Annotated in this window: 34 protein-coding genes and 1 tRNA gene; 17 read left to right on the top strand and 18 right to left on the bottom strand. The window is 62.9% G+C overall.

What is annotated here, in order from left to right:
* The 3 genes from FNJ47_RS09780 to FNJ47_RS09770 all read right to left on the bottom strand — a co-directional run.
* Positions 1 to 508, bottom strand: a 508-nt coding sequence (locus tag FNJ47_RS09780; protein WP_488226091.1) for a type 2 periplasmic-binding domain-containing protein, incomplete at its 3' end; no start/stop codon positions are given.
* Positions 509 to 1,845: 1,337 nt separating this feature from the next.
* Positions 1,846 to 2,742 carry an RNA polymerase sigma factor RpoH gene (rpoH, locus tag FNJ47_RS09775; protein WP_163152870.1) on the bottom strand — a complete coding sequence of 299 codons (897 nt, stop codon included), beginning with the start codon at positions 2,740 to 2,742 and terminating at the stop codon, positions 1,846 to 1,848.
* Between the two features lie 216 nt (positions 2,743 to 2,958).
* Positions 2,959 to 3,939: an RluA family pseudouridine synthase gene (locus FNJ47_RS09770; protein WP_163152873.1), complete on the bottom strand. Its 981-nt coding sequence runs from the start codon at positions 3,937 to 3,939 to the stop codon at positions 2,959 to 2,961.
* A gap of 65 nt (positions 3,940 to 4,004) precedes the next feature.
* Between FNJ47_RS09770 and FNJ47_RS09765 the strand changes: the two genes are divergently transcribed.
* From FNJ47_RS09765 to FNJ47_RS09755, 3 genes are all read left to right on the top strand, one after another.
* Positions 4,005 to 4,340: a hypothetical protein gene (locus FNJ47_RS09765; protein WP_163152874.1), complete on the top strand. Its 336-nt coding sequence runs from the start codon at positions 4,005 to 4,007 to the stop codon at positions 4,338 to 4,340.
* 126 nt (positions 4,341 to 4,466) lie between these two features.
* The gene (locus FNJ47_RS09760; protein WP_163152869.1) at positions 4,467 to 5,114 is read left to right on the top strand and encodes a QcrA and Rieske domain-containing protein; all 648 of its coding nucleotides are present in this window, start codon (positions 4,467 to 4,469) and stop codon (positions 5,112 to 5,114) included.
* A 70-nt stretch (positions 5,115 to 5,184) separates the two neighbouring features.
* Positions 5,185 to 6,915, top strand: coding sequence for a methanol/ethanol family PQQ-dependent dehydrogenase (locus FNJ47_RS09755; protein ID WP_163152868.1), 1,731 nt, complete (start codon positions 5,185 to 5,187; stop codon positions 6,913 to 6,915).
* Positions 6,916 to 7,172: 257 nt separating this feature from the next.
* On the opposite strand, the gene FNJ47_RS09750 is transcribed toward FNJ47_RS09755, so the two are convergent.
* Genes FNJ47_RS09750 through FNJ47_RS09740 form a run of 3 tightly spaced genes read right to left on the bottom strand, consistent with a single transcriptional unit; the run spans position 7,173 to position 10,266 of the window.
* The gene (locus tag FNJ47_RS09750) at positions 7,173 to 7,442 is read right to left on the bottom strand and encodes a hypothetical protein (protein WP_163152867.1); all 270 of its coding nucleotides are present in this window, start codon (positions 7,440 to 7,442) and stop codon (positions 7,173 to 7,175) included.
* A gap of 54 nt (positions 7,443 to 7,496) precedes the next feature.
* Positions 7,497 to 9,812, bottom strand: a complete 2,316-nt coding sequence (locus FNJ47_RS09745) for a xanthine dehydrogenase family protein molybdopterin-binding subunit (RefSeq protein ID WP_163152866.1) — start codon at positions 9,810 to 9,812, stop codon at positions 7,497 to 7,499.
* Position 9,813: 1 nt separating this feature from the next.
* The gene (locus FNJ47_RS09740; RefSeq protein WP_163152865.1) at positions 9,814 to 10,266 is read right to left on the bottom strand and encodes a (2Fe-2S)-binding protein; all 453 of its coding nucleotides are present in this window, start codon (positions 10,264 to 10,266) and stop codon (positions 9,814 to 9,816) included.
* 509 nt (positions 10,267 to 10,775) lie between these two features.
* Here FNJ47_RS09740 and FNJ47_RS09735 point away from each other — a divergent pair.
* Positions 10,776 to 10,850 (top strand) — tRNA-Glu (locus FNJ47_RS09735).
* Between the two features lie 188 nt (positions 10,851 to 11,038).
* Here the strand turns inward: FNJ47_RS09735 and FNJ47_RS09730 are convergent.
* Complete coding sequence (locus FNJ47_RS09730; RefSeq protein ID WP_163152864.1) at positions 11,039 to 15,007, bottom strand: AAA family ATPase; 3,969 nt, start codon at positions 15,005 to 15,007, stop codon at positions 11,039 to 11,041.
* Positions 15,008 to 15,268: 261 nt separating this feature from the next.
* On the opposite strand from FNJ47_RS09730, the gene FNJ47_RS53875 reads away from it, so the two are divergent.
* Positions 15,269 to 18,751, top strand: a complete 3,483-nt coding sequence (locus FNJ47_RS53875; protein WP_163152863.1) for an autotransporter domain-containing protein — start codon at positions 15,269 to 15,271, stop codon at positions 18,749 to 18,751.
* A gap of 30 nt (positions 18,752 to 18,781) precedes the next feature.
* Complete coding sequence (locus FNJ47_RS09720) at positions 18,782 to 22,585, top strand: tetratricopeptide repeat protein (protein WP_163152862.1); 3,804 nt, start codon at positions 18,782 to 18,784, stop codon at positions 22,583 to 22,585.
* Positions 22,586 to 23,194: 609 nt separating this feature from the next.
* Here the strand turns inward: FNJ47_RS09720 and FNJ47_RS09715 are convergent.
* A complete protein-coding gene (locus FNJ47_RS09715; protein WP_163152861.1) occupies positions 23,195 to 23,524 on the bottom strand; it encodes a hypothetical protein in 330 nt (109 codons plus the stop codon).
* Positions 23,525 to 23,723: 199 nt separating this feature from the next.
* Between FNJ47_RS09715 and FNJ47_RS53180 the strand changes: the two genes are divergently transcribed.
* The 6 genes from FNJ47_RS53180 to FNJ47_RS09690 all read left to right on the top strand — a co-directional run bounded on the left by FNJ47_RS53180 (position 23,724) and on the right by FNJ47_RS09690 (position 33,508).
* Positions 23,724 to 23,858, top strand: a complete 135-nt coding sequence (locus FNJ47_RS53180) for a hypothetical protein (protein WP_283811227.1) — start codon at positions 23,724 to 23,726, stop codon at positions 23,856 to 23,858.
* Between the two features lie 2,125 nt (positions 23,859 to 25,983).
* Positions 25,984 to 26,985 (top strand): amino acid ABC transporter substrate-binding protein, encoded by a 1,002-nt coding sequence (locus tag FNJ47_RS09710; protein ID WP_163152860.1) that lies wholly within the window; start codon positions 25,984 to 25,986, stop codon positions 26,983 to 26,985.
* A gap of 14 nt (positions 26,986 to 26,999) precedes the next feature.
* Complete coding sequence (locus FNJ47_RS09705) at positions 27,000 to 27,887, top strand: L,D-transpeptidase (RefSeq protein ID WP_163152859.1); 888 nt, start codon at positions 27,000 to 27,002, stop codon at positions 27,885 to 27,887.
* 694 nt (positions 27,888 to 28,581) lie between these two features.
* Positions 28,582 to 28,926 carry a hypothetical protein gene (locus tag FNJ47_RS09700; protein WP_163152858.1) on the top strand — a complete coding sequence of 115 codons (345 nt, stop codon included), beginning with the start codon at positions 28,582 to 28,584 and terminating at the stop codon, positions 28,924 to 28,926.
* A gap of 330 nt (positions 28,927 to 29,256) precedes the next feature.
* Entirely contained in the window at positions 29,257 to 31,731 is a 2,475-nt protein-coding gene (locus FNJ47_RS09695) for a TOTE conflict system archaeo-eukaryotic primase domain-containing protein (protein WP_206685303.1), read from the top strand.
* Between the two features lie 178 nt (positions 31,732 to 31,909).
* Entirely contained in the window at positions 31,910 to 33,508 is a 1,599-nt protein-coding gene (locus tag FNJ47_RS09690) for a hypothetical protein (protein WP_163152856.1), read from the top strand.
* A 1,159-nt stretch (positions 33,509 to 34,667) separates the two neighbouring features.
* On the opposite strand, the gene FNJ47_RS09685 is transcribed toward FNJ47_RS09690, so the two are convergent.
* The 8 genes from FNJ47_RS09685 to FNJ47_RS09650 form a co-directional block, all read right to left on the bottom strand.
* Positions 34,668 to 35,939, bottom strand: a complete 1,272-nt coding sequence (locus FNJ47_RS09685) for an aspartate aminotransferase family protein (protein WP_163152855.1) — start codon at positions 35,937 to 35,939, stop codon at positions 34,668 to 34,670.
* 4 nt (positions 35,940 to 35,943) lie between these two features.
* The gene (locus FNJ47_RS09680; RefSeq protein ID WP_163152854.1) at positions 35,944 to 37,008 is read right to left on the bottom strand and encodes a phosphotransferase; all 1,065 of its coding nucleotides are present in this window, start codon (positions 37,006 to 37,008) and stop codon (positions 35,944 to 35,946) included.
* 22 nt (positions 37,009 to 37,030) lie between these two features.
* Positions 37,031 to 37,960 (bottom strand): 2-hydroxyacid dehydrogenase, encoded by a 930-nt coding sequence (locus FNJ47_RS09675; protein WP_163152853.1) that lies wholly within the window; start codon positions 37,958 to 37,960, stop codon positions 37,031 to 37,033.
* Positions 37,961 to 37,962: 2 nt separating this feature from the next.
* Entirely contained in the window at positions 37,963 to 39,582 is a 1,620-nt protein-coding gene (locus tag FNJ47_RS09670; protein WP_163152852.1) for an ABC transporter ATP-binding protein, read from the bottom strand.
* Positions 39,583 to 39,585: 3 nt separating this feature from the next.
* Positions 39,586 to 40,425: an ABC transporter permease gene (locus FNJ47_RS09665; RefSeq protein WP_163152851.1), complete on the bottom strand. Its 840-nt coding sequence runs from the start codon at positions 40,423 to 40,425 to the stop codon at positions 39,586 to 39,588.
* A complete protein-coding gene (locus tag FNJ47_RS09660; protein WP_163152850.1) occupies positions 40,422 to 41,393 on the bottom strand; it encodes an ABC transporter permease in 972 nt (323 codons plus the stop codon). The genes FNJ47_RS09665 and FNJ47_RS09660 overlap by 4 nt, the downstream gene beginning before the upstream one ends.
* Positions 41,394 to 41,465: 72 nt before the next feature.
* Entirely contained in the window at positions 41,466 to 43,016 is a 1,551-nt protein-coding gene (locus FNJ47_RS09655) for an ABC transporter substrate-binding protein (RefSeq protein ID WP_163152849.1), read from the bottom strand.
* 69 nt (positions 43,017 to 43,085) lie between these two features.
* Positions 43,086 to 43,859, bottom strand: a complete 774-nt coding sequence (locus FNJ47_RS09650; protein WP_163152848.1) for a class II aldolase/adducin family protein — start codon at positions 43,857 to 43,859, stop codon at positions 43,086 to 43,088.
* A gap of 148 nt (positions 43,860 to 44,007) precedes the next feature.
* Here FNJ47_RS09650 and FNJ47_RS09645 point away from each other — a divergent pair, with 148 nt between their 5' ends.
* From FNJ47_RS09645 to FNJ47_RS53175, 5 genes are all read left to right on the top strand, one after another.
* Positions 44,008 to 44,712, top strand: a complete 705-nt coding sequence (locus tag FNJ47_RS09645) for a GntR family transcriptional regulator (RefSeq protein ID WP_163152847.1) — start codon at positions 44,008 to 44,010, stop codon at positions 44,710 to 44,712.
* Between the two features lie 70 nt (positions 44,713 to 44,782).
* Positions 44,783 to 45,808, top strand: coding sequence for an arginase family protein (locus FNJ47_RS09640; protein ID WP_163152846.1), 1,026 nt, complete (start codon positions 44,783 to 44,785; stop codon positions 45,806 to 45,808).
* Positions 45,809 to 46,280: 472 nt separating this feature from the next.
* Positions 46,281 to 48,302, top strand: a complete 2,022-nt coding sequence (locus tag FNJ47_RS09635) for an autotransporter assembly complex protein TamA (RefSeq protein ID WP_347341646.1) — start codon at positions 46,281 to 46,283, stop codon at positions 48,300 to 48,302.
* A complete protein-coding gene (locus FNJ47_RS09630) occupies positions 48,302 to 52,651 on the top strand; it encodes a translocation/assembly module TamB domain-containing protein (RefSeq protein ID WP_163152845.1) in 4,350 nt (1,449 codons plus the stop codon). The genes FNJ47_RS09635 and FNJ47_RS09630 overlap by 1 nt, the downstream gene beginning before the upstream one ends.
* Positions 52,596 to 53,138 carry an enoyl-CoA hydratase/isomerase family protein gene (locus tag FNJ47_RS53175; protein ID WP_347341645.1) on the top strand — a complete coding sequence of 181 codons (543 nt, stop codon included), beginning with the start codon at positions 52,596 to 52,598 and terminating at the stop codon, positions 53,136 to 53,138. Before FNJ47_RS09630 ends, FNJ47_RS53175 begins: the two co-directional genes overlap by 56 nt.
* Positions 53,139 to 53,180: 42 nt before the next feature.
* Here the strand turns inward: FNJ47_RS53175 and FNJ47_RS09620 are convergent, their stop codons facing one another.
* Positions 53,181 to 53,600: a DUF2000 domain-containing protein gene (locus tag FNJ47_RS09620; RefSeq protein WP_163152843.1), complete on the bottom strand. Its 420-nt coding sequence runs from the start codon at positions 53,598 to 53,600 to the stop codon at positions 53,181 to 53,183.
* A 76-nt stretch (positions 53,601 to 53,676) separates the two neighbouring features.
* Positions 53,677 to 54,349 (bottom strand): SDR family oxidoreductase (locus tag FNJ47_RS09615; RefSeq protein ID WP_165445625.1); only part of this gene is annotated, 673 nt, incomplete at its 5' end.

Raw genomic sequence — 54,349 nt, 5'->3', positions numbered from 1 at the left:
AGGTCCTGACCACCAATGCGTTAAGGTCATTCGCGCTGTTTAGCGCTCGATCCGACCAGAGGCCCGTCGCCGGCCAGATCGTCATGTACAAAAGCTTCAAATTCTGCGCCTCGAGGGCTTTCTCATAAAGTGGCCGTGCCCGTGCATTGAACGCGCGCGCAACTTCGAACGATTGCACCAGGAATGGCAATGTCGGCAAACCAAAAACGGGATCAGCTTTTTCCATCGAGGCTGTAAATGCATCACCGCCTGTGACCCGACCATCGCGAGCTGCGCCGATCATCTCAGCTGAAGAGATTTTCAGCTCGTTGTCGAAAGACGTCCTTACCGTGACGAAGCCATTTGTGTGTGCTGATATGAGCCTCGAAAAGGTTGTTAGCCCCACACCCGAAATGTTGGTTTGCGGATATTCCGTCGCCATTTGCCAGGTGACTTGGGCGAGAGCCGGCTGCTCAAACAAGCACAGCAGAGCTGCGCCGATGAAACCGACAAAGCTGCGCCGCATCATGGGTCGCTCCTGATCCTGTCGCAAGACATTCCTCGGCATGATGGCTGTGGGTGAGGGACAGGCGAACGTCGCTTTCATCGACGATGATGCACAGGTATTGATGGGTTGTCGATTGATTGGATCGCAGAAACCATGCGCCGGCGTCGACCGACGCCTAGATCGCAGCATGTCGCGGCAGTGGGGCGAGCAGGGTAGGTGCTAATCCGGGACGCCTGCTTTCGGGGGGCGAATAGAAAACCCGATCCGACCTCGAGGATGTCGCCTTCTGACCCCAAAGCGGACGTTGGCGACGTCGCTGATGATGTCTGTCGACGAGAAGCTTGACGCAGCCGCGATGGTAGTTAACCGAATGGGACATCGAGACCGCAAGTATCTAGTCTATGCTGTTCTTGGAGATCCAGTGACAGCTCCACCGTGGGTTGAGCGAACTTGGACCCACATATTCGACGCTTTAGACTATCTTATCCATGTACAGCGCAGCGACGTGGCGGTGCGTTCAACTCAACTGAACTCGTTGAGGGGAACGCCCAATCAAAGGGGAATTTCGTTTGGGCGCATTGGCTGGAACGAACTGGGTTGCAAACGGTGGACTCACGCTGAGAATGGTGTGCTTCTTTCAGGCCGTCAGGCTACGTTTCTGAATTGCGAAGTCTGGGCGCCCTCTTGGTCCATCTGCAAGCGCGATGGACTGGCGCCTGATGTGTACTTTTCCATGAAGAGCGAGCCCAATGAGAAGCTAGATTTTAGCTCGACTTGCCTCTTGGCGGTCGCGTCCGACTTGGGTCAACCTGATGAAGCGTGGCAAGCTGCAGACACTATCGCATCAACAGTCCAGGCAGTTTTCCGAGCGCATTGCATTCGACAATGGGGCGGCCATCTTCACGACGGAGCGCTCCGTCTGAACGCGATCAATGACCTAATGGTCTCAGGGTTGTTTAAGCCCGGCCTGAAACATCTGGGGCCACCTTCGTTTACGGTTCTGGAAGGAAGCTGGGCCGCGTTTTAGGCCGCCTTGGATCAAGTCGAGGCTAAGTCGCAATGTCGGCCTCTGGGGCCCTTGGCCGACATGACTTGGCGCACCTCGTTTGTACACTCCCGAGGCCGATGCGGACATTCGTAGGCAGGTGGATCTATGACCATACGTCCCGGATCCAGGTGCGCGCCGAAACTTCATCCCAAATACCGCCTCTGTAGGATGGGTGGAGCGAAGCGATACCCATCAACGCTGTGCTGCGCCGTGGGATGATGGGTATCGCTGCGCTCCGCCCATCCTGGAGGCAACAAAAAAGCCGGCGTTGCCGCCGGCTTTCATCTCTCGTTGGCTTGTCGCCGCGTGGTTAGTGCGCGGCTTCGAGCGCTGCTTCCTGCCGGGCAATCGTGCCCTTGACGGCCGACTGCACCTTTTCGAAGGCGCGGACCTCGATCTGCCGCACGCGCTCGCGCGACACGCCGAACTCGGCCGCAAGGTCTTCCAGCGTCATCGGCTCATCCGCCAGACGCCGCGCCTCGAAGATGCGGCGTTCGCGCGGGTTGAGCACGCCGATCGCACCGTTCAGGGCCTGGCGGCGATGATCGAACTCCTCGCTCTCGGCCATCATGGCTTCGGCGTTGGGCGAGTTGTCGACCAGCCAATCCTGCCATTCACCGGCTTCGCCGTCGTCGCGGATCGGGGCGTTGAGCGACGCGTCACCACCGAGGCGGCGGTTCATGTCGACCACGTCCTGATCGGTCACGCCGAGGCGCTTGGCGATCAGCTTCACCTGGTCGGGGTGCATATCACCCTCTTCCAGCGCGGAGATCTTGCTCTTCGCCTTGCGCAGGTTGAAGAACAGCTTCTTCTGGTTCGCGGTGGTGCCCATCTTCACGAGCGACCAGGAACGCAGAATGTACTCTTGTATTGACGCCTTGATCCACCACATGGCGTAAGTGGCGAGACGGAAGCCCTTCTCGGGCTCGAATCGCTTCACCGCCTGCATCAGGCCGACATTGCCTTCCGAGACGACCTCGGAGATCGGCAAGCCGTAGCCGCGATAGCCCATGGCGATCTTGGCCACGAGCCTGAGATGGCTGGTGACGAGCTTATGCGCCGCGTCGCGATCATCATGCTCGCGCCAACGCTTGGCGAGCATGTACTCCTGCTGGGGCTCCAGCATGGGGAACTTGCGGATCTCGGCGAGGTAACGGGAAAGACCGGATTCTCCATTGAGGACCGGTAACGTAGCTGTACGGGCCATTCGAGCGCCCTCCAGTGGTTCAGACCCCCGATAGCGGCGGGCCCGGCAGGTGGCCGCTGGGTTAAAGCCGGCCAGGCTGCGATGTTCCGCGCTGGATATTCAGCGCAGGTGCAACATACACTAAACCGTCCGTGATAGGGAAGGATTGCTGACGTCACGTCCCCGTGTGGCAGGTATAACCTGTTGTCATGACGTGCCTTTTCCGGGAGGGGTGCGTCATACCGCCGCTGCCAGCGCCCGCTCCAGGAGAAGCAAATCCTCCGGCAAGGCCGACTCCCAGCGTAAAAGTTCCCCGGTGCGGGGGTGTTCCAAAGCCAGCAGATAGGCGTGAAGGGCCTGCCGGTCGAGGGCGGTAAGTGCGTCCTTACCTTCCGGCCCGAGATGGCCGGCCTTGGTCTTGAAGTGCGGGCCGTAGACGCTGTCGCCCATCAGGGGGTGGCCGAGATGAGCAAGGTGGACCCGGATCTGATGGGTCCGTCCGGTCTCGAGCCGGCAGGCCAAGAGCGAGGCGACCGGCTTGCCGTCGCGGCCGGCAAAGCTCTGGAGCACCTCGAAATGGGTGATCGCCTCGCGGCCGCCCTGGCGGACCGCCATCTTCTCGCGGGCGTGCGGGTGGCGGTCGATCGGCGCATCGATCGTGCCATGGGGCCGGTTCGGCACGCCCCAGGCGAACGCCATGTAGCCGCGCTCCATCGGGCCGGTGCGGCCATGGTCGGCGAACTGCGCGGTCAGCGACTGGTGGGCATGGTCGTTCTTGGCCACCACCATCAGCCCGGTGGTGTCCTTGTCGAGCCGGTGCACGATGCCCGGCCGCTTGACCCCGCCGATGCCGGACAGGCTGGTGCCGCAATGGGCGATCAGCGCGTTGACCAGCGTTCCGGTGGCGTGGCCGGCCGCCGGATGCACAACCAAGCCCCTCGGCTTGTTAATGACGATGATGTCGTCGTCCTCGAACGCGATATCGAGCGCGATGTTTTCGCCCTTCGGTTCGGCGGGCGCGGCCTCCGGCACGTCGATTATGATCGTATCGCCCTGGACGACATGATAAGCGGGGTCGCGGACGACGGCGTCCTTGACGGTCACGGAACCGGCGAGGATCAGCGCCTTCAGCCGGGACCGCGACAGCTCCGGAGTGCGCTGCGCGAGCACGCGGTCAAGCCGGGCCGAGCCCTCGTCGCCAGCGACGATGACCTCCAGCTTCCGACCGCCATTCGAAGAGACCTGATTCAAATCGACCTGTTGCAAAGATATAGAGCCTTGTGATGACCGACACCGCTGTGACCGAACCGACCCCCGACCAAGCCGCGCTGATCGCGCGGGTGCGGCGCATGATGCTGATCGCGGGCCTGACCTCGGCATTGGCCGTGGCTGTCGTGTTGATCGCCATCGGCTACCGCCTTTATCGCAGCGAGGGAAGCCCCGTTTCGGTATCCGACGTCACTGCTGCGCTGCCGAAAGGCGCTCGCATCGTCGCAACCGGCGTCACCGGCGATCGGCTGGTGCTCACGCTCGATATAGGCGGTGCAACAGAGATCCGCACATTTGATGCAAAGACGCTGAAACCTGCAGGCAGGCTGAGCTTCGTCAACGAACCCTGATCGAAGCATTCGCGAAGCCGCGCGGCCGATCAACCAAAAGCTGTAGCGCATTTTTTGCGCATGCGTTCGTGCATCGAGAAGGTGTGTCGCCATCTTTTCGGCCGAGTTGCACGCTCAGCTTGCGCCATGCAGCAATCCAACCCCGGCGCTTCCATCGAGCAATCCCGTGAAACCGATGCGGCAGGGGCGTGCACCGACCCGACGCGTCGCGCGGTGCTGACTGCGCTCGCGGGCTGTGCCTGTCTTGCCGCGATCGAGCCCGCAGCCGCCGATGACGACGAGCAGCCGGGCGCGAGTGAGCGACCGCAAAAAGCCGATCTGCTTGTGCGCGCCGAAGGCGACAAGGCCGGCCAAGTCATCAAGTCGGATGATCTGAAGCTCGGTGGTCCGCCGGTTCGCGCCTGGCCGCAAGATCCGAAGACCTCCGTCGTCCGCAAAGGTTCGCGGCTGAACGAGGTTGTGCTGGTCAAGCTCGATCCGAACGAACTCGACGATGCCACGCGCGCCCGCGCAGCCGACGGCATCGTCTGCTACTCCGTGATCTGCTCGCATGCCGGATGCCCGATCACCGCCTGGGTGAAGGAAGAGCAGGGCGACAAGACCGTTCTGAAATGCATGTGTCATAACTCCGAATACGATCCGCGGCAGAATGCGCAGGTCGTGTTCGGGCCGGCGCCACGTCGCCTCGCGGCATTGCCGCTGACGGTTGCCGACGGCGCGATCACGGTCGCAGCGCCATTCGTCGGGAAGGTGGGTGTTCAGCAGGGAGGATGAGGCCACACCGGAAGTTCTGCACGACCTAAACGAAACTGAAAAACAAAACAGAGCAGGGAGGTAGCATCTCATGACAAGCAAGCAGTGGTTACTGTCGAGTTGTGTCGCATTCGCGTGCCTGATGTCGACCTACGCCGTCGCGGGGCCGATCGAAAACTACAGTTCGGTGACGTCAGCGCGCCTCGAAAATCCCGAACCCGGCAACTGGATGCTCTATCGCCGGACCTATGACGGACAGGGCTTTAGTCCGCTCAACCAGATCAACACATCCAACGTCAAGGACCTCAAGCCGGCCTGGACCTTCTCGACCGGCGTGCTCGAAGGCCATGAAGCGCCGCCGATCGTCAACAACGGCGTGATGTTCGTCGCAACCCCGATGGGGCAGGTGATCGCGCTCAACGCCAAGACCGGCGAAGAGTACTGGCGCTACAAGCGGCAGCTTCCCGACGATCTGTTCCAGCTGCATCCGACCAGCCGCGGCGTCGGCTTGTGGGAGGACAAGCTCTATCTCGCCACCACCGACGATCACGTCGTCGCGCTCGATGCCAAGACCGGCAAGGTGGTCTGGGACACCAAGGTCCAGGACTACAAGAAGGGTCAGTACATGACGCTGATGCCGCTCGTCGTCGACGGCAAGGTGATCGTCGGCGGCTCGGGCGGTGAGTTCGGCGTGCGCGGTTATGTCGTCGGCTTCGACGCCAACAGCGGCAAGGAGCTCTGGCGCACCTTCACCATTCCCGGCGAAGGCGAGCCCGGTCACGAGACCTGGAGCGGCGACGACTGGAAGTCCGGCGGCGGTTCGGCCTGGATGACCGGCACCTACGACAGGGACACCAAGACGGTCTATTGGGGCGTCGGCAACGCCGCGCCGTGGCCCGGCTCGATGCATCCCGGCGACAATCTCTACACCAGCTCGGTGATCGCGCTCGATCCCGACAACGGCAAGATCAAGACCCACTTCCAGTATCACCAGAACGATTCCTGGGACTGGGACGAGGTCGACGCGCCGATGCTGATCGACATGCAGCGCGATGGAAAGTCGTTCAAGAGCCTGGTCCATCCCGGGCGTGATGCGATCTTCTGGGTGCTGGAGCGCAAGGCGGACAAGATCAACTATGTCGCCGGCTGGCCGTTCGTGAAGACCAATGTCTGGAAGGGCGTCGAGGCCGAGACCGGCCGGCCGATCCTCGATCCCGAGCACAAGCCCGTGCTCGGCAAGCGGGTCGAGTTCTGCCCGTCGCTGTGGGGCGGCAAGGACTGGCCGTCGGCGGCCTATAGCCCGAACACCAAGCTGGTCTACGTTCCCGCCAATGAAAACTTCTGCGGCGGCTTCACCGGCGAGAAGCAGCCGTTGGTTCCCGGCCAGCTCTGGCTCGGCACCAAGCCTGAAGACATCGGACTGACCCCCGCGCCGAATGCCGATCATTTCGGCGAGTTGCAGGCGTGGGATCCGGTCACCGGCAAGAAGGTCTGGCAGCACGACTACAAGACGTCGCAGCTGTTCGGCGCCGTGACGGCAACCGCCGGCGATCTCGTTCTCGCCGGCGGCACCAACGACCGCGCCTTCCGCATCTTCAACGCCAAGACCGGCGAGCTGCTGTGGGAGCAGAAGACCAACTCCGGCATCATGGCGATGCCGATGTCCTATGAGGTCGATGGAACGCAGTACATCGCGGTCCAGTCGGGCTGGGGCGTCGACGCCCAGCGCATCCAGGATGCGCTGGCCGGCAAGGTCAAGGGCTTCGAGAACAACGTCCCGCAGGGCGGCGTGATCTGGGTGTTCGCGCTCGACAAGAAGTAAGGCACGCGACTTGGGCCTCGGTTCTGACTAAATCAGGGCCGAAGCTCCGGCTCCATGGTTTGACCGACAGGGGGCGATGCGATCGGGAAGCGGCGGTTGGGGAGACCGGCCGCTTCCCGGTCCGCTCACAGTTCTATCCACGTCATTGCGAGCGAAGCGAAGCAATCCATAGTGCCACAAGCGGAAACATGGATTGCTTCGCTCCGCTCGCGATAACGGCGGCTATCAAGGTGTGTGCCAGGTGATGTGGCAACGGGCTATTTGCCCTTCTCGTCGACCTTCCGCTTCTCGTCGTCGTTCATCTTCTTGATGGTCGGATCACGGCTCGTCTCACCGGTGGTTTGGCCGGTGGTTGCCGGCGGAGCGTTGCTGGGAGCCGAGGTCTGGTCGGGCAGCACCTTGGCCGGACGCGTTGCCGTTGTGCTCGGCGGCGAAGCCGTTTGTGCGAAAGCCTGTGCGCCAAAAAGAAAGACGCCCGCGGACAAGAATGCCGCGAGCGTCCCGAATTTCTGAGGTGGGGTTCTCATCGATCTCCTCCGGAGTGTCGATGAGAACGACCCGTATCGCCTAACGTTCCAACCTTACGTCTCCAGCTGCTTGCCGATCGGAAGCGCGCGGATGCGCTTGCCGGTGGCGGCAAAGATCGCGTTGATCAGGGCAGGCGCAAACGGCGGCACGCCGGGCTCGCCGACGCCGCTCGGCGGCGTGTCCGCGCCCGGCGGCACGATGTAGACGTTGGTAATCGCAGGCGACTCGTCCATCCGGATCACCGGGAAGTCGTCGAAATTGCTCTGCTGCACCTTGCCGTCCTTGAAGCTGATCTCGCCGTATTTGGCGAGGCTCAGCCCCATGATCGCAGCGCCTTCGATCTGCGAGTGGATCCGCTCCGGATTGACGTAGGTGCCGCAATCGATCGCGGTGTCGACGCGTGGCACCGTGAACTTGCCCTTGTCGTCGACCGCGACCTCGACGATGGTCGCGATGTAGCTGACAAACGAGCGATGCACCGCGATGCCGAGGCCATGGCCTTTCGGCACCGTGCGGCCCCACTCGCCCTTCTCGGCGACCAGCTCGACCACCTTGCGCAGCCGGGCGGTGTCGATCGGGTAGCTTTCATAGGGCTCGCCGTAGTTCCAGGGATCTTTCACCGAGGACAAATTGACGATCCGGGGCGATCCGATCAGCTCCAGCAGCATCTCCTTCTGGTCGCGGTTCGTCGCATGCGCGATTTCCCCGACCATGGATTGCACCGCGAAGGCGCGCGGGATGTTGGAGACCGAGCGGAACCAGCCGATCCGCGTGAACGCGGCCGCTTCCGGATTCTCGCACTGCAGATTGGCGATCTCGAACGGGTTGTCGATCAGGCCCATGCCGAGCTCGAACGGCGCTTCGTGGTTGGCGCCGGCGGCGAAGGTCGAGGCGATGGTCGGCGCCACGCTGCGGTGCCGCCACGCAATCACCTTGCCGCTCTTGTCGAGACCGGCCTCGATCCGCTCCACCGAGACGGTGTGCAGGAAGTCGTGGTGGACGTCGTCCTCACGGGTCCATTGCACCTTCACCGGCGCGCCGAGTTCCTTCGACAGCAACGCCGCCTCGAGCGCGAAGTCGCATTTCGACTTGCGGCCGAAGCCGCCGCCGAGCAGCGTCACGTTGACGGTGACATTGTCCTCGGGAATCCCGAGCGTCTTGGCGACATCCTCGCGGGTGCCGCCGGGGCTCTGGACCGGGGCCCAGATCTCGGCCTTGTCGCCCTTGACGTCGGCAACCGCGACCGGCGGCTCCATGCTGACATGGGCAAGATGCGGCAGATAGTATTCGCCTGTGATCACCTTGTCGGCGCTCTTCAGTGCCGCATCGACGTCGCCTTCCTTGCGCACCACGAGGCCGGGTTTTCGCGCGGCCTCTTCCAGCGAAGCACGATACGCGACCGAGTCGTATTTGGCGTTGGCGCCGTCATCCCAGACGATCTTCAGCTGGTCGCGGCCCTTGATCGCGGCGCCCGTGTTGCGTGCGATCACGGCGACGCCGCCGAGCGGCTGGAACTTGGACGGCCATGGCCAGCCCTTGACCTCCATCACCTTCTCGACCCCGGGCACCTTCATCGCAGCAGCGTCGTCGAACGACTTGACCTTGCCGCCGGTGACCGGCGGACGGGCGATGACCGCATATTTCAGGCCGGGCAGCCTGACATCGGCGCCGTAATGCGCCTTGCCGGTGGTGATGTCGTGCAGGTCGACGATCGAGACCTCGCCCTTGCCGAGATAGCGGAAGTCCTTGGGGTCCTTCAGCTTGAGGCTCTTGATGTCGGGCACCGGTTCCTTGGCGGCGTCGGCCGCGAGATCGCCGAAGCCGCTTCTGCGCCCGCTCGCGCTGTGCACCACCTCGTGTTTCTCAGCCTTCACCTCGGTGACCGGCACGCCCCATTTCTTGGCGGCGGCGGCTTCCAGCATCGCGCGCGCCGAGGCGCCGATCTGGCGCATCGGGATCAGATAATGCCGCGTGCTGCGCGAGCCGTCGGTGTCCTGGTTGCCGAACTTGACCTCGTCGCCATGGGCCTGCTGGACATGGACGCGCGACCAGTCGGCCTCCATCTCCTCGGCGACGATCAGGGGCAGGCTGGTGCGGACGCCGGTGCCCATCTCGGAGCGGTGCGCGAGGATGGTGACGACGCCGTCGGGGGCGATCGCGACGAACACGCGCGGATCGACCACGACGCCGTGCGGCATCTTGCCGGCACCGGTTTCATAGGCGAACGCCTGGCGCGTCATCACGGGTGCGGCGAGCACGAACGAGCCTGCGATGCCGAGCCCCTTGAGGATGCTGCGGCGCGAAACGTTCTCGACCTTCACGTGCTTCTCGAAGCCGCGAAGCCTGTTCGGATTGGTGATGATGTTCATGTCACACCCCCGTCGATGCGAGATGGACGGCATTCTCGATTCGCTGATAGCAGCCGCAGCGGCAGATATTGCCCGACATGGCTTCGCGGATCTGGCCGTGGTCGGGCTTCGGGTTCTGGTCGAGCAGCGCCGCCGCCTGCATGATCTGGCCGGCCTGGCAGTAGCCGCATTGCGGAACATTGACTTGGCGCCACGCCTTCTGCACCGGATGGTCGCCGGTCGGGTGCAGGCCCTCGATGGTGGTGACCTCGCGGCCGACAACGTCGGAGACCGAGGTGATGCAGGCGCGGACCGCCTCCTTGTCGACGATCACGGTGCAGGCGCCGCACAGTGCCTGGCCGCAGCCGAACTTGGTACCCGTGAGGCCGGCTTCGTCACGGAGATACCACAGCAGCGAAAGATCCGGGTCGCCGTCCCAATTCTGTTCCTGGCCGTTGATTTTTAGTTTGATCATGGTCTGTCCTCGCTCTGCTTAAGCTATTGACCGGTTGCGGCGCGAGGTGCGGAACGTCTTCCATCGCCTGCGGCCGCGCTGATGTTTGTTGTGCCAAGATATTCGTGAGCCAAATTGCCGCGCTAAGGCCGTGCGCTTTGTTCCAAGCACTCCTCTCGCTTATCCGGCGCCGTGCAGGCGCAGCATGGTGAATGGCTGCGATGTTAGCAGAGGCAGGCCGACGGTGACTTCACAGCCAGGTGTTTTACAGGGAGCTGTTTTGCATTTCCATTTGGCGAAAGCAGGGCCGTGCATGATGCAGAGATGACATCCTGACGTGGTCATCATGCAATCGGTGCGGCCGCATCGCTGATCCGCGCGCGGGGCCCCTCGGGCAGGGCGCTCCGGGACCCCTTTCCGTGCTGAAACCGCGGGCACGGCATGGTAAGCATGGATGACAAAATCCCCGCCGCAATGCACAAGCCATCTTGCGGCGGGGCGATTTCGAGGCTATTGCCTTCCCCCTCAACGCTCCCTTCGTCTAGCGGTTAGGACGCGGCCCTCTCAAGGCTGAAACAGGGGTTCGATTCCCCTAGGGAGCGCCATTCCTGAACAGATCTACGAACCCGAGGCTTACGTTGACGGCTTGGGTTAGCGGCTTGGGTTGGCCCTCGGGGCTGAATGTGGATCGGATGTTGTCGTATGAGACGACGATCCGGATCTTGTCCTTGAAAACGACGATCACATCCACCGCGCTCGCCAGGTATGCCTTTCGAGCGGCGATGCCGCCGGCTCACGCATCAGCGGCGAGATGAGGCAGCCGGCTTAATTCCGCATCGGCCTGCTCCAGCCAATACCGCATGTCCATGTCCTGATACATCGTCGTCGCGGCCGCGAGTTGCTCGCCAGCTTGGTCCGGTCGGCCGGCGTGCAGATAGAGTTTTCCGAGGCCCTGATGGCAACGCGCGACGAGCGGACGCAGGTCGAGCTCCTTGGCCAGCGCGAGCGCATCGCGATAGTAGCCTTCGGCCTGCTCAGGAGAGCCGTCGCGGCCGGAAGCTTCGCCAAGAAGACGGAGGGCGGCCGCCTCGCTGCCGCGTTGACCGTTTTCGCGGGCCAGCGCCAGCGCCTTCCCGGCAAATTTGAGAGCGTCCGTGTGGCGGCCTGCAAGCATGCATACTTCGCCCATCGGCGTCAGGAACAGTGCCTGGGCAAATCGATGTCCCATATCCTCGAAAACGTTCAACGCCTGTTCCATCAGCGGCAGGCCTTCGGCAGCTCGGCCCAGCCGCGCATACGCATAGCCCAGGCTGCCCGAATTACCTGCGACAAGGAACGGCAGGTTCCACTCGCGAGCCACCGTCAGGCCGCGCTCCAGCAGGGCGACCGTGCGGCTCAGTTCTCCCCGGGTTGCCAGCAGGTCAGCAAGACACCAGCAGACGGTGGCCAGGCTATAGGGGTGGTCGACCGCTTCAGCGAGGCGGATGCCTTCCTCGCCGTGAACGATGCCTCGTTCGAATTTGCCCTGGTCGGTACAGATGCGCGTGAGAAAACTGCGGGCGCTGACCGCCGGAAATCCGGCAAGGGAAAATTGCTGGAAGCTCAGTTCGCCTTCGAGTAGCTCCAGGACCTTGAGAAAAAGAGATTCTGCCTCGGCGTAGTGCAGCGTCAAGAAGCAAGCGGTCCCGAGAAAAAGCGATGCCGCGACCCGGAGCGAAAGTTCGCCGAGAGAATCGGCAAGAAGATGCGCATGCCGTCCGAATTTGACGGCGTCCAGTGGATTGCCGGTGAAGCCGAGAGTCTGGCACATGTGAATAGAGGACAGACAAAGCCGCGGAGCATCGCCCAGGCGTTCGGCCAACGCTTCGGCTTCGCGAAGATAGCCGAGGATGCGCCCGAACTGGCCGAGTGGGAGCAGCGATGTTTTCAGATCAAACCGAAGATCGATCGCCTGTTCCATCGTCGCCGTGGTTTCTGGCAGCGTCTCGAGGCTGCGCAACGCCCGCTCGAAGAAACTGGCGGCCTCGCGGTTGGCCCAGCGTGTGTGTGCAAGCCGCCCGGCCTTGATCCAATGGTCGGTCGCTTCGCGGGCCAGTCCGGCTTCCGCGAAATGATGGGCGATGATCTCGGGTTGGCTTTCGGTCTGCGCGGAGCAGTGTTTGATCAGCGCGCTCGCGATATCTGCGTGCAACTGCCGTCGTTGGCTTCTGAGCATCGTGACATAGGCGGCATCCTGCACCAACGCGTGCCTGAATGCGTAGCTCGCCAGCGGCGGCGTGCCGCGGCGGGTGACGAGGCCGGAGGCCGTCAGCCGGCCAAGCGCGGCGTCGATATCCAAGGGGGCCAGCGGCGATATCGCGGCGATCATCTCGTAGGAGAATTCCCGGCCGATGGCGGCACCGATCGAAGCCACGTCCTTCGCCGCGCCGCCGAGCAGATCGAGGCGAGCCGCCAACGAGGCCTGCAACGTCGTCGGTATGGCGAGCGACGGCAGCGCTCCGTCGAGGACACTGCGGTCGGATGCTTCGCGCAACGGCCCATCCTCGAGCAGCGTACGGGTCAGCTCCTCGATGAACAGCGGTACGCCGTCGGTACGCGACAGGATCTGCTCCACGATCGTCTCGGGGAGAACCTTGTCGCGGGCGATGTCGCCAATGATGCCAGCACTTTCGCTACGGCCCAGGCGACTGAGGGGCAGCATCGTGACATGAGGCTGGCCGACCCAGGACGGCTGGAATTCCGGCCGGACCGTGACGAGCAACAGCAACGGCAGATTTGCCGCGCGGGCCACCATTGCGTCGAGCAGATCGAGGGATGTCGGATCGATCCAGTGCGCATCCTCGACCACGATCAGCATGGGCTTCTGTGCCGCCAGGCCTGAAAGCTGATTGAGAAGTGCGTTGAGAGTCATCTCCCGTTTCTGTTGCGGGCTGATCGCCAATGCCGGATAGCGTCCGTCCATAGGCACACCCACGAGCTCGGCGATGAGCGCGACATCGAGCGGCAGATTTGTCGTCGTCGGCTCGATCAGGGCTTCCAGCCTGTCGATCCGCGCGCTGGCGCCACTGCCAGGTTCGAAGTCCGCAGCCAGTTCCAGTTGGGTGATGACCGGGTAGAGCGCGCTGTGCGTATGGTGCGGAGAGCAAGAATAGTGCAAGTGGCGATGCCGTCCGTCCTCCAGCCTTGCCAGCACGCTCTCGACGATGCGCGACTTGCCGATGCCGGGCTCGCCCGAAAGCACCATCACGCGGCCCGCGCCGGACCTTGCCTGATCCCAGCGGCGCAGAAGCAGCTCGATTTCTTCCTGGCGGCCGGCGAGGGCGGTCAATGATCCGGCGCGTCTAGCATCGAAGCGGCTGACGCCGACAGCCTCGCCGAGCACATGCCACGCGGTCACCGCTTGTGACAGCCCCTTGACCTCTATGTCCGGCAGCGCGCGATACTCGAACAATTGCCCGAGTAGCCGCCGTGTGTCGGCTGCGATCGCGACCTCGCCCGGCGCAGCCGCGGTCCGCAACCGAATCGCGAGGTCTGGCGTCTCGCCGATCGCAAGTTGTTGCCGCATGTCGCCGGATGCGGGCTTTTCGCCGATCACGACCAGTCCTGTAGCGATCCCCACGCTTGCCCGAAGCGGGCTGCCGGCGGGCGCACTCAGGATTCGGACGGCGTCGACGACGGCAAGGCCTGCGCGCACGGCGTGCTCGGCGTCGTGCTCGTTGGCTGCGGGGTAACCGAAATAGATCAGGAGGCCGTTGCCCTGGTACTGGGCGACGAAGCCATGGAATTGCGCGGCAATACTGGCCGCCAGCTGATGGAAGGCGATGATCTGATCGTGGACGTCCTCCGGGTCGCGGTCTGCCGAAAGCGGCGTCGCGCCAATCAGGTCGCACGACATGATCGTCAATTGACGCTGCTGGCGGCTGCCGCGATGAATCGATTGCAGGGGCGCATCGCCGTCGCGCGCTGCGACAGCTACGGCTGCAGGACCCGGCTCATCAACGCTGCCCGAGGGCTCACTCGCATGCGCTGAGTCGGATGGCCCGGCGCTGCGGAGCCCGGCGACGAGCGACTGGGTGACCGCGTCGGGGGCGGTATTCAGTTCGCGCTTGAGCAGCACGACCAGGTTTTGATAGCGCTTGAGCGCTTCAGCCTTGCGTCCGGTGGCTGTGAGCGCCTGGATGACCAGCCGATGCGCGTCTTCGCGCAAGCCATTCACCGCGATGGCCCGGTCGGCATTCTTGAGCGCGGATTCCGGGTTTCCCGATTGCAACGCGTGCTGGCCGTGCCGGACCATGGAATCGACCGCCAGGTCTTCCAGTCGCTCTCGTTTTTTATCGAGCCATTCCGACCAGGCATCTTCTTCGATATTCAAATCCGTCAGCAGCGGGTTGCGATACAGATCGGCGGCCGCAGCCAGCGACGCGCGGCTGCCTTCGAGGATCAACGCCTCGAAACGGGCTGCGTCGCAATCGAACATGCCGGGTGCGAGCCAGACGTCATGGTCGTCGCTGAAAATGGCCTCCTGGCCGAGAATTCGGCGTAACCTGACCAGGCTCTGGCGCAGATTCTGCCGGGCCTGGGTTTCGAAATGCGACCCCCAGAGCAGGTTCGCGAGCTTTTCGCGTGATTGGGGGCGAGGCGCCGTGCAGGCCAGATAAGCCAGCAGTCCGGCGAGCTTCCGGCCAGGCAGCGGGATCACGCCATCGCTTGTGGTCAGCTCAAAGCGCCCGAACAGCGACAGAGCAAATCTCGGAAGTTGCACGCTGTCTCTCATTCCAAACGTGACCCTGGCGCTCGGAGACCGTGTCCCCGGAAGCACATCTTACATGCTTTGGCATATTTTGGATGCCGCGCAAGCAAGAGTCACGCTGTTGTCACGCTTGACTGACGCAGGGATTGACGGCGATCAGCGTAGGTAGACGTCGTCGGGGGGATTTCCGATTGCTCTCCGACGGATTCGAAAGGACATGGCCGGGGATATTTGCCGGGGATTCCTCCGCGGCGGCCCGGTTCGGGGCAATAAGTGACAAATCATTTGCAGCTCGGCAACCATTACGCGCAGCGCGCCGCCTCCGAAGCAACCAGCATTGACGGTGCGCGTCTGCGCCCGCTTCTCGCGTCGTGTTCGCTTGCCGCGCTGCTGGTCGGCGGCGGCGCGCCGGCGGCCCATGCATGCTATACCGGGCCGTTCCCCTATACCAACACCGGCAGCAGCGACTGCATCGTCGTCAACAATGCGACTGTCAGCGGCAATCTGGTCAATGGCGCGAGCGGTACCATCACCGCGAGCGGCGTTTTCTTGCCCGGTATCACCGTCAGCAACAGCTCAATCGGCGGCAGCGTTATCAACGCCGGCAACATCACCGCGGCCTCAGGCACCGGAATATTGACTTATAATGCGACTGTCAGCGGCGGCATCAGCAATTCCGGCACGATCTCGGCCGGCGACGGCATTTTGGTCGGCGGCGACAGCTTCAGCGGCGGCATCAGCAATTCGGGCACGATCTCGGCCGGCGGCTACTTGGGCATTTTGGTCGGCGGCGCCGTGACGGTCTCCAGCTTCAGCGGCGGCATCAACAATTCGGGCACGATCTCGGCCGGCGTCGACGGCATTTTGGTCGGCGGCGGCACCGTGACGGTCTCCAGCTTCAGCGGCGGCATCAGCAATTCCGGCATGATCTCGGCCGGCGCCTACGGCATTGTGGTCGGCGGCGACGACTACTCCAACGGCGTATCGGTGATCTCCGGCTTCAGCGGCGGCATCAGCAATTCCGGCACGATCTCGGCCGGCAACAGCGGCGGCCCCCACGGCATCCGCAACCCCGGCGGCAACGGCATTTGGGTCGGCGGCGGCGCCGGCACGTCGGTCAAAATCTCGACCTTCAGCGGCGGCATCAGCAATTCCGGCACGATCTCGGCCGCCCTCGGCGTCGGCCTCGGCAACGGCATTTTGGTCGGCGGCAGCAACGGCTTCGTTCAACTTCCGTTTTCGGTGACGATCTCGGCCTTCAGCGACGGCATCGCCAATTCCGGCACGATCTCGGCCGCCAGCAGCGGCATTTGGATCGGCGGCGACCTCACCAACGGCTCATCGGTGACGATCTCCAGCTTCAGCGGCGGCATCAGCAATTCCGGCACGATCTCGGCCGGCTTCGCCGGCATCAGGGTCGGCGGCAACGTCTTCATCAATGCGCCGTCAGTGACCATCTCGGCCTTCAACGGCGGCATCAACAATTCCGGCTCGATCTCGGCCGGGGTGGGCGGTGACGGCATTTGGGTCGGCGGCATCGCCTTGAGCGGCGGGTCGTCGGTGACGATCTCCAGCTTCGGCGGCGGCATCAGCAATTCCGGCATGATCTCGGCCGGGTTGGGCGGCAACGGCATTTGGGTCGGCGGCGACGCCTTCTTTGGTGCGTCGATGACGATCTCGACCTTTACCGGCGGCATCAGCAATTCCGGTACGATCTTGGCCGGCGGCACCGGCATCAAGGTCGACCATGTCATGGCCTTCGCTGACGGGATCACCAATAGCGGCACGATCTCGGCCGCCACCGGCATCTCGGTCAGCAGCGCAAGCCCGGTCGGCGTTTTCGATTCCGGCGTCATCGTCGGGACGAGCGGCACGGCGGTGGATCTGTCAGGCAATGCCGCCGGCAACAGTTTTACGCTGGGGCCGGGCTACAGCATCACCGGCCTCGTCAAGGGCCAGGGCGGCGACACGTTCCAGCTCGGCGGCACCGGCAGCGGCGCTTTCAACCTGTCGAATATCGGCACGCAATATACCGGCTTCACCGCCTTCAACGTGGTGGGCGGCGTGTGGACGGCGACCGGCGTCTTCGGCCAGTCCCAGGCCTGGAACGTCGACGGCGGCACGCTCACCGGCACCGGCACGTTCAACGCGGTCAACGTCAATGCCGGCGGCACGCTGGCCGGCACCGGCACGTTCAAGTCGGTCAGCGTCAATAGCGGCGGCACGCTGGCGCCCGGCACGTCGATGACGATCAATGGCAGCCTCACGCTGCAATCGGCGGCGGTCTACATGGTGACGCTCAACGGCGCGGCGGCGAGCCGCGCCAACGTGTCCGGGACGGCGACGATCGCGAGCGGCGCGCGCTTCGCCGTCGCCGGCGGCAGCACGCCCGTTGTCAACTCCACCTATACGGTGCTTGCCGCCAACGGCGGCGTGACCGGGACGTTCACCAACCAGGACGTCGTCTTCGGCCTCTACAGAGGTGTGCTCAGCTATACCGGCGACGACGTCGATCTGACGGTCAGATACAACTCGCTGCTGCCGCTGTTGCCACCCAATCCGCCCGTCAATGTCGTCAATGTCGCCACCGCGATCGACACCGCGATCCAGAGCGGCGTTACGCCGCCGGCGGGCTTTGCCAATCTGTTCAATCTTCCTCCGGCGCAATTGCAATATGCGCTGAGCCAGCTCTCCGGCGAAGCGGCGACTGGGGCGGGCAAAGGTGCCGATCATCTGATGACGCATTTCCTGGAGCTGATGCTCGATCCGACGGCGGGCGGCGGCGGCATCAGCGGCGGCGGCACCGCAAGATTTGCGCCGGAGCAGGACACGACCTTGCCGGCAGATGTGGCGCTCGCTTACGCCAAGGCGCTGAAGGCGCCGCAATCCAATGCGCCGCAAAGCTTCGATCAGCGCTGGACGGTGTGGGGCGCGGCTTTCGGTGGCGCGAGCCATACCGATGGCAATGCGGCGCTCGGCTCCAATAATGTCACGGCGAGCGATTACGGCTTCGCGGCCGGCATGGAGCGGCACCTCACGCCGGACACGGTCTACGGCTTCGGCCTTGCCGGCGGCGGCACGAATTGGACGCTCGCGCAGGCGCTCGGCTCTGGACGCAGCGACGCCTTCCAGGCCGGCCTCTACACCAAGACGCATTGGGGGCCGCTCTATCTGTCCGGTGCGCTGGCCTTCGCCAATCACTGGTTCACCACGGATCGCATCGCGCTCGGCGATCAGTTGCGCGCGACGTTCACAGGCCAGAGCTACGCGGCGCGGGGCGAAGCCGGCTATCGCTATGCCGTGCCGGTCACCGGCGCCATCATTGGCGTGACACCTTACGCCGCACTGCAGGCGCAAGGCTTCCGCACGCCGAGCTACACCGAAACCGATCTCACCGGCGGTGGCTTCGGATTGTCTTATGCGTCGGCAAATGCGACCGACACGCGCAGTGAGCTCGGCATGCGCTTCGACAATCTGCAAGTCGTCAACGGCATGCCGCTGGTGCTGCGCGGCCGCTTCGCCTGGGCGCATGATTGGTACACGAATGCGACGGCGTTGAACGCCGCTTTCCAGGCCTTGCCCGGCTCGAATTTCACGGTGAACGGCGCGGCGCCGCCGAAGGACTCCGCGCTGACGACCGCCGCCGCCGAACTGCACATCACACAGAGCTGGACCGCGATCGTCAAATTCGACGGCGATTTCGGCGCCGGCGCGCAAACCTATGGCGGGACGGGGACGCTGCGCTACTCGTGGTGAGGCGGCTTAAGACAGCGGTGCATCCAGGCAATGAACAATAGGGGCGGGCAGACACCACCGGCGTTCATGCCGCTCGGTGAGGCATTGCAATACGCCGAGCGCTGCCGCAGCGACGGCCGGCTGACGGAAGCCGAGGCGGTGTGCCGTCAGATCCTCCAGGTGCAGCCGAATACGCCGGAAGTCGAACACCTCCTCGGCGTCATCGCACATCAAAACGGCAAGCTTGCCGAGGCTATCCAGCATGTGCAGCGCGCGACCAGGCTCGCGCCGCAGATCGCGGTGTTTCACGCCAATCTCGGCGAGATGCTTCGCCTTGCCGGGCGGCCCAAGCTCGCCGTTGAAGAGGCACGGCGTGCGCTTGCCATCGAGCCGGATCTGCCGGCGGCGCTGAGCAATCTCGGCGTCGCGCTCTACGAGCTGAAAGACTACGAAGAGGCGGCGCGCGCACAACGCAAGGCAATCGCTGCCGCGCCGGACTTCGCCGAAGCGCACGGCAATCTCGGCAATGCGCTCCACGCTCTGCGGAAATTCGACGAGGCGATCGCCGCTTTTCGCCGCGCCGTCGAGCTCAAGCCGGATTATGCCGACGGCTGGGCCAATTACGGCACGACGCTGCATCACAGCGGCAGCTTCGACGAAGGCATTGCCGCGCTGCGCCGCGCGATCGCGCTGGCGCCGCATCACGCCAATGCCCGTTCCGGCCTCGGCATTCTCCTGCTCATGCGCGGCGAATTCGGCGAGGGTCTTGACGAATATGAATGGCGGCTTCGCTCGACCGAACGCAAGGGGCCGCGTTTTCCGGAAATTCCCTGGGCAGGCGGCAGCCTTGCCGGCAAGCACATCTATGTTCAGGCCGAACAGGGTTTCGGCGATACGCTGCAATTCGCGCGTTACATCCCGCCGCTTGCCCGGCGCGCGAGCCGCGTCACCTTGCGCGTGCATCAGCAGCTGGTGACGCTTTTCCGCGAGAGCCTGCCAGGCATCACCGTGCTCGGCGATCGCGGCGATCCGGCACCGTATCATTGCGATGCCGTGCTGCTCAGCCTGCCGCGGCTGTTCAGGACCCGGCTTGAATCCATTCCTAGCGATGTGCGTTATCTGCGCGCGCCTGCCGATGCCGCGCAACGCTGGGGCAAGCACCTTGCCAAGATGCGAGGCCTCAAGGTCGGCCTGGTGTGGGCCGGCAATCCCGAACACGTCAACGACAGCCGCCGCTCCCTTGATCTGAAAGTCCTGGCGGCGCTGTTCGAAGTGCAGGGCGCTTCATTCGCAAGCCTGCAGTTTGGGCCGCGTACGGCTGATCTGAAGAAGCGAAAGGGCAAGCCCGCGATCGAGGATCTCGGCGCGCGATTTGAGGATTTTGCCGATACGGCTGGCGCGGTCGATGCGCTCGACCTCGTCATCACGGTCGACACATCGGTTGCGCACCTTGCCGGCGCGCTCGGCAAACCGGTCTGGGTGTTGCTGCCCTGGGTGAGTGATTGGCGCTGGATGCTCAATCGCGAGGACAATCCCTGGTATCCGACCATGCGCCTGTTTCGGCAAAAGCGCGGCGAGAGCTGGACCGATATCGTGCCGCGCATCGTCAAGGAACTTGCGGCTGTCGTGCAGGGCGACCTCGCGCGGCTCACGCCGTTCAAGGCCGAAGGCGTGCGCCGCGCCGCGCATGCCGCGGCGATCATGGCGGCGGAAGCTGCGCAGGTTGCGGAGCCAATCACTGCGCCGGTGACGGCAATGCCGCCCGGCCAGGCGCTCATTGTCGCCGAACAGAAGCGCCGCAACGGATTTCTGGCCGATGCAGACGAGTTGACGCGCCGCGCGATTGAAGCCGAGCCCGACAATGCCGAGGCTGCCCACATGCTCGGCATCATTGCGCACCAGTCCGGCAAATTGTCCGATGCCATCGCACACGTACGGCAAGCGATAGCGATCAATCCGAATGTTGCGCTCTATCACGCCAATCTCGGTGAAATGTGCCGACTTGCCGGCCGCGCCGACGAAGCCATTGCGGCGAGCCGCCGCGCCATCGCGCTTGATCCGGGCAATGCCGGCGCCCACAGCAATCTCGGCATCGCCCTGTTCGATCAGGGCAAGTTCGAGGAGGCGCTCTCGTTGCACGAACGCGCCATCGCGCTGCAGGCCCATTTCGTGCAAGCTCACAGCAATCGCGGTAACGCTCTGCAGCGATTGAAACGCTTTGCCGAGGCGGAGCCGTCCTATCGCCGCGCCGTCGAATTGCAACCGGACTTCGCCGACGGCTGGAACAATCTCGGCACCTGCCTGCGTGAGCTCAAGCGCGCCGAAGAGGCCGAGACGGTTTACCGCAAGGCGCTCGAGATTGCGCCCAACAATCCCGATACGCTCGATAATCTGGCGCTTGCGGTGAAGGATCTCGAGCGGCTCGACGAAGCCGCCGAGCTGTTGCGCCGCGCGCTCGTCATCGAGCAGAACAGTGACAAGATTCATCTGCACTACGGCACTGTGCTGCTCGACCAGAAGAAAGTGGATGAGGCGGAAGTGGCGGCCAGCCGGGCGCTCTCGCTCAATATGAACAGTCACGACGCCGTCAATCTGATGGGACGGATCGCGTTCGAGCGCGGCGACCTCGATGGCGCGCTCGCCTCTCATCAGCGCGCACTCGCGCTCAAGCCGGATCTGGCGGACGCCTATAACAACATGGGCAACGTGCTGAAGGAGCTGGGCCGATTGGACGAAGCGGAGAACGCTTATCTCGAGGCGCTGCGGCTCGATCCGGCCGTCGCGAGCGTCTATGTCAATCTTGCCGACTCCAGGAAATTCGTCGCCGGCGACCCGCATCTTGTCGCCATGGAAGCGCTTGCAGCGAAGAGCGAGCGCCTGTCGAAGACCGATCGCATGCAGATCGACTTCGCGCTCGGCAAAGCCTATGCGGACCTTCAAGACTACCCGCGTTCGTTCCGGCATTTGCACGCCGGCAATGCGGCCAAGCGCGCGACGATTGGCTATGACGAGACGGCGGCCTTCGCGCTGTTTGACCACATCGAGCGTATTTTCACTCCGGACATGATCGAAGCGAAGTCCGGCAGCGGCGATCCTTCACAGGTGCCGATCTTTGTCGTCGGCATGCCGCGTTCGGGCACGACGTTGATCGAACAGATCATCGCCAGCCATCCCATGGTGCACGGCGCCGGCGAGCTGCAGACCCTCCATGACGTCGTTCTTACCGTCCGCGGGACGGACGGCTGTACGATCCCATATCCGGAATTCGTGCCTGCGCTGGATGAGGCCGCCTTGCGGCAAATCGGAAGAGATTATGTCGCGCGGCTCGGCGAGGTTGCGCGGCGAGAGGCAAGCCCAACCGTGCAGCGCGTCACCGACAAGATGCCGTCGAACTATTATTTCCTCGGACTTATTCATTTGGCGCTCCCGCAGGCGAAGATCATTCACGCCGTGCGCGATCCGGTCGACACCTGTGTGTCGTGCTTTTCCAAGCTGTTTTCCGCCGAGCAAAACCATACCTACGATCTCGGCGAACTCGGCCGCTATTACCGGCGCTACGAGCGGCTGATGACGCATTGGTGCCGCGTCCTGCCGGCCGGAAGCGTCCTGGACGTCCGTTATGAAGACGTGGTGGGTGATCTGCAGAGCCAGGCGCAGCGCATCATCGCCCATTGCGGCTTGCCATGGGATGACCGCTGCCTGTCGTTTCACAGAACCGAGCGTCCGGTCCGCACCGCGAGCGCGACGCAGGTCCGCAAGCCCATTTATCGGAGCGCAGTCGGACGTTGGCGGGTCTATGAGGACCAGCTTGAGCCACTTCTCACCGCATTGGGTGGCCGCGCCAGGCTTGGTTAACCCCATACAAGCCCGCATGTCGGGTGGTGCCAGGACTTGGCCAACCGCCATTTGCTGGATTATATCGGAATCTCAATCACATACGAGTTCGTAGTTTTATTCTGAATGGCGCGCCAAATTTGGTACCATTCAGATCAAAACTGCGAACCCCATTTTAGCAGATACAGATCATGCGGAGCTGCCATCGCTTGGCGTTGCCGGATTGGGCTCAGCTCTGCATAGAGCAGCAGCTGTAATAGAGCGACGTTTGTCAAGAACTCGGACCGTGCCGGCACCGTCAATGATGAGCGGAGATCGCAGTCTGGACGCCGATCGGCGGCTCTAATCACCTGGGTTACTTAGCGTCTGTCGGAGCGACGTTCGTGCCCGATCCATATTCTACGGCGCAAGGTAGCTGCGGTATTCCGCTTCGAACATCTGAGCGCGGACGCGGCCAAGCACACTGATGCCGTTCGATCCGAGACTGAAAGTCGACAGCGCCTTGCGCTGGACATCCGGCAGCGTGGCAGTGGTGCCGGCGCGGTAAGCACCGAATGACTGGATCGCGGCCTCGGCTTCATCGTGGTCTTGACTGGTGAACGTCGGCTGGATCGGCGATGGACCCGTTTTTCAGCGTATGACGCAGAGTAAGATAATCGGTGACGTGCTTGGCGCCGGTGGTGATGACGTCGCCGAACGAACCATGTGGCCGGTTGAGCTTAATAGAGAGCCTGTTGATGGTCTCTTCCGTCCGCGCACAAGCTTGGTAGCGCTCTCCGCCATGTCGGCGCTGACCTTGGCAAGCTTGGTCTGTGTGTCGACCAGCGCCGCACCGAGCCGCGTGCTTTCGGTTTTCATTTCCTCGAAAAGCCGCATGTGCCGCGCATCGGTCGCAACGATGTTGTCGCGTGCGCCTTTCACTTCGCGGATGAGGTCGGCAATGCCGGTGTGGTCGTTCATCGCGAGGGACTGCCGTTGGCTTTCTGGTGAGCCGGGCTTGGTCGATCCTCGCGGTTGGTGTGCCGTGACCAGCAGCGGGTGCAGCATATGCCCTGGTCGCTGGTGTTGTGAAGAGCCGTCGAAAAGAGGAAGTTGGTGGCGCGCTGTGTGGCCCCGCCCCGGCGGGGTTTAGCATGGATCAAACGGACGAGCGCTTCTCATGCGAGAGAGCGATCAACAACGCCCGAACGGTGCTGATGCGCGAAAACCAATCGGCTGCGAATCGATCATCATCGCCGCTTACGTGTGGCTGGTGGTGTTCGCGGTGGGACTGGTGATTGTCTTGATGACGTGACACGCATGCGTTCGCACCGGACTGGTTTACACCAGTGCGTGTTGTCGCATTGACGACGCGTTTTAGTTCTCGATAGCATCGCCTGTTGGGGCGGCTTGATGTGCGGTGATGCAATGTCGAGAATTGAACTGAGTGCAGAAGAAGAAAGAATTGAATATATTGCTGGGCGAATGAAAACGTGACGTTGGCGGGTTTGGATCGTCCGAGGTGTTCATTTCACGCCAGTGCGGACGCGGATGGGAAATCCGCTTGGCAACTGTTGGCGATGCATTGCGCGGTGCCGGCAAAAGCTTTGGCGTGGCGTGGAATGCACTAGCGCAGCCCCAAGTTCCCCGGCGACAACAGCCGACGCACTTTGCGAGTCCAGTGCTGGAACATGAGCCGCCCACCATCACCGGGGAAGATGCAGATTGGTGGTGATTGGACGAAATCACAACACGTGCGGGTGCACTGGTTGTGCATCAATTATGGTGCAATCCGGGCAATGGAACCGGTTGAGATGGCACAAATTGCACTTCCATCAAGAGGCGATTGTGATCCGATTATCGCATCGGATTGGCTCAACCTCCACTAGCCCCGGAATCGAAAGCCCGTCCGACAAGACGGCTCCGGCGCGACCCTCAGATACACGTCGGGGCCGTCGAAATCTGGATGAGCATCGCAAGCGAGAAACGAACCGGCACCGAATGGATGATCATCGCCTCAGACTGCTGGCTCGCAGTACTTCCTGTGATCATCGTTCTGATCGCGCTACATCCAGAGGTGTGAGCAGCGACAGCTAAGCTGGTCGCCCCGCGCTACGCTTGAGAGTTTCGGACGGCAGCTCGCGCGGTACGCGCCAGCGAAGCGGCCCAACTCGATGAAGCCGTGACTGATCGCTATTTCGCTGATAGTTGCGGATCGGCTTTGGTCTTGGTTCTTGAGCGCGGTGTGCACAGAAGGCCCAGATGGCGTCCGGGCCTCCTTCACTGGGCAGTCTTCTTCCCCTGCGACGTCAACACTTCAATCTGTCGTAGCAGTGCGACGATTGCTCCGCACTAGACTTATCGGCATCTCCAAGCTCTTTTGCCAGGCCAATTCCCTCACATCGCCTCGTCTAAAAAGCCTGGTGAGACCAAATTGCGAGTGTAAGCGCTAACGTCGCGGGAGTCGGATATGCAATTCGTGCCAATCTGGTGATGCGCGTTCAACAGTACGCACTTTGGGGGTACGCGGCGGGAACGAGACAGTGGCCCGCTGCATTGTTGCGGTTCTACGTCATGAGGGGAGGCGTACCTTGAGATCAAGCAAGGTCTTACTGACCCTCGGCCCACTCGCACCAGCAGCAACACTGATGCCTGAGCAAGCGGACGCTCGTCGAGGAGGGGTTCATGCTGGCGCAGGCGCCCGTGGTGCCCATTTTCATGAGGAGTAAGACCCGGCTGGCACGGAGGAGGGACCCGATGGGCCGGCGGTGTCCGTCCAGGCTGGCATGGCGGCGGCGGGCGGTCGGTCGCTACTATCGCGGCGGGTATTATGATGGCGGATGAGGATGGCCCGCTGCAGCGGCTGCCGGTGTCGCAACCGGCGCAGCGCTTGGCGCGGCCGCTGCTTACGGTTCTTCCTGTTATCAAACGCAGTCCGTCTGGAATGGGTCAACAGACTTCCGGGTCTGCTGACTTCGGGTTGCACCCAATGGGCTTGTAGCGACGCGTGACAAGCGGCCCTTCGCTTGATGATGAGTCACCAAGGGAGGGGGCTGCTTGCTGGCCGTGACTTTGCCCCACGGGCTTAATCCAGTTTGAGTTCGCTTTGACCCAAGAAGGGGACCGGAGCATGAAGCGCGGCCGCTTTGATTGAAAGATCATGAGGACGGCGTTCCGGGCGCCGATCTGCGCCGCAAACACAGCGTCTGCGACGCCAGAGCAACGCTTCTCGTCTCCCTGAAGGGAGCAGTCGTCTATAAGCACTCCCAGACCGCCACCTATTCCGCCGTTGATCTATATCAAGGGCTTGCGTTTGCGGGTAGCAAAGCAGGAAGATGACGATTAGCCATCTGCCTTTCCTCAGCATGGCGCGTCGCCGGGGCGCGCCGTAACCGATTGCGAGAAAAATGCCCGAATATGCAAGGAGATCCTTCGCCCTCATGGCCGCAACGCTCTTGTTCATGCTCGTTGTTGGAGCCCTGCGGGCCGAGGCACAGACACTCAAGGCCGTAGAGGAGCGCGGTACACTCAATTGCGGCGTCGGGCAGGGGTTGTTGGGATTTTCGAGCCAAGACGACAAGAGCAACTGGACCGGCTTTGACGTCGATGTCTGCCGGGCGCTCGCCGCGGCAATTTTCGGCAATCCTGCCAAGGTGACTTTCGTTCCGCTCGATGCTTCGACGCGTTTTGCGGCGCTGCAGTCAAACAAGATCGACGTGTTGTCGCGCAATTCGACCTGGACCATGTCGCGGGAGACCTCACTTGGCCTGATGTTCGCAGCCGTTGCCTATTATGACGGCCAGGGGTTCCTGTTGCGCCGGGAGGCGGGCATCGACACCGCCTTGCAGCTTGGCGGTAAGACGGTTTGCACGCAGACCGGCACCACCAGCGAACTCAATTTGGCGGATTATTTCCGCGCCAATGGTATGCCGCTGCAGGTGTTGGCGCTTGGCACCGCGGAAGAGAGTCGCAAGGCATATGACGACCGCAAATGCGACGTACTGACCAGCGACGTCTCGCAACTTTACGCGGAGCGTCTCAAGCTCGCCGCACCCGACAGCCATATCATCCTGCCGGAAGTTATTTCGAAAGAGCCGCTCGGGCCAGCGGTCCGACAAGGTGACGACCAGTGGCTCAATCTGGTCAAGTGGACGCTCTACTCGCTGATCAATGCTGAGGAGCTCGGTCTGAAGTCGACGACGATCGATGATGCGCTGAAGTCTCCCAATCCCGACATCCGGCGCCTAGTTGGAAACGAAGGTGAGTTCGGCCAGCAACTAGGCCTCGAGAAGGACTGGGCCACGCGCGCCATTCGGGCAACAGGTAACTACGGCGAAATCTATGAGCGAAATGTTGGGACGCAATCTCCGCTCAGCATTCCGCGCGGGCTCAATGCGCTGTGGACGCAGGGCGGTATCCTGTACGCCCCTCCCGTCAGGTAGTCAGGGGGAACCCCATGAACGTGGATTATTACTCACTGTTGACGAACGCCGTCGCCGGCAAGGATGGAGTCGCGCGCGCCAGAATTTACAATGAAGCCAGGAATCTCATCAGAAAGTCGTCCCACCTCACGCGCGAGGTGGCGGCGTCTCAAACCGCCGCGCTCGAGGATGCGATCCGGCGGATCGAGGATGAGTTCACCGCAGAACAGGAAACAGCTGCGGTCGACATCGACAAGGTGCTACTGACGGGCAGCAACTGGAGGCCGCTGGTCATCGCCGCCTCGGCGATCGTTGTCGTTATCGCCCTGTCGGCCCTGATCTACAGCCACGTTGCCAGCAAGGGCCCGGTCGGCGCCGGCATGACGGCATCATCGTCGAAGGCAGGACGCGGGCGCGAGGAGGAGGTTATGGCGGACCTCAAGCCTGGCGTCGATGGGGGCTCGACAGGCGACGGCCTACCCTTCGCGTTCCAGCGACAGGTTGTATTTTATCGCACCACCATTGTCCCCGGATCGATCGTCATTGATCGCGAAAACCGATTTCTCTACCTGATCGATTCGAACAATTCGGCACGCCGATACGGCATTGGCCTTGCGCAGGAATGCCTGAAGGGCGGGAGCTTCTTCCACGTTGCCAGCAAGCTTGAGTGGCCCGTCTGGAAGAATCCGGGTGTAAGCACGAAAGACGCGGACGCGTTACTTGCGTCGACCGGACAGCCCGGCAGTCCGCTGGGTGCACGCGCATTGCTGCTCGACAAGCCCGGCTTGCTCATCCACGGCACCAACACGCCGAAAACTATCGGCCATCTCGTCGCCTCCGGATGCATCCGGCTCGTCAACGACGACGTCGAGGACTTATACCGGCGGGTTTCTCTGGAGACGCGAGTTGTGTTTGTGAGCTAGCCGCCGCAGGGGGTGGAATACGCTGACAAACTCGGAGCGTGCCAGTCCGGCGTAGTGTTGTCTGCTGCCCCCGTAGCTGACATAAGCGCGCGCAACAGAGGTGTCGGCATTCAGAGGTAGAGCGGCCCCGGGGCAACCTGAACAGCATGTCAGCGTATGAGTGCGAGGCGGATTGAATGGTTGCTGCTACTACTACCGTGGCACGTGCACCTATTTGTCGTTGATCAAGGATTCACCGGTCCGGCGCGTCGTCTGGAGAGACGGACCAGCGACGGTTGCGATTGCCTAGTCCGATTTGCGGAGCTCGGCGTAGCACGTGACGCAGATGCGCTTAGGCTCGGGCGGAAGGTCTGGCGCGACTTCGATGCAGCGATGGCATCGGCAGCAGCGCGCCACCGTGTTGTTCGAGAACAGCAGACCCTGCTCGGCGATGTAGAGTAAAGAAGGACGGGCGTCACGAGATTGTTTGGATGATTGGCGGCCTTTCCAATCCAGTCACGATTGGCGATCTAGTGCGTGTCTATCGGTCGAGCATGGAATTCTATGACCACTCGGCACATCGTGACGAGCGCCTGGACTCCGAAATTGGAGACTTGATACAGAGCGCTCGCGGTGACGCTTACAATCTGGCGCGCTCGTGCATTCAGCGCATTCGCGACCTGAACGAGCCCGACCACGTCGATGGTATCTCGACTTGCCTGAATTTCTTGGAATGCGGGGGGACGACCCGCAAACGATCGAGCGTGAAAGCGCGAATCTGGCCGATGCGAGAGAGCGACGTCGGATTGCGATGGGCTTTGAGCCATTTTGCGCCGCCACATATTTCAAAAGAGCGCGCGAGTTTGGCGATGAACCTTATGTCGTCGTGCGCGGCGCCGATATTGCCATCGGTTACTCTATCAATGGCAAAGATGAGGGCCTGTCCAACAGAAAATGGGCTATCTACGAGGATCCGGATATGGATCTTCAGGCCGCGTATGAGCGCTCGGTCTTGGCTGGGCATCCAGCGCGCGATCTTATTGTTCAGCTCGGCGTATAGTCGCGTTATTCTCCCCAGTCCCGCCAAACCGCCGTAGCCCGCTCTCGAAAGGGAGCGATTAAAAGTCACGCTTCCATTTGGGGCGAGCAACAACTCAGATCCTTGCTTACCTTGTCCAAAGAGAAATTATATTGCAATTTCAATAACGTACGAGTTCGTGGTTTTATTCTGAATGGCGCGCCAAATTGCCACCATTCAGAATAAAGCTGCGAACTCGGGGCTTGGATCGGCCGATTGTGATTGGCCCTTGCGAAGCTATCGGGCGAAGCAAAATTGCGTCAAGCTGATGTCGGATAACGTTGGCGCACGCCAATCTTCGCGATGAAGCAAATGGACGCCAGAATTACCGAACTCGTGGCGCGGCTCACGGCGCTGGAACGCGAGCGCGCGGAGATCGTAGCCGAGATCAACACTCTTCGATCGGCGCGGAGTGAGGGGGCTGCGGCTATCAAAGTGGTCCCTTCGGGAAAAGCTGCCGGTCCGATCGACCGGAATTCGACAATCGAAAAGAAGATTGCTCTGTTTCGCCGGCTTTTCCGCGGTCGTTCAGATGTGTTTCCCATCCGTTGGGAGAACCGCACGACGGGGCGCAGCGGCTATGCACCTGCCTGTACGAATGAATGGCAGCGTGGGATTTGCGAAAAACCCAAAGTCAAATGTTCGGCATGTTCAAATCAGGCATTCCAGGCCGTAGATGAAGTGTCGATCGAACGCCATCTACGCGGGACCGACACGAATGGCGCCCCGTTCGTTATGGGTGTCTATCCGATGCTTGCGGATAATACCTGTTCGTTCCTGGCCGCGGATTTCGACGATGGGGAATGGCTAAGAGATGTCTTCGCTTTCAGGGAGACCTGCCAGCGCCACAAAATTCCTGTTGCCATTGAGCGGTCGCGATCCGGAAACGGTGCTCACGCTTGGATTTTTTTCGAGGAACCGATACCGGCGGCGTCGGCGCGCCGTCTTGGGGCCTTCCTAATCACCGACACGATGGAACGTGTCCCCGATATCGGATTCGGATCCTACGATCGGTTTTTTCCAAGCCAGGATACAATGCCGGCGGGTGGCTTCGGTAATTTGATTGCCTTACCGCTTCAAGGACTCGCGCGAAGTTCTGGCAACAGCGTGTTCATCGACGAGTCTTGTTCGCCATATCTGGATCAATGGGCCTTCCTGTCAGCGATTGAACCTATGGCGCGATCGAGGGTGGATCATCTGGTCGAGGAAGCGAGTGCATCTGGAAAAATTCTCGGCGTACGTATTCCTCTTGTCGACGAAGACGAAGAACCGTGGCTTGCCCCGCCATCGCGCCGACAGCCACCGCCAGCAATAAGCGGGCCACTGCCAAGCGCGATCACCATCGTGCAGGCTGACCAGGTTTACATCCCGCGTCACGCGCTACCGCCACCCTTGATCGCGCGCCTTATCCGTATCGCTGCGTTCCAGAACCCCGAATTCTACGCTGCACAAGCGATGCGCCGATCGACCCATGACAAGCCTCGGATCATCTCTTGCGCGGAGTTGACTAGCCATCACGTTGCTCTGCCTCGCGGGTGTTTCGACGCCGTCCGCGATCTCCTTGCGTCAGTTGGAATTGCAGTAACAATCGAAGATTGCCGCACTACCGGTGCGCCGATCCCATTCGCATTCACCGGGGCACTGCGCCCAAGCCAGGAGCAGGCGATCGCGGCCCTGTTGCCGCACGATACCGGCGTGCTTGCGGCATCGACGGCGTTCGGCAAGACGGTCTTAGCCATCCGGATGATAGCCGAACGTGGATTGAATACGTTGATCCTCGTTCATCGCCGTCAACTGATGGATCAATGGATTGAGCGGCTCACAGCGTTCTCAAACCTGCCGCGCGATGCGATAGGCGTGATAGGCGGTGGTCGTCGCAAACCAAAGAGTCAGGTTGATGTAGCACTGATCCAGAGTCTTGTTCGTAAAGGAGAGGTCAATGATATCGTCGGCAATTACGGGCATCTCGTAGTCGATGAATGTCACCATTTGTCGGCGGTGAGCTTTGAACTCGTCGTGCGCCGCAGCAAGGCGCGTTACATCCTGGGCCTGTCAGCAACGGTGACGCGAAAAGACGGGCATCACCCGATCATCGTTATGCAATGTGGCCCCATCCGGCATCGTGTAGATGCGCGATCCGAGGCCGCCAAGCGCCCCTTCGATCACGTGGTGCGGATCAGGGATACCAGCTTCCAACTTCAAGCCGCATTGGACACCTCTTCTCTTTCCATCCAAGATGTTTTCAAGGGAATGGTCGATGATGAAGTGCGCAATGATTTGATTTTCGATGATGTCTTGCGTGCGCTGGAAGCTGGCCGCTCACCTGTCGTTATAACCGAACGTACCGCCCACTTGGAGACCATTGCAAAGCGTCTCGAGCGTTTTGCGAGGCATGTGATCGTGTTGCGCGGTGGGCAAGGCGAGAAGCAGCGCCGCGACATCGCCGCGCGGCTCGCAGCAATTCCCGAAGCCGAGGAACGTGTCATAGTCGCGACCGGACGCTACCTCGGCGAGGGGTTCGATGATCCCCGCCTCGATACCCTTTTTCTTACCATGCCGATTGCATGGAAAGGCACACTTGCCCAGTATGCCGGCCGATTGCACCGTCTCAACGACGCCAAGCGTGAGGTGATCATATATGATTATGTCGACATGAGAGTGCCGGTTCTGGCCCGCATGGCTGCGAAACGCCGCATTGGCTATCAGTCAATTGGTTACAAGATATTGGGTGCGCGCGATTTGTTTTCCGGCCAGGTGGTCACATCGCGCGCGCTCGCTACGCGATAGTCAAGCGACCAAATCGTTAGAAGAGTGCGGGCGGAATTGCAGGAGGCCGCCAAGCTGGATAATTACTTTTCAGGCTGTCCGACGCCATGGGTGCGGATTTGTGAGTGGATATCGCCAGCTCCGAGAGGAACGAGACCAACTCCCGGCTATCATTGCAATGATTCGCAGAGGCGCCTCGATGAGCCAAACTCAGCCAAAAACCTCGCCGACGGATGGGCATGCGAGACGGATCGCGCAGGCGATCGCCAAGGGTCGACCGCCCCCATTCAATGATGCTTTCGATCGGTACTGCGAAAGCTCCCCACGCGAAATCTTTGCCGCCTTCACAGGCGCGGCTCGCCACATGCCTCCGGCTGGCCGGGATGAGCCGCTTGCGATCGGTTATCTGTTTCTGCTGCAGCGGCTGCTCGAGCATCTACGTTATCGCACCGATCGCGGCTACGCGGACGCAGCCAAACTGATCGCGGATTTTCAGGCCGACGTCGTCGCGCAGGTCGAGGCCGGAAACGTCGACGGCCGCATGCTTGCCTTTGTGGGAGGAGCCCTACACCAGTCGAAAATCCCGGCATCGCCTGAGCTTACCGCGGCGTCGGCAAGGCAGCCCGTCGACCCGGACGAGGACGGACCGCTTCCGACCGACGTCCACGCCGCTCTCGCTGGCATACTCGAAGCCTGCGACGGCGATCCGTTCCTGGCCGTGGGCTCGCTGATCGAAAGCGGTCATGCCATGCCGGCGGAAACCCGCAGCGCCTTGGCCGTGGGCCTGGCGCTTGCTGGCATCCTCGAAGCGCGTGGCGCCGCGGTTCTATTCCTGCTCGACCCAAATTCGACTGTGCGCCGGGCGGTTGCCGGCGCGCTTGCGCAGGTCGCCGCCTCGCTGACGCCGACAGATGTCCGGCGGCTGATCGCAATGCGCAATTGGAGACCCGAGAACGAACGAGCCGAAGTCGACGCGGTCGTACGCAAGGCGCGGGCGGCTGGGATCGATTGCGCGCCATGGGAGGCTGGGAGCATCGAGGCAATTGTCGCCACCACCATCGATGGCGCCACGGCGCAGGGATTCCTGCTGATATCCCCGGTCGGACGGAAAAAGCGGATATCGTCGGTCCTGACCAAAGGCGGGATTGCGGATGCCTGGAGTGGCGAACCGGAATCGCGTCGCCAGATCGAGATGAGTCTCGCCGCCGCCGGGATGGATGCCCCTACGCTTGCCGTATCCCGATCATATCTCGATCGCATCATGGCGCACGAACTGGCGCTCAATATAGAAAAACGGGAATCGCCGCCGTTCGGCCTTCTCCAGGTCGCCGAAACTATCGGCGGTGCCGATTGGCAACCCGCGCGCATGGCCTTTGGTGAAACGCTCGCCGGGCTGATCGTCGAGGTCCCGAAGGCCATGTGTGAGCCCGCCGCGCTCGCATCGGTGCTGCGGAAGAGCAACGAACTTGCTGAGCTGGAGGCCGCCGCACAATCCTGGTTCGAGGATGACCCGCAGGTCGCTCAAGCGGTGGAGCGCGCCCGCGGCCGTGATCGCGCCAAACTTGCCACCTATCTATTGCAGAGCATCATTGCGCGACATCGTGACAAATGGGCTGACATTGTTTTGCGCACGGCCCTATGGATGCGCGAGGCTCCACCGGAGGCCAACCTATGCTGGCGCGAGCTCGCGATCGTTGCAAAAGCGCTCGTCGACGGACGGGATGTGACAGAGATCGGATTGATGCGCGATATCGCATTGCGGACGCTCGCAGTCCTCAGGGACGCTGGGCGGATGTGAGAGAGCCGGGGGCGCGTTTTGTGCCGCCTATTCGCCGAATTGGGGAACATGGCAGTTGAGGTGGCGCTCCTAACGGAATCGATCATAAAAAATTATATAGCAATTTCAATTACATACAAGTTCGTAGTTTTATTCTGAATGGCGCGCCAGAAAATTCAACGACTTAGAACCGCCGTGAAGAAGTCGTCGAATATCCGTTGAATAAGCGCCGGCGAACGTTGGCGAACCCCGACACATTAAATCAGTGATCTGACCACGCGGGTTGGCGCGCGTAGATCCGATACCTCCGTTGCAATTCGAACGCAGTGACCGCCACAAGATATGCAATCCGCCTCCATTGCACGGGAAGTGCTCGCATCTGGTTGGCGGCGTCTCTACGCGTTGAATGCGCAATGTTTACCGTGCCGCAAATGAAGGCTTCCGCATCTTCGGGCGGTGCAACCGAGTTCGGCTCGGGGCCGGAAAAAGACCGCCCACGACACCGATCGCGAATATCATTTTGTTAGGTTCGACGATGCGAGCTTGCTGACGCTTCGCTGGTGAAGGTCGACTGCGACGCGGATTCAACTTTGATCGCGTCACGCCGCGCTGGCGACTAAGCAGGATCTCGGTGATCCACCCAAGAGAGACGGTTCATTCGCACGTCGTCACCGGACACAAGAAGGCAGCGACTTGTTAGGAAGGAAGTATGGTAACGCCTTGTCGAGCAGCAGGACTTGAGCCTGCAACCAGACCGTTATGAGCGGCGGACCATCAATAAGCTTCGTTGATTTTGCTGCATTTTCGTTTGAATTTGATCGCGTTCGTCGTGGTTTGTTCACGTCGTTTCTGGTGCGAAACTGGTGCGGTCAGTGAGCTTCGGTAGGCACTTTACGCCGTTGGCGACACAGTCTGTCCCATGATGGATTGGAGCGAGAGCTCAGGTTTTTCAACTGATTAGAAGGCCGCGTGTGCACGACGTGTGCACCGGGAGATCAAGAAAAGTCTCATCCTATCCAGTATGAGCTGTGTCCTCGCGTGGCCTCGGGATCGACGCTGCGACGGACCGGACAGTGTGGTTGGTTGCGGAAATGCTCAAGGCCGGTATCAGCGGGTAAAGCCGAAAGGCGGCATGAAGGTATTGACCGTTGCTGACCAAGGCCAGCAATCCGCGAGATCGTCAGTCAATCGAATTTTCCTGTAGCGCTTGATCGAGCGCCTCGACCAGTAGATCGGTGTGCTCCATGCCGAACGTCAGGGGCGGACGAATCTTCAGCACATTCGCCCTGGGGCCGGCCGCGCTGATCAGAACATGCCGTCTGCGCATTGCATTGACCAGTTTCGTCGTCTCACTCGCGGCGGCCAAGTCGCCGCGGCGGAGCTCTACACCGATGAAGAGACCAGCACCCCGGACCTCCGCCACAAGCTCATGCCTCGCGCGTAGCGCGGTGAGCCGCTCGCGCAAATAAGTGCCGGTGCGCCTGGCGTTCTCGACCAGGCTTTGCCGCTCGATCACGTCGAGCACGGCCATGCCGGCGGCGGCCGACACGGGATTGCCGCCAAAGGTGTTGAAATAGCGTGAGCGCGCGCCGAACTCCTTCAGCAACTCCGGTCGCGCCGCCATCGCTGCGATCGGGTGGCCGTTGCCCATCGGCTTGCCCATCGTGACCATGTCGGGAACGACGCGGTGGCGGGCGAAGCCCCATAGGCCCTCGCCACAGCGGCCAAAGCCCGGCTGTACCTCGTCGGCGATGAACAGCGCGCCGGTCCGATGCGCGGCATCCACCGCCAGCCGCAGGAAACCGGGCGGATCGGCGAATACGCCGTCGCTGGAGAAGATCGTGTCGACCAGCAGCGCGGCCGGGCGAATGCCGCTGAGTGCCATATCTTCGAATGCGGCACGGACGTGGCCTGCGAAGACCTCACCGGTTTGATCGCCCGCGGACTGCGGCGCGGGCACCAGCCGGATATGGGGGGCGGTCGGCTCGGGCAGGCCGAGCGACGGAGACAGTTCGGCGAGCGCGCCGGTGACGCCGTGATAGGCGGTCCGGGTGACGACGACGCCGGTTCCGCCGGTGCAGGTGCGGGCGACGCGGAGCGCCAGATCGTTGGCCTCGCTGCCGGTGCAGGTGAACATCACCTGGCCGAGCTCGGCCGGAAAGGTCGCGAGCAGTCTCTCGGCATAGTCAAGGATCGTCTCGTGCAGATAGCGGGTGTGGGTATTGAGCACCGCGGCCTGCCGCGCTATCGCCTCGATCACATGCGGATGGCAATGGCCGACGCAGGCGACGTTGTTGTAGGCGTCGAGATAGCGGTTGCCTGCGGCGTCATACAGCCAGACACCTTCGCCGCGCACGACATGCACCGGCTGCTCGTAGAATAACCGGTAGGCGGGACCGAGCAGGCGGTTGCGGCGCGCGATCAGTTCCTGGGTCGAGGTGTCGGCCGGCATTGTGTCACTCTCCCTGGCAGGCGCGTTCGATCTGTTGTGTGGCCTGCGTTCGCGTCAGCGTCGCGATCCGGGCGAGCCGGGTCGACGCCTGCTTATTGTTGCGCAGAATATACGCGCTGTTCTCCGGATAGCGAGCGGCCCTGATATTGCTGATCACGATGGTCATGACCATGCGGGTCGCGATCAGGTCAAACAGGATATCGCGCTCGCGCTCTTCGAGCGGCGAGACCGCATGATAGGCCGCAATCAGATCGAGCGCCGGCGCCAGTGGATCTTCGCCGTCGGTCACCTGATAGGCTGCCGCGATCGCGAGGTCATTGATGCGCGCCGTCGCGGTCATGTCACCGAAATCGATGATCCCGCAGACGCGAGGCTGCGAGGCCGTGTCGACGACAATGTTGTGCGGATTGAGATCGTTGTGCAGAGACTGCTTTGGAAGCTGCGCCAGCACAGGCACGGCGTCGGCCTCGAAACGACTGAGGACACGTTTGACCAGCTCCTGCTGGGCAAATGGCACCGCGCCGAGCAGCGGCCGCAGCTCGGCGGCATGCTGGATGTCCCAGAGCAATTTGTGGCCCGCGCCGGGATGAACGAAGTCGCGTAGCGCAACAGCGAGCCGTGCCGCGCAGCGGCCGGCATCTCTGCGCAACGTCGCCGATGGTGGCGCCTGATGCATCGGCGTTCCCGCCAGGAACGACAGCAGCCTCACCACCCGCATCGAGCCGTCGTCGAAGCCGATTTCGAGCTCGACCGTGCCATTCCGGGCGGAAATGATGCGCGGAATCGGAAGCAGCGGATCACTGACCGCGATGTGGCGCAGCGCCTCGGTCTGCAGATTGGTGACGGCGCGATCCTCAGTGGGATTGGCGATCTTGAGGACGTATTCGCGTCCATCTTGCGTACGCAGCCGGAAATTCTGGTCCCGCTCGCTGTCGAGCCGGCGGATGTCGGCCGACAGGCCGTAATATTCTCTGACCAGCGTCTGTGCCTGCGCCTCCGCAATCGGCCCGGCGGCACGCAGCCCATTGATCGGGTGCGCGGCATCGGCGAACGAACGGGAGTTCTGCATCTGATACTCCTGCGTGCTGCAATCAATAACCGCGCGCGCGGTCGATCGCATGCGGGGGACGCCGTCCGGCGCGGATCGCGTCCGCTGTCGTAGCAAGAGTGGTCGCAACGGCGCTGATGCTGACGTCACTGGCGTCATGCGGTGTGATGGCGATCCGCGGATGGCGCCAGAACGGATGCGCCGCGGGCAATGGTTCGGTTGCGAATACGTCGAGCGCAGCGCCGGCCAGCTGACCGCTGTCGAGTGCTGCGAGTAGATCAGCCTCCGCCAGATGTTCACCGCGGCCAACCTGGATCAGGTAGCCGCCGCGACGCATCCGGCCGAACAGATCGCCATTGAGGATGCTCCGCGTCTCCGGCGTCAGCGGCAGCAAATTGACCAGCACCTCGGTCTCGCCGAGCATCGCGGTAAGACCGGCCGCCCCATGGAAGCTGCGGCTTGCCGATGAAATGGCTTTGGCGGTCCGGCTCCAGGACATCACGGGAAAGCCGAGATGGGCGAGGTCGACGGCGACGCGCCGGCCGATCTCGCCATTACCGAGGATGCCGACCGGAACATCCTGCGCCCGCCGCTGTACGCCGCGTTGCCAGATCCGGTCGCGCTGCTGGGCGCTGAAGGCGGCAAAGCCGCGCTGATGCCCGATTGCATGCCAGGCGATGAAGCCGGACATCATCTGCCCCTGTCCGGGATCGACCACGCGCACCACGTCGACGCTGGGTGGCAGGCTCGGGCATGCCATGATGTTGTCGACGCCGGCGGCGATCGAGCATACCGCCTGCAGATCCGGATAGCGTTCGAACGCGTCGTCGGGCGGATGCCAGGCCAAGGCGAGACGGACATCCGCGGCACCGCCGGCGTGATCGACCACCTCCACGCGCGGCGCAATGCGGGCCAACTCGGCACCAAAATAGTCGCGAAGATCGAGGCTGCTGCTGATCAGGACGCAACGCATTGTCAGGCTGCACGCGAAGAGGAGATCTGGCCGGGCACCGCGGCGAGCAGCTCGCGTGTGTAGGGATGTTCGGGGGCCGAGAACAGTGCGGCGGTCGGCTTCAGCTCGACGATCGCGCCGCGCTGCATCACCGCGATCCGATCGCAGATTTGCGCCGCCACCCGCAGATCGTGGGTGATGAACAACATTGACAGGCCGAGCCGCGCCTTGAGGTCTTCTAGCAGGTTCAGCACCTGGGCCTGTACGGAGACATCGAGTGCGGAGACAGCTTCGTCGGCAACGATGATTTCCGGCTCGAGCGCAAGTGCGCGGGCAATGCCGATGCGCTGGCGCTGACCACCGGAGAATTCGTGCGGATAGCGTTCCATCGCGCTGGCGTTGAGGCCGACGAGGCCGAGCAGCTCAGTGGCGCGCTTGTGGGCGACTACGGGGGTGGTGCCGTGGGCGATCGGTCCGTCGGCGATGATATTGCCGACCTTGCGACGCGGGTTGAGCGAGGCGAACGGATCCTGGAAGATCATCTGGATACGGCTGCGCTCCTTGCGCAGTGCGCGGCCGGCGATCCGGGTGAAATCGGCATCGCCGAGGCGCACCGTGCCCTGGTCGGGTTCGATCAGCCGCATGACAAGCCGGGCAACTGAGGATTTGCCAGAGCCGGATTCGCCGACCAGGCCGACGGTCTCGCCTTGCAGGATGTCGAAATTGACCTCGTTCGCGGCGCGTACCCGCCGCTCCGCCTGGAACCAGCCGCCGCCACTGACATAGGTCTTGTCGAGACCGATCACCTCGACCGCCTTGGCGCGATCCGCAAGCGGCGCACGCGGCGGCGGCTGCATCGAGGGTACTGCAGCGAGCAGCGCCCGCGTGTAGGTATGTTGCGGGCGCCGCAAAACATCGTCGGCCGGGCCCTGTTCGACCACCTTGCCGTGTTGGAGCACGACGACGCGGTCGGCGATATCGGAGACGACGCCGAAATCGTGGGTGATGAACATGACCGCCATGTTGCGGCGGCGCTGCAAGTCGCGGATCAGCTCGAGGATCTGTGCCTGTGTGGTGACGTCGAGCGCGGTGGTCGGCTCGTCCGCAACGAGCACGGTCGGCTCCAGCGCGAGCGCCATCGCGATCATCGCGCGCTGCCGTTGACCGCCGGACAATTGATGCGGGTAGGCGCGCACCGAACGCTCGGGCTCGGGCAGGCCGACCTCCCGCAGCAGCTGCAACGCCTTCTGCTTGCGCTGCCGCGGCGCCAACAGATTGTGCGCTTCGAACATCTCGGCGATTTGGTCGCCGATCCGCATCAACGGATTGAGCGCAGTCATCGGTTCCTGGAAGACCATCGCGATATGGCGGCCCCGAAGCGCAAGCCAGCCGGCGTCGTCGAGGGTGAGCAGGTTCTGGCCGTCATAGCCGATCTCGCCGGCTTCGCGGATGATGGTGTCCGGCAACAGCCCCATCAGCGCATGTGCGCACATCGACTTGCCGGAGCCGGACTCGCCGACCACGCAGAGGATCTTGCCGGGCACGAGATCGAACGAAACGCCGTCGACGGCGTGGGGGCGGTCGGAGCCCGACGGCAGTGCAAGCTTCAGGTTTTTGATCGAGACGACGGGTGTAGCCGACATGCGTCAACGCCCTTCCTTGTTGAGGCGCGGATTGAGCGCGTCGTTGAGCCCTTCGCCGATCAGGTTCAGCGCCAGCACTGAAAGCAGGATCGCGATGCCGGGAAACAGCGTGATCCACCAGGCCTGGCGGATCACGGTGCGGCCGGCGCCGACCATGTAGCCCCAGGACATCAGATTGGGATCGCCGAGGCCGAGAAAGGAGAGCGAGGATTCCAGCAGGATCGCGGTCGCGACCATCAGCGAGGCCAGCACGATCACGGGCGACAGCGCATTGGGCAAAATCTCGCGCCAGATGATCCAGCTGTGCGATTGCCCGGTGACTACGGCGGCCTGGACATATTCGCGGGTGCGCAGCGACAGCACCTCGCCGCGGACCAGGCGGGCGACCGGCGGCCAGCTCACGATCGCGATCGCCAGCACGATCGAGACGATCGAGGGTTGCAGGATCGCGACCAGCACGATGGCGAGCGCGAAGCTCGGCACGGTTTGGAAGAATTCGGTGAAGCGCATCAAGGCATCGCCGATCTTGCCGCCGAAATAGCCGGCGAGGGCACCGACGGGAATCCCGACCGCGAGCGCCGCCATGGTCGAGACCAGGCCGACCAGCAGCGAGACGCGCGCGCCATAGATGATGCCGGCGAGTACGTCGCGGCCGAGCGCATCCGTGCCGAGCGGCAGGCCGGGCACCGTGAAGGGCGGCAGGAACGGCCGCTGCACCATGCGCCAGGGCGAGGTGGGGAACAGCAGCGGGCCGAACAGTGCGATCGCGATCGCAAGCAACAGGATCGTAAACCCGATCACGCCGCCGGGGTTGCGCAGCATCGTGCGCCACAACTTGCTCATGAGGCGAACTCGATGCGGGGATCGACCGCGCGGTAGATCAGGTCGGTGATCAGGTTGAAGGCGAGCACCATCGCCGAGCACACCACGAAGACGCCGAGCAGCAGGTTGTAGTCGCGCTGCAGCAACGCCTCGTACATCAGCCGGCCGATGCCGGGCCAGGCGAACACGGTCTCGGTCAGCACGGCGCCGCCGACCAGCGTGCCGGCCTGCAAGCCCGCCAATGTCACCACCGGCAGCAGCGCGTTGCGCAGGACATGCCGCCGCTGGATCACGGCATCGCGCAGGCCTTTGGCGCGTGCGGTCTTGACGAAGTCATGTCGCTTCACCTCCAGCATCGAGGCGCGGGTCATGCGGGCATAGGTCGCCATGAAGAACAGGCCCATCGTTGTCGCCGGCAAGATCAGATGGGCGCCGACGTCGAGCACATGGGCAAAGCCGGTGTAATTGGCGCCGACGGTCTCGTAACCGAAGCTCGGCAGCCAATCCATCGAGACCGAAAACAGCAGGATCGCCATCAGTGCCACCCAGAACAGCGGCGTGGCGTAGAAGATCAGCGCCAGTATTGTGATCGCGGTGTCGGCCCAGGTGCCGGCAAAGCGCGCGGCCAACGTGCCGAACAGAATGCCGAGCAGTAGCGAGATCACGAAGGCCGTGACAGTCAGCAGCAGCGTCGCCGGCAGCCGCTCCGCGATCAGCTTGGCGACCGGCATCTGCTGGCGGAACGAGAAGCCGAGATCGAGCGTCACGATGCCCTTGACGTAGCGGTAGAGCTGGACCGGAAGCGGCTGATCGAGCCCGAATTTCTCGCGCAATTGCGTGACGAAGATCTGGTCGCTGGCGCCGGCCTCGCCCGCCATCACCATCGCCGGGTCGCCCGGCGCCATGCGGATCAGCGTGAAATTGAAGGCCACGATCGCGAGCAGGACGACAACGGCCTTGGCAAGTCTCTGGGCAATGAATGCGAGCATCGGTGAGGTCGATTGCGTTCGAGGAAACTGCGGAAGCCGTGGCGCTGGATGGCGCCGCGGCGGGAAGCGTCGCTACTTGTCGAGCCAGGCGTCGCGGAAGCCGTCGTTGACGCCGATCGCGGTCGTGACCAGGTTCTTGACGTTGCAACGGGTGATGGTCGGGAACTGGAGCTCGAGCTGCCAGGCCACCGGCACATCGTCGGTCAGGATCTTCTGCGCCTTGAGGTAGATATCCTCGCGCTTGGAATCGGGGAAGGCGGTGGCGCCGTCGGCGAACAGCTGATCGATCTCGGGGTTCGAATAACCCTCGACGTTGTTGAACGGCGAGCCCTTGGAGATCTGGCTCGAGATATAGTTGCGGCCGACGCCGAGCGCGGGATCGCCATACTGATAGAGATAGGTAAAGGCGATGTCGTAGTCCCAGTCGGAGACCTTCTGGTTCCAGCCGGGCACGTCGGTTGCGATCATCTCGACATTGATGCCGACGTCCTGCAGGTTCTGCTTCACGGCTTCGGCCCAGCGCTGCCAGGTTTCGCCATAGGGCAGCGGCAGGAGGCGGACTTTCTCGCCCTTGTAGCCGGCCTCCTTCAGCAGCGCCTTGGCTTTGGCCGGGTCATAGTCGTAGGTGGTCACCTTGTCGGTGTAATATTTGATCGTGGAGGCCGACGGGCCGGTTGCGACCTTGGCGAGGCCGTTCCAGATCACGTCCTTGGCGAAGTTGCGGTCGATCGCATACATCAGCGCCTGGCGGAATTTCTTGTTCGCGGTCGGGCCCTGCCGGTTGTTGAGCCACAGCCAGGAGTGCGGGCTGAAGAATTCCCAGCCGGCGCCGGTGACGCAGACATTCTTCAGTTTCGTCAGCCGCGGCACATCGAAGTTCTCGACCGAGCCGCCGGGCAACACGTCGACTTTGCCGGTCTCGAACGCCACCGCGCGCGCGGCGGCGTCGGGGATCACGTGCCAGTAGATCTCATCGAGATGAGGTAGGCCCTTGATGTAGTAGTTCGGATTCTTGACCAGGCGTATGAACGAGCCCTTCTGCCATTCCTTGAACATGAAGGGGCCGGTACCGATCGGGGTGTTGTTCGTCGGATTGGTCTTGTAGTCGGTGCCTTCGTAGATGTGCTTGGGGATCATCGGCAGCGAGCCGACCTCGAAGATGCCGAGGAACGGGCCAAACGGCTGCTTCAGCGTGAACACGACGGTATAGTCATCAGGCGTCTCGACCTTGTCGAGCTGGGCGAGGTTGCCGCGGGCGCGCGGATGGGTCTGCTTGAGGAAATCGATCGAAAACGCGACGTCGGCCGAGGTGAACGGCTTGTTGTCGTGCCAGGTGACGCCCTTGCGCAGCTTGAACGTATAGATCTTGCCGTCTTCGCTGACGCTCCAGCTTTCGGCGAGACCTGGCAGCGGCTCGAGCTTCGGCGAGTAGCGCAGCAGGCCTTCATAGATGTTGCCGGCGACCATCTGGGTCGGGCCGTTCTGCACCAGGCCGACCATCAGGCCCGGCGGTTCCGGTTGGATCACCGCGTTGATCACGCCGCCGGATTTCGGCTCCTCGGCAAATGCCGCAGTGCTCAGGGCATTCGCCACCAAAAGACTCAACACCACTCGCTTCAACATGTTCAGGCTCTCTTGTTCGATTTGCCCGGCCGCAGCTCCGAACCGGTATCCACTTCGCTTGAATACGCTCTAGTTCACGAAATCCGGATCGGTGCGCGCGAGCATGCGCTTGAAGGCCGTCCACTCGGTATCGGGCACGCCATTGGTCTCGATGCTGTCGTAGAAGGTGGCGTATTGCCCGGCGGTCTTGTGCGCGACCGCCTCCGACAGCGGCGCGATCTCGGCGCCGGCAGACTGGATCGCAAGCTGCGCGCGGCAGGAGCGCTCCAGATTGTGCATCAGCTTGAAGGCTTCCGAGACCGAGCGGCCGCAGGTCAGCATGCCGTGATTGCGCAGCACCATCACGAACTTGTCGCCGAGGTCGGCGACCAGGCGCTCGCGCTCGTCGAGATCGAGCGCGATGCCTTCGTAATCGTGATAGGCGAGGCAGCCCGTGAATTGCATCGACCATTGATTGAGTGGGAGCAGGCCCTGCTTCTGGCAGGACACTGCGACGCCGGCCACCGTGTGGGTGTGCAGCACGCAGGCAACGTCCGGCCGCGCCGCATGCACCGCGCTGTGGATGGTGAAGCCGGCCGGATTGATGCCGAGCCCGAGCGGATCGTCGATCACGATGCCGTCGAGATCGACGGTGACGAGGTTCGAGGCCGTCACCTCCTCGAAGCGCATGCCGTAGGGATTGATCAGGAAGCGGTCATGACTGCCGGGCAGCCGTACCGAGATGTGGGTGTAGATGCTGTCATCGAGTCCCAGCCGGTGGATGAGCCGGTAGGCCGCGGCGAGGTCGATGCGGAATTCTTGGTTCTGGTCCCTTACGTCGTCGGGCCGCACATGCGTCGTCATCGTTGCTGCTAGTCCCTGTCCGCGGGCCGTTCTTGTTGCGCTGCAATGCCCGCGTCTTTAAACTGTCGACAATCTAAGAATTGATCAAGTCTAAACTGTCGACAATCGGCGATTAAATAATGTACACGGGTCAAAACGGACCCGTTTGATGCGCACGATTTCCCCACCGGTTGGCTTGCCAGCCCTCAATGAGACGGATCTGGTTGGCCAGGTCGCCCGTCGCCTGACCGAAGCCATCGTTCAGGGGCGGCTGCCACCGGGATCAAAGGTCGTCGAAGCCGGCATCGCGCGCGAATTGGGGGTGAGCCGGGCTCCGGTGCGCGAAGCGGCACGGCTGCTCGAGCAGCAGGGGTTGCTCGTCGCCAATCCTCGCCGCGGCTTCTTTGTCCGGCAGTTTGCGGCCGATGATATCGACGAGATCTACGATCTGCGGCTCTGCGTTGAACGTCACGCCGCGGTGCTCGCCGCACGCCACCTGACGCCGGAGACGCGCGACATGCTGCGTCGGCAGATCGAAGTGCTGCACGAGACGGCGGATCTCGACGATCCGGCGCGGCAGGTCGAGGAGGACTACCGCTTTCATCGCCTGATCTGCGAGATCGCCGGCAACCGGCGGATGCTGCGGCTGTTCGACGATCTCGCTTCCGAGCTGCGCATGGTGATCGGCCTAATCGGCCGCCTCTACGACGATCCGCACGAGATCGCGCGCACGCATGAGCCGGTGCTCGCCGCGATCGAGGCGGGCCATCCCGAACGCATCGTCGCGCATGTCGACTATCACATCGGTCATGCTTGGCGCGAAGTCGGACGGCTGGTGCGTGAGATTGCGCCGTGGCCAGTGGCAGCGAAATAGACGCGCATGATCTTGCTCAGGCGCGATGTTGCGCGATCCATCTCACTCACTGATCGAAGAGGAGTATCCCGTGAAGGCCGTCTACAGTGATTTGCACCGCCGCCATGATCCGCAATTCTTCCTGGTCCGCGGCGTGGTCCAGCGCACCACCGAGCAGCCCGAGCGCGCCGACCGCCTGCTGGCGGGCCTGAAGGCCGGCAAGCACACGCTGATCGAGCCGACCAAATTCGGGCAGGGGCCGCGCGCTCGCGTGCACAGTCCGGAATATTTGAGCTTTCTCGCCGAGGCCTGGGATGCGTGGTCCGCGCTCGGCGATGCCGGGCCGGAGATGATCGCGAACATCCACCCGGTGCGCAACGCCGCCACCTATCCGACCCATATTGTCGGCAAGCTCGGTTGGCACACGGCGGATACCGCAGCGCCAATCGGCAAGGGCACCTGGGCAGGCGCCTGCGCCTCGAGCGATGTCGCGGTCACCGCCGCGCAGATGGTGCTCGACGGCGAGGATGCGGTTTATGCGCTGTGCCGTCCGCCGGGACACCATGCCTATCGCGACATGGCCGGCGGTTTCTGCTTCCTCAACAACAGCGCGATCGCGGCCGAACATCTGCGCCAGAAGCACGAGCGCGTAGCGATCCTCGATGTCGACGTGCATCACGGCAACGGCACGCAGGGCATTTTCTACGAGCGGGGCGATGTCTTCACCGTCTCGATCCACGCGGATCCGTCGTTCTTCTACCCGTTCGTCTGGGGCTATGCGCATGAGCGCGGCGCCGGGCCCGGCCTCGGCACCAATCTCAACATTCCCCTGGCCAAGGGCACCGGTGATGACGACTACATGAAGGCGCTCGCTCTGGCGGAGAGGGCGATCCGTTCGTTCGCGCCGACCGCGCTCGTGGTCGCGCTCGGTCTCGACGCCTCCGAGAAGGACCCGCTCGCAGGTCTCGCCGTCACCACCGACGGCTTCCGCCGGATCGGCGAGGGGCTGGCCCGGTTCGGACTGCCGACGGTGCTGGTGCAGGAAGGCGGCTATCTTTCCGACATCCTCGGCGCCAATCTGACGGCGGTGCTCGGCGGTTTCGAAGCCGCTCGCTAATGCCCTTGCGTTAAGGACGCGTCGCGCCATTCATATCGCGGGATGTTCGGTATCGTGCTTTTCATCTCATCGTTGGCTCCACATATTCCGCGCCGATCCTGGCAGTGCTGGTCGGTCAGCGTGTCGTGACTTCGCGTCGAAACAGGGAACTCGCTTGCGGAATGCCGTTCAAACGCCACAATGGCAGGACGCCGCGCGCGGTGCTCCACGGATGCGGCACACAGCGCGAAGAAAAATGTTTCGTGGAGCGCATTTGAATCGCGGAGCTTTCTTGAACGTCGTGGTCTTTGTTCAATCGATAGAGGATTACGAAGGCGATTTCGGCAATGCCCTACATTGTCCATCATGATGACTATCAATTTCGCGTGTGGTGCCTGTTGAATGCGGAGACAGGGGATCGCCGGATCTGAGTTGCAAAGACTCGGGTTGTGTCAACAGGCGAGCGCGGAGTGGAACAATCAAGCAGATCGTGGTGCGACGACGTCTGCCACCGTTGCCGGGGCGGGCGAGGCGAAGACATTTCATCGCGGCGACGCGCCGCATTCTGCGTTCGGCTTGCGTCGCCGTGGTCGGTTGCTCGCTGTGCGAGCAGGCTCACGCGCTGGATTTCTTTGGCCTGTTCGGTTCCGACGATCCGCCGCCGGTCAGCGCCACGACACTGTCCTATCGGCTGGAGGTCGAAGCCAAGACGCCTGATGGCAAGAACGATAGCGACGCCGAGCAGATGCTGCGCGATGCCTCCGGCACCTATCGCCTTCGACAGGAACCGCCGCCGGACGGCGAAGGTCTCGTGCGCCGCCTTCAGGCCGATATCAATCCGTTGCTCGATGCCCTCTGGGGGCTTGGCCGCTACAACGCCCAGATCGATCTCACGGTGGACGGAGTTCCAGTATCTCCCGACGAGGCGGGGCTCGCCGCCGCGGTGCGGCGGGCTGATAGCTTTCGTAATCGGACGGTCGTTCCCATCAAGGTCATTGCGCGTCTCGGCCCGTTGTTCCAGCTGCGAAACGTCGACGTGGACTACCCGCGCGACCCGGCGCCGCAGGGATTGCCGCGCCGCGCCTTCGCGCTGAGGTCCGGCGATCCAGCGATCTCGGCCGACCTGCGCGCCGCGCAGGTGAAGCTTGTCGACTGGTTCCGCAGCAACGGACATCCGCTTGCGAAGATCGCCGACGTCAAGGCCACTGTCGATCATGCGGCCGCAGCGATGGACCTTCGGCTGCGGGTCGATGCGGGCCCCAAGGCCGGCATCGGCGCCGTCACGATCTCGGGCGGAGACGTGGACCCGCGAGTGGTGGCCACGCATGTCTATCTGAGAGAAGGCGAGCCCTATTCGCCGGAGCGGCTCGCCTTGGCGAAAACCTCGATCGCGAAGATCCCGGCCATCGGGGGAATTCGCGTCCGCGAGGCCGACAAGCTCGACGCCAATGGCAATCTGCCGGTCTTCATCGATTTGACGGAAAGGCCGCGACACGCGGTGGGCCTCTCGGCGAAATATTCCACCGTCGATGGTCCCGGCATTGCAGGCTATTATGAGGATCGGAACATGTTCGGCGGCGGTGAACGCCTGAGACTGGAAGCGTCCGCCTCGCTCCTGCAACGGATCGACGGCACCTCCTTCACCGGCTTCAATAATCTCCGCGCCTCGGATTTCGGCGCACGATTTACCGGCACCTTCATCAAGCCGGGTCTGTTCGGTACAGCCAACGATCTTTTGATCGAGGCCACTGCGTTCCGCGAGCGTGTCGGCAACAATGACCTCGGCGGTTACACCGACGATACGGTGCGCGGTACGTTCGGCGTGATCCATCGCTTTTCGGAGGCGGCGTCGCTGCAGGCCGGTCTTCAGGTCGAGCAATCGAAATCGCAGGACGTGTTGGGGCGGGTCGATGTGATGTTGATTGGCTTCACCGCAACCGGTCGCTACGACACGACAGACAATCCGCTCGACCCCACGCGTGGTGTGCGCCTCTCAGCGACCGTCAATGCCTATCCGAAGCTGATAGGTTCCACGATCGATCTGTTCGAAGCGCGTGTCGCGGGCTCGGCCTATTACGCGCTCGACGAGCAGGCCGACTATGTTCTGGCGGGCCGGCTCGCCGCAGGCTCGCTTGCGGGTGCGCCGCTCGACCAGATTCCCGATGCGCATCGCTTCTTCGCTGGCGGCGGCGGATCCGTGCGCGGCTACGGCTTCAACACCATTTCGCCGATGATGTTCGGTCAAATCATCGGTGGTCGCAGCCTGATCGAGGGGTCCGCCGAGGTGCGGGTGAGGATCACGCCGACCATCGGCCTGGTGCCGTTCTTCGACTTTGGCACCGCGTCCCGATCGTCCCTGCCAGGCTTCAACGACTATGTCGGCTACGGGGCGGGACTTGGTTTGCGTTATCTCACGCCGGTCGGCCCGATCCGCCTCGATGTTGCGACACCGCTGAACCCTCGCCCCGGCGACAGCCGTTACGCGATCTATGTCAGCATTGGGCAAGCTTTCTGATGCGCATCCGACGGCCGCTCATCGTCGGTTCTGCCGTCGCGGGCTTGGGCCTCGTCGCTGCCGCGGTGCTCGGCGTCGTGCTCTACGGAATGGCGGTCCGAGGCGGAGAGAGCCAGCAGGATGTGTTGGCCAGCCTCGTCTCGCGGACGCTCTCGACGCCGGCAACCCAGGTCCATATCGGCGCCGTCGATGGCGTGCTGTCCTCGGATGCCACGATCCGCGACGTCAGCATCACCGACAGGGACGGAGTCTGGCTGACGCTCGACAAGGCACGCCTCGTCTGGCGACGCAGTGCACTGCTGCTGGGGCGACTGGAGATCGACCGTCTCGAAATCGGCGCGCTCGAGATCAAGCGAAAGCCGCTGCCGTCCGACCAGCCTGTCGCCGAGTCCGATCAGCCGATCCTGCCAGACCTTCCGGTGAAGGTGCAGGTGAAGGCTTTCGATCTGCGAGCCTTGACGCTGGGACAGTCCATTCTGGGTGAAGCTCTGAGTGTCGCGGCGACCGGCAATACCGAGCTTGGCTCGCCCTCGGAAGGGCTCGTCTTCAATCTCGATGCGATCCGCCAGGATTTCCCAGGCCGCTTCAAGGTCGCTCTCGCGTACGTGCCGCAGGGAAATGCGCTCGACCTCAACGTCAGGCTTGACGAGCCAGCCCACGGACTCATGTCGAAGCTCGGCCATCTGCCGGGCGAGCCGCCCGTCACGTTCGCACTCGGCGGCAAGGGCACGCTCGACAGCTTTCGTGGTGCTCTGAAGTTGCAGGCCGGCCCCACGATCGATGCAACTGGCACGATTACGCTTGACCGAAGCGGGGCCGGTCGGGTGCTGGCAACGCGTCTTGCCAGCCATCTCGGGCCGCTGTTCCCGGCGATTGCCGCACCGGTCTTTGCAGGTGAAACCAATCTCGACAGCACGACGCGCATTGGTGATGACGGCAGTATCGCCCTGGACGGGCTGGCGCTCACGAGCCATCTCGCGCGGCTCGATGCGAAAGGCGTGCTCGGGGCCGACAAGGTGGTGGATTTCGCGGCGTCCATCCGCGCCCTGCCGAGCAACGGCGACGTGACCGAAACCGACCACGGCTCGATCCGCAGCCTCGTTTTCGACAGCCGCGTCAGCGGCCCGATCAAGGCGCCCACGGCATCGGTCAAGCTCGCGCTGTCGGGGGCTCATCTGCCCGACGGAAGCGTTGAGACGCTTGATGCTTCGATCACAGCCGTCCCTCGTGCCGAAGCCAGCGATCCCGCAACGCGTATCGTGCTTGACGCGAACCTGCGCGCCTCCGGCATTGCGCCACGCGACGCAGGTTTGGCGGCCGCGATCGGCGACACTGCGTCGCTTGTGCTGCACGGCGACACGGACCTGGGCGGCCATGCCAGGATCGAGCGCTTCGAGATCGGCACATCCACGGTTCAGGCGACCTATACCGGTGATGTCAGTGCCGATCGTCTGCATGGCCGTGCCACCGCAACCGTGCCCGACCTAGGCTCCTTCACCGACCTTGCCGGGCTGAAGCTCAAGGGCTTGGTGGCGCTCGGCCTCGATCTCGATGCGGACCTCCAGCGCGGCAGCCTTGATATCAGAGCGTCAGGTACCGGCGAGAAGCTTGCGACGGGACTTGCGGCGCTCGATGGGCTCGCGGGGGCGCGGCTCGCGCTCTCGGCCGACCTCTCGGCGGATGGCCGCGACAGCTACACAGTCCGCAGCGCGTCGCTTGACGGAGCTCATGTCGCGGTTCGCGCCAAGGGAACGGTGAAGCGCGACTCGAGCGACCTGTCAGCGCATATGGACCTGCCAGATCTCTCGGCGGCCGATGCGCGCCTCGCCGGTGCCGGAGTTCTCGATGTCGGCCTGACCGGCGGGCTCGCACATCCCGGCATGTCGTTTGTGGCCTCGGTGGATCGCGCCACCGCGATGCGGCGCCCGATCCAGCATCTGGAGCTTGCCGCGACGATCAATGACATCAACGGGCTTTGCGCCGTCGGCGCCAGGCTCAGCGGCTCCGTCGACGGCAAGCCGGCGCGCGGGCTTGTTCAGGTGAGCCGCCGATCGTCAGAGGGTAACGATCGCACGGCTCCCGCCTTTGCCGGATGGGAGGCAAAGACGCTCGACATCGCGATCGGCTCGGTGTCCCTGACGGGGGCAGGGACGGTCGACGGGCAGAGCTTCGCACGTGGGCAGATTGGCTTCGCAGCCGTGGCGCTCGCCGACCTCTCGCCGCTCGTTCTCACTGAACTCGCCGGTTCGGCCTCGCTCGACCTTGCTGCTTCGGCCGATGATGGCCAGCAATCGGTCCGGCTCGTTGGCAAGGGCGCCGGAATCCGGGCCGCCGGTACTGCCATCCGCAGTTTCGATCTGCGGGCCGATGGCGCCGATCTCTACAGCCATCCGGTGCTCAATGCGGATGTCAGGGTCAACGACGTGGAGTTCGGCGGCCAGACCGTCTCGAGCATCGCGCTGGCGGCCAGAGGCAATGTCGATGCGACCACGATCGGCCTTTCCGCCAAGGCTGCGGGCTTCGATCTCGACGCCGCGGGTGCGTTGACGTCCAGGGAGCGGACGCGGTTCGATCTCAATCGTTTCACTGCACGGCGCGGCGCCAAAGCGATCGCGCTGCAGGGGCCAGCGGGCTTCACGCTCGACGATGGAACGGTGCTGATCGAGCACCTGGTGCTCGGCATTGGAAGTGGCCGCTTCACGGTCGACGGCAAGGCCGGCAGGGCGCTCGACCTCAAGGCCGTGGCAAGTGCGATCCCGCTCGGTGAAGCCGACGTCGCGATGCCTGGTTTGGGGCTCGCCGGGACGTTTGACGCTTCAGCCACGATCGCCGGCTCCGCGACTGCGCCGACCGGGCAATACAAGGTGGCCGTCAAGCAGCTGACGGCGCCGCAGACCAGGAGCGCGGGCCTGCCGCCGATCGACGTAGCCGCGGACGGGCGGCTTGATGGAATCCGTGCGAGCGTGAACGCCACAGTTGCAGCGGGAAGGGCCGGCACGATCACGGCGTCGGGCACGCTGCCGCTCGACGCTGCGGGTCCGATCGCGCTGACCGCGAAGGGCCGCCTCGATGCCGCCGTCGCCAACGCGATGCTCTCCGCCGACGGTCGCACGGTCTCCGGCAGCGTCGCGCTCGATGCCCGTGTCGGTGGCACGCGCGCCAAGCCCCGGATCGGCGGTGTTGCCACCATGAGCGGGGGGACCTTCCGCGACAGCATGCTCGGCACGCGGCTCGATGCCATCGAGGCGAAAATCACCGCCGACGGCGAGCGGATTGTTGTCGAGCGTCTGGCCGCGGTGACGCCCAATGGCGGCACGTTGTCCGGCTCCGGCCAGGTGCGGGTCGCCCCCGATGCGGGCTTTCCAGGCACGGTGTCGATTCGCGGCCAGCAGGCGGCGCTTGCGTCCAGCGCGCTGGCAACCGCTCAGGCCAATCTCGCTCTCGACGTCACGGGCGCCCTGGCGCGCGATCCGCGGATCACCGGTCGCGTCGACTTGATCCGCGTCAATGTCGATATTCCGGACCGCCTGCCTACGACGCTCAAGCCGATCGATGGCATCACCCATGTGAACGCCTCGGGCCAGGCCGCGGCACGCCTTGCGGCTGCGCGCAAGGCCGAGACGCCGAAAGGCAGCAAGGAGCGGTCGGCGCTCTTCAACGCCTCACTCGACGTGACGGTCTCGGCGCCGAACCACGTCTTCATCCATGGCCGCGGCGTTACTGCGGAACTCGGCGGCTCCGTTCATGTCGGCGGCACGAGCAACGCGCCGGTGCCGAAGGGCGCCTTCTCGCTCTATCAGGGCAAGCTGGCGGTGCTCGGAAAGACGTTGACCTTCACCAAAGGCAATCTCTCCTTCAACGGAGATCTCGCGCCTGAGCTCGATTTTGCGGCGGAGATACAGGCTTCTGACATCACCGCGCAGGTCGCAATCTCGGGCCCGGCGGCCGCGCCGGTGTTCGCCTTCCACTCGCAGCCCGAGTTACCGCAAGACGAGATCCTGTCGCGCATTCTCTTTCAGAAAGCTTCGGGCAGCCTGACCACCTCGCAGGCCGTGCAGCTCGCAGGGGCCGCGGCTCAGTTCGCAAGCGGTGGCGAGGGAACGGTGGATCGTATGCGTCGCTCGCTTGGGGTCGATAATCTGGACGTGGGTGCCGGGGCGGGTGGTCCGATGGTCGGCGCCTCGCGTGCGATCGGCGACAGGTTAAGCGTAGGCGTGCGGACGGGCGCCAGCGCCAGCCAGTCAGGAGTGTCGGCCAATGTCGACGTGACGCGCCACATCCGCGTCGAGTCGGATGTCGATGCAAAGGGCTCGACATCCGTCGGGGTCGGCACGCGATTCGAATGGTAACGCGAGAGCGATGTTCATTCGCGTCGCCAAGGCACCGCGTGTGCACGAGAGATCAAGAAAAATCCATGGTCGGATAGATGACGTTGGATGCAGGATCAAAAGCGGGCGGTCAATAAAGGCCGCATCGGCATCTTTTCTCGGTGGTGGAGGTACACAACGTCTGACCAGGATGGTTGGAGAGGCCAAGGCGCTCGAGATGATCCTCCGTGGCTTGACGGTGACGGGACGGCGCGCGCACGAAATCGGGATTGTGCAAGAGGTGGTCGCCGATCCGCTCACGCGTTCCCTTGAGATCGGGGCTGAGCTATCGAGCCGTGGTGCCGAGGGCCTGGCCTTTGCCAAGCGCCTTACCCGGTCAGCGCTCGACCGTCCGTTGGCCGAAGGTCTGGCTGACGAGCGCAAGAGCTTTTCGACCGTGATGAGGACGGCTTCGGCTCGGGAAGGCCTACGGGCCGGCCGGCCACCGGCCGAAATCCTGGAGCTCTAATGTCACACGGCTTTCCTTGACGTAAGCCAATGAGCGCCATCTTCAGCGTAAGAGCTTCAAATTGCCCGTCAGCGACCGAACCCATTTTTCAGGTCCGTAGAGGCCCAGGCCGTCAATAGTCTCGTTCGCGAGCGCGCGCAGCGGAAATTCGGCGAGATAGTCCTCAAAGCGGTGGAGCGCCCTGGCGAATTGCGGAAAAGGTACCAAAACGGCGCCGCTCACTAATGGCTGCGCGCGCGTCAGCAGGGCGGACAGCGCTTCGGGCGTGGCTTGCAGAATTGGTACCGGACGGTTTGCACTGGTCCGGACAGCGAGCCCGTTGCCGTCGGTCAAGCGGGTTCCTCCAAGATCGGGCTCCGCTGCGCCGATACCGATGCTCAAGGCCGCAACTGTGTTCGCAATCAACCCAAGCGGCAGGGCTGGATTCACAATAATGGCGATGCGCGCGCTGACGGCATTCATTCGGGAATCATTCCTGCAGGCGTGTAAGTCCCAGCACCTCTGTGCTCCCTGCCGCCCTCCCTGATCGTTGCGGCCGTCATTCGATTAAGATGTCTGGCGCCAGCTGGCTCGCAGGGTCGATTGCATAGACCGACAGGTCGTCGACCCCCTGCGAACGCAAAACCTCCTCGTCGATCAAGGTCCTGCCCGACAATTCGCGGCTGTCTTGCGTAACGATGAAGTGTGCAGCATCGGCCATGATTGAAGGCGAGCGGCTGCGGCGATAATCCGATTCGTAGTGCACACGCACGGCGTCGGTTGCGATCATGGTCATTGGCCAAAGAGCATTGGCGGCAATTCCAGACGATCGAAATTCCTCGGCCAGTGCCAGCGTGTACATGGTCATGCAGTACTTCGAGGTGGCGTATGCGGGATATTTGCCGAGCCAGATTGCCGACTTCGGTAGTGGCGGCGACAAGGTGAGAACGTGGGGATTTGACGATCGCTTCAGATGCGGTACGGCATGATAGGCACAGATGTAGGTTGCCCTGCCATTCACCGCACTCAGCAAATCGAACTTCCTGGCCGGCGTATCGAGCAGTCCGGTCGGACTGATGGCGCTGGCATTGTTCACGAGGATGTCCAGCCCGCCGAATTCCTGGACCGTCCTTTCGATGGCCTTTGCGAGCGCATCTGCGTCGCGCACATCGACGCGGAGGGGAAGGGCGTCGGTACCGAGCCTACGGATCTCCTCAGCCACCGTATGGATC

Source organism: Bradyrhizobium uaiense (assembly GCF_010811875.1).
Lineage (GTDB): Bacteria > Pseudomonadota > Alphaproteobacteria > Rhizobiales > Xanthobacteraceae > Bradyrhizobium > Bradyrhizobium uaiense.
This window is presented reverse-complemented; position numbering and strand designations above follow the sequence as displayed.

What these genes read in the sequence shown, in the direction of transcription:
- rpoH (WP_163152870.1), bottom strand. Translation starts at nt 2,742, where the DNA reads ATGGCCCGTACAGCTACGTTACCGGTCCTCAATGGAGAATCCGGTCTT.
- FNJ47_RS09765 (WP_163152874.1), top strand. Translation starts at nt 4,005, where the DNA reads ATGACCGACACCGCTGTGACCGAACCGACCCCCGACCAAGCCGCGCTG.
- FNJ47_RS09760 (WP_163152869.1), top strand. Translation starts at nt 4,467, where the DNA reads ATGCAGCAATCCAACCCCGGCGCTTCCATCGAGCAATCCCGTGAAACC.
- FNJ47_RS09755 (WP_163152868.1), top strand. Translation starts at nt 5,185, where the DNA reads ATGACAAGCAAGCAGTGGTTACTGTCGAGTTGTGTCGCATTCGCGTGC.
- FNJ47_RS09750 (WP_163152867.1), bottom strand. Translation starts at nt 7,442, where the DNA reads ATGAGAACCCCACCTCAGAAATTCGGGACGCTCGCGGCATTCTTGTCC.
- FNJ47_RS09745 (WP_163152866.1), bottom strand. Translation starts at nt 9,812, where the DNA reads ATGAACATCATCACCAATCCGAACAGGCTTCGCGGCTTCGAGAAGCAC.
- FNJ47_RS09740 (WP_163152865.1), bottom strand. Translation starts at nt 10,266, where the DNA reads ATGATCAAACTAAAAATCAACGGCCAGGAACAGAATTGGGACGGCGAC.
- FNJ47_RS09720 (WP_163152862.1), top strand. Translation starts at nt 18,782, where the DNA reads ATGAACAATAGGGGCGGGCAGACACCACCGGCGTTCATGCCGCTCGGT.
- FNJ47_RS09715 (WP_163152861.1), bottom strand. Translation starts at nt 23,524, where the DNA reads ATGAACGACCACACCGGCATTGCCGACCTCATCCGCGAAGTGAAAGGC.
- FNJ47_RS53180 (WP_283811227.1), top strand. Translation starts at nt 23,724, where the DNA reads ATGCGAGAGAGCGATCAACAACGCCCGAACGGTGCTGATGCGCGAAAA.
- FNJ47_RS09710 (WP_163152860.1), top strand. Translation starts at nt 25,984, where the DNA reads ATGGCCGCAACGCTCTTGTTCATGCTCGTTGTTGGAGCCCTGCGGGCC.
- FNJ47_RS09705 (WP_163152859.1), top strand. Translation starts at nt 27,000, where the DNA reads ATGAACGTGGATTATTACTCACTGTTGACGAACGCCGTCGCCGGCAAG.
- FNJ47_RS09695 (WP_206685303.1), top strand. Translation starts at nt 29,257, where the DNA reads ATGGACGCCAGAATTACCGAACTCGTGGCGCGGCTCACGGCGCTGGAA.
- FNJ47_RS09690 (WP_163152856.1), top strand. Translation starts at nt 31,910, where the DNA reads ATGAGCCAAACTCAGCCAAAAACCTCGCCGACGGATGGGCATGCGAGA.
- FNJ47_RS09685 (WP_163152855.1), bottom strand. Translation starts at nt 35,939, where the DNA reads ATGCCGGCCGACACCTCGACCCAGGAACTGATCGCGCGCCGCAACCGC.
- FNJ47_RS09680 (WP_163152854.1), bottom strand. Translation starts at nt 37,008, where the DNA reads ATGCAGAACTCCCGTTCGTTCGCCGATGCCGCGCACCCGATCAATGGG.
- FNJ47_RS09675 (WP_163152853.1), bottom strand. Translation starts at nt 37,960, where the DNA reads ATGCGTTGCGTCCTGATCAGCAGCAGCCTCGATCTTCGCGACTATTTT.
- FNJ47_RS09670 (WP_163152852.1), bottom strand. Translation starts at nt 39,582, where the DNA reads ATGTCGGCTACACCCGTCGTCTCGATCAAAAACCTGAAGCTTGCACTG.
- FNJ47_RS09665 (WP_163152851.1), bottom strand. Translation starts at nt 40,425, where the DNA reads ATGAGCAAGTTGTGGCGCACGATGCTGCGCAACCCCGGCGGCGTGATC.
- FNJ47_RS09660 (WP_163152850.1), bottom strand. Translation starts at nt 41,393, where the DNA reads ATGCTCGCATTCATTGCCCAGAGACTTGCCAAGGCCGTTGTCGTCCTG.
- FNJ47_RS09655 (WP_163152849.1), bottom strand. Translation starts at nt 43,016, where the DNA reads ATGTTGAAGCGAGTGGTGTTGAGTCTTTTGGTGGCGAATGCCCTGAGC.
- FNJ47_RS09650 (WP_163152848.1), bottom strand. Translation starts at nt 43,859, where the DNA reads ATGACGACGCATGTGCGGCCCGACGACGTAAGGGACCAGAACCAAGAA.
- FNJ47_RS09645 (WP_163152847.1), top strand. Translation starts at nt 44,008, where the DNA reads ATGCGCACGATTTCCCCACCGGTTGGCTTGCCAGCCCTCAATGAGACG.
- FNJ47_RS09630 (WP_163152845.1), top strand. Translation starts at nt 48,302, where the DNA reads ATGCGCATCCGACGGCCGCTCATCGTCGGTTCTGCCGTCGCGGGCTTG.
- FNJ47_RS53175 (WP_347341645.1), top strand. Translation starts at nt 52,596, where the DNA reads ATGTCGATGCAAAGGGCTCGACATCCGTCGGGGTCGGCACGCGATTCG.
- FNJ47_RS09620 (WP_163152843.1), bottom strand. Translation starts at nt 53,600, where the DNA reads ATGAATGCCGTCAGCGCGCGCATCGCCATTATTGTGAATCCAGCCCTG.